Annotated in this window: 64 protein-coding genes (2 of these 64 cut by a window edge); 50 read left to right on the top strand and 14 right to left on the bottom strand. The window is 37.0% G+C overall.

Annotation, left to right across the window (positions count from 1 at the left end):
• The 30 genes from rplC to eno form a co-directional block, all read left to right on the top strand.
• Positions 1-92, top strand: partial view of a 50S ribosomal protein L3 gene (rplC, locus tag P176_RS0105740; protein WP_026753805.1) — the final stretch only. Its footprint begins 526 nt before the window's first position; only the last 92 of its 618 coding nucleotides appear in the window; its start codon lies off the left edge, out of view; the stop codon is at positions 90-92.
• A complete protein-coding gene (gene rplD / locus P176_RS0105735) occupies positions 92-721 on the top strand; it encodes a 50S ribosomal protein L4 (RefSeq protein WP_026753804.1) in 630 nt (209 codons plus the stop codon). The genes rplC and rplD overlap by 1 nt, the downstream gene beginning before the upstream one ends.
• Before the next feature lie 5 nt (positions 722-726).
• Positions 727-1,011, top strand: coding sequence for a 50S ribosomal protein L23 (gene rplW / locus P176_RS0105730; RefSeq protein ID WP_026753803.1), 285 nt, complete (start codon positions 727-729; stop codon positions 1,009-1,011).
• 17 nt (positions 1,012-1,028) lie between these two features.
• Entirely contained in the window at positions 1,029-1,856 is an 828-nt protein-coding gene (gene rplB, locus P176_RS0105725; protein WP_026753802.1) for a 50S ribosomal protein L2, read from the top strand.
• A gap of 10 nt (positions 1,857-1,866) precedes the next feature.
• Positions 1,867-2,145 carry a 30S ribosomal protein S19 gene (gene rpsS / locus P176_RS0105720; protein ID WP_026753801.1) on the top strand — a complete coding sequence of 93 codons (279 nt, stop codon included), beginning with the start codon at positions 1,867-1,869 and terminating at the stop codon, positions 2,143-2,145.
• Positions 2,146-2,151: 6 nt separating this feature from the next.
• Complete coding sequence (gene rplV, locus P176_RS0105715; RefSeq protein WP_026753800.1) at positions 2,152-2,559, top strand: 50S ribosomal protein L22; 408 nt, start codon at positions 2,152-2,154, stop codon at positions 2,557-2,559.
• Positions 2,560-2,567: 8 nt separating this feature from the next.
• Complete coding sequence (gene rpsC / locus P176_RS0105710) at positions 2,568-3,290, top strand: 30S ribosomal protein S3 (RefSeq protein WP_026753799.1); 723 nt, start codon at positions 2,568-2,570, stop codon at positions 3,288-3,290.
• Positions 3,291-3,308: 18 nt separating this feature from the next.
• Entirely contained in the window at positions 3,309-3,728 is a 420-nt protein-coding gene (rplP, locus tag P176_RS0105705; protein ID WP_026753798.1) for a 50S ribosomal protein L16, read from the top strand.
• Between the two features lie 11 nt (positions 3,729-3,739).
• Positions 3,740-3,931 (top strand): 50S ribosomal protein L29, encoded by a 192-nt coding sequence (gene rpmC / locus P176_RS0105700; RefSeq protein WP_026753797.1) that lies wholly within the window; start codon positions 3,740-3,742, stop codon positions 3,929-3,931.
• An 18-nt stretch (positions 3,932-3,949) separates the two neighbouring features.
• A complete protein-coding gene (gene rpsQ, locus P176_RS0105695) occupies positions 3,950-4,207 on the top strand; it encodes a 30S ribosomal protein S17 (RefSeq protein ID WP_026753796.1) in 258 nt (85 codons plus the stop codon).
• 2 nt (positions 4,208-4,209) lie between these two features.
• Positions 4,210-4,578: a 50S ribosomal protein L14 gene (gene rplN, locus P176_RS0105690; RefSeq protein ID WP_026753795.1), complete on the top strand. Its 369-nt coding sequence runs from the start codon at positions 4,210-4,212 to the stop codon at positions 4,576-4,578.
• A gap of 11 nt (positions 4,579-4,589) precedes the next feature.
• Entirely contained in the window at positions 4,590-4,901 is a 312-nt protein-coding gene (gene rplX / locus P176_RS0105685) for a 50S ribosomal protein L24 (RefSeq protein ID WP_026753794.1), read from the top strand.
• A gap of 2 nt (positions 4,902-4,903) precedes the next feature.
• Positions 4,904-5,455: a 50S ribosomal protein L5 gene (rplE, locus tag P176_RS0105680; RefSeq protein ID WP_026753793.1), complete on the top strand. Its 552-nt coding sequence runs from the start codon at positions 4,904-4,906 to the stop codon at positions 5,453-5,455.
• Positions 5,456-5,458: 3 nt separating this feature from the next.
• The gene (gene rpsN / locus P176_RS0105675) at positions 5,459-5,728 is read left to right on the top strand and encodes a 30S ribosomal protein S14 (protein WP_026753792.1); all 270 of its coding nucleotides are present in this window, start codon (positions 5,459-5,461) and stop codon (positions 5,726-5,728) included.
• A gap of 117 nt (positions 5,729-5,845) precedes the next feature.
• Positions 5,846-6,244, top strand: a complete 399-nt coding sequence (gene rpsH / locus P176_RS0105670; RefSeq protein WP_026753791.1) for a 30S ribosomal protein S8 — start codon at positions 5,846-5,848, stop codon at positions 6,242-6,244.
• Positions 6,245-6,262: 18 nt separating this feature from the next.
• A complete protein-coding gene (gene rplF, locus P176_RS0105665) occupies positions 6,263-6,805 on the top strand; it encodes a 50S ribosomal protein L6 (protein WP_026753790.1) in 543 nt (180 codons plus the stop codon).
• A gap of 10 nt (positions 6,806-6,815) precedes the next feature.
• Complete coding sequence (gene rplR, locus P176_RS0105660) at positions 6,816-7,172, top strand: 50S ribosomal protein L18 (protein WP_026753789.1); 357 nt, start codon at positions 6,816-6,818, stop codon at positions 7,170-7,172.
• Between the two features lie 6 nt (positions 7,173-7,178).
• Positions 7,179-7,703: a 30S ribosomal protein S5 gene (gene rpsE / locus P176_RS0105655; protein ID WP_026753788.1), complete on the top strand. Its 525-nt coding sequence runs from the start codon at positions 7,179-7,181 to the stop codon at positions 7,701-7,703.
• Between the two features lie 11 nt (positions 7,704-7,714).
• On the top strand, positions 7,715-7,900 hold the full coding sequence (rpmD, locus tag P176_RS0105650; protein ID WP_037348735.1) for a 50S ribosomal protein L30: 186 nt from the start codon (positions 7,715-7,717) through the stop codon (positions 7,898-7,900).
• A 9-nt stretch (positions 7,901-7,909) separates the two neighbouring features.
• Positions 7,910-8,362: a 50S ribosomal protein L15 gene (gene rplO / locus P176_RS0105645; protein ID WP_026753786.1), complete on the top strand. Its 453-nt coding sequence runs from the start codon at positions 7,910-7,912 to the stop codon at positions 8,360-8,362.
• A gap of 12 nt (positions 8,363-8,374) precedes the next feature.
• Positions 8,375-9,727: a preprotein translocase subunit SecY gene (gene secY, locus P176_RS0105640; RefSeq protein WP_026753785.1), complete on the top strand. Its 1,353-nt coding sequence runs from the start codon at positions 8,375-8,377 to the stop codon at positions 9,725-9,727.
• Positions 9,728-9,737: 10 nt separating this feature from the next.
• Positions 9,738-9,953, top strand: coding sequence for a translation initiation factor IF-1 (infA, locus tag P176_RS0105635; protein WP_026753784.1), 216 nt, complete (start codon positions 9,738-9,740; stop codon positions 9,951-9,953).
• Positions 9,954-10,009: 56 nt separating this feature from the next.
• Positions 10,010-10,126, top strand: a complete 117-nt coding sequence (gene ykgO / locus P176_RS20260; protein WP_008269159.1) for a type B 50S ribosomal protein L36 — start codon at positions 10,010-10,012, stop codon at positions 10,124-10,126.
• 2 nt (positions 10,127-10,128) lie between these two features.
• Positions 10,129-10,503, top strand: a complete 375-nt coding sequence (gene rpsM, locus P176_RS0105630) for a 30S ribosomal protein S13 (RefSeq protein ID WP_026753783.1) — start codon at positions 10,129-10,131, stop codon at positions 10,501-10,503.
• Positions 10,504-10,608: 105 nt separating this feature from the next.
• A complete protein-coding gene (gene rpsK, locus P176_RS0105625; protein ID WP_026753782.1) occupies positions 10,609-10,992 on the top strand; it encodes a 30S ribosomal protein S11 in 384 nt (127 codons plus the stop codon).
• Positions 10,993-11,165: 173 nt separating this feature from the next.
• On the top strand, positions 11,166-11,771 hold the full coding sequence (gene rpsD / locus P176_RS0105620; protein ID WP_026753781.1) for a 30S ribosomal protein S4: 606 nt from the start codon (positions 11,166-11,168) through the stop codon (positions 11,769-11,771).
• A gap of 21 nt (positions 11,772-11,792) precedes the next feature.
• Positions 11,793-12,785: a DNA-directed RNA polymerase subunit alpha gene (locus tag P176_RS0105615; RefSeq protein WP_026753780.1), complete on the top strand. Its 993-nt coding sequence runs from the start codon at positions 11,793-11,795 to the stop codon at positions 12,783-12,785.
• A 67-nt stretch (positions 12,786-12,852) separates the two neighbouring features.
• Positions 12,853-13,332, top strand: coding sequence for a 50S ribosomal protein L17 (gene rplQ, locus P176_RS0105610; protein WP_026753779.1), 480 nt, complete (start codon positions 12,853-12,855; stop codon positions 13,330-13,332).
• 128 nt (positions 13,333-13,460) lie between these two features.
• A complete protein-coding gene (carA, locus tag P176_RS0105605) occupies positions 13,461-14,561 on the top strand; it encodes a glutamine-hydrolyzing carbamoyl-phosphate synthase small subunit (protein ID WP_026753778.1) in 1,101 nt (366 codons plus the stop codon).
• Between the two features lie 205 nt (positions 14,562-14,766).
• Complete coding sequence (eno, locus tag P176_RS0105600) at positions 14,767-16,062, top strand: phosphopyruvate hydratase (RefSeq protein ID WP_026753777.1); 1,296 nt, start codon at positions 14,767-14,769, stop codon at positions 16,060-16,062.
• Positions 16,063-16,138: 76 nt separating this feature from the next.
• Here the strand turns inward: eno and P176_RS0105595 are convergent, their stop codons facing one another.
• The 13 genes from P176_RS0105595 to P176_RS0105530 form a co-directional block, all read right to left on the bottom strand.
• Positions 16,139-16,597, bottom strand: coding sequence for a tRNA (cytidine(34)-2'-O)-methyltransferase (locus P176_RS0105595; protein ID WP_026753776.1), 459 nt, complete (start codon positions 16,595-16,597; stop codon positions 16,139-16,141).
• Between the two features lie 6 nt (positions 16,598-16,603).
• Entirely contained in the window at positions 16,604-17,017 is a 414-nt protein-coding gene (locus tag P176_RS0105590; protein WP_026753775.1) for a DUF805 domain-containing protein, read from the bottom strand.
• A gap of 113 nt (positions 17,018-17,130) precedes the next feature.
• On the bottom strand, positions 17,131-17,277 hold the full coding sequence (locus tag P176_RS20545) for a hypothetical protein (protein ID WP_197022150.1): 147 nt from the start codon (positions 17,275-17,277) through the stop codon (positions 17,131-17,133).
• Positions 17,278-17,418: 141 nt separating this feature from the next.
• The gene (gene trpA / locus P176_RS0105580) at positions 17,419-18,189 is read right to left on the bottom strand and encodes a tryptophan synthase subunit alpha (protein ID WP_026753774.1); all 771 of its coding nucleotides are present in this window, start codon (positions 18,187-18,189) and stop codon (positions 17,419-17,421) included.
• Between the two features lie 68 nt (positions 18,190-18,257).
• Positions 18,258-19,439, bottom strand: coding sequence for a tryptophan synthase subunit beta (gene trpB, locus P176_RS0105575; protein WP_026753773.1), 1,182 nt, complete (start codon positions 19,437-19,439; stop codon positions 18,258-18,260).
• Positions 19,429-20,064: a phosphoribosylanthranilate isomerase gene (locus P176_RS0105570; RefSeq protein ID WP_026753772.1), complete on the bottom strand. Its 636-nt coding sequence runs from the start codon at positions 20,062-20,064 to the stop codon at positions 19,429-19,431. Before P176_RS0105570 ends, trpB begins: the two co-directional genes overlap by 11 nt.
• Complete coding sequence (gene trpC, locus P176_RS0105565) at positions 20,061-20,846, bottom strand: indole-3-glycerol phosphate synthase TrpC (protein ID WP_026753771.1); 786 nt, start codon at positions 20,844-20,846, stop codon at positions 20,061-20,063. The genes P176_RS0105570 and trpC overlap by 4 nt, the downstream gene beginning before the upstream one ends.
• On the bottom strand, positions 20,846-21,838 hold the full coding sequence (gene trpD, locus P176_RS0105560; RefSeq protein WP_026753770.1) for an anthranilate phosphoribosyltransferase: 993 nt from the start codon (positions 21,836-21,838) through the stop codon (positions 20,846-20,848). Before trpD ends, trpC begins: the two co-directional genes overlap by 1 nt.
• Positions 21,839-21,905: 67 nt before the next feature.
• Entirely contained in the window at positions 21,906-22,469 is a 564-nt protein-coding gene (locus P176_RS0105555; protein WP_026753769.1) for an aminodeoxychorismate/anthranilate synthase component II, read from the bottom strand.
• A gap of 65 nt (positions 22,470-22,534) precedes the next feature.
• Positions 22,535-23,935, bottom strand: coding sequence for an anthranilate synthase component I family protein (locus P176_RS0105550; protein WP_026753768.1), 1,401 nt, complete (start codon positions 23,933-23,935; stop codon positions 22,535-22,537).
• A gap of 376 nt (positions 23,936-24,311) precedes the next feature.
• Positions 24,312-24,884, bottom strand: coding sequence for a YceI family protein (locus P176_RS0105540; protein ID WP_026753766.1), 573 nt, complete (start codon positions 24,882-24,884; stop codon positions 24,312-24,314).
• 20 nt (positions 24,885-24,904) lie between these two features.
• Positions 24,905-25,537, bottom strand: a complete 633-nt coding sequence (locus tag P176_RS0105535; protein WP_026753765.1) for an NAD(P)H-dependent oxidoreductase — start codon at positions 25,535-25,537, stop codon at positions 24,905-24,907.
• 47 nt (positions 25,538-25,584) lie between these two features.
• Positions 25,585-26,040 (bottom strand): MarR family winged helix-turn-helix transcriptional regulator, encoded by a 456-nt coding sequence (locus P176_RS0105530; RefSeq protein ID WP_037348732.1) that lies wholly within the window; start codon positions 26,038-26,040, stop codon positions 25,585-25,587.
• 179 nt (positions 26,041-26,219) lie between these two features.
• Between P176_RS0105530 and P176_RS0105525 the strand changes: the two genes are divergently transcribed.
• The 5 genes from P176_RS0105525 to P176_RS19040 all read left to right on the top strand — a co-directional run bounded on the left by P176_RS0105525 (position 26,220) and on the right by P176_RS19040 (position 30,726).
• Complete coding sequence (locus P176_RS0105525) at positions 26,220-26,684, top strand: TlpA disulfide reductase family protein (protein WP_231481196.1); 465 nt, start codon at positions 26,220-26,222, stop codon at positions 26,682-26,684.
• Between the two features lie 7 nt (positions 26,685-26,691).
• Complete coding sequence (locus P176_RS0105520; protein ID WP_026753762.1) at positions 26,692-27,300, top strand: thioredoxin family protein; 609 nt, start codon at positions 26,692-26,694, stop codon at positions 27,298-27,300.
• Positions 27,301-27,410: 110 nt separating this feature from the next.
• The gene (locus P176_RS0105515; RefSeq protein WP_026753761.1) at positions 27,411-27,725 is read left to right on the top strand and encodes a rhodanese-like domain-containing protein; all 315 of its coding nucleotides are present in this window, start codon (positions 27,411-27,413) and stop codon (positions 27,723-27,725) included.
• Between the two features lie 22 nt (positions 27,726-27,747).
• A complete protein-coding gene (locus tag P176_RS0105510; protein ID WP_037348731.1) occupies positions 27,748-28,131 on the top strand; it encodes a rhodanese-like domain-containing protein in 384 nt (127 codons plus the stop codon).
• Between the two features lie 210 nt (positions 28,132-28,341).
• A complete protein-coding gene (locus P176_RS19040; protein ID WP_156032966.1) occupies positions 28,342-30,726 on the top strand; it encodes a protein-disulfide reductase DsbD domain-containing protein in 2,385 nt (794 codons plus the stop codon).
• 52 nt (positions 30,727-30,778) lie between these two features.
• On the opposite strand, the gene P176_RS0105500 is transcribed toward P176_RS19040, so the two are convergent.
• On the bottom strand, positions 30,779-31,309 hold the full coding sequence (locus tag P176_RS0105500) for a YSC84-related protein (RefSeq protein WP_026753759.1): 531 nt from the start codon (positions 31,307-31,309) through the stop codon (positions 30,779-30,781).
• 277 nt (positions 31,310-31,586) lie between these two features.
• On the opposite strand from P176_RS0105500, the gene P176_RS0105495 reads away from it, so the two are divergent.
• From P176_RS0105495 to P176_RS0105430, 15 genes are all read left to right on the top strand, one after another.
• Entirely contained in the window at positions 31,587-33,887 is a 2,301-nt protein-coding gene (locus P176_RS0105495; RefSeq protein ID WP_026753758.1) for a penicillin-binding protein 1A, read from the top strand.
• 125 nt (positions 33,888-34,012) lie between these two features.
• A complete protein-coding gene (locus tag P176_RS0105490) occupies positions 34,013-35,335 on the top strand; it encodes a M20/M25/M40 family metallo-hydrolase (protein WP_026753757.1) in 1,323 nt (440 codons plus the stop codon).
• A 7-nt stretch (positions 35,336-35,342) separates the two neighbouring features.
• Positions 35,343-36,620 (top strand): T9SS type A sorting domain-containing protein, encoded by a 1,278-nt coding sequence (locus P176_RS19035; RefSeq protein ID WP_026753756.1) that lies wholly within the window; start codon positions 35,343-35,345, stop codon positions 36,618-36,620.
• 191 nt (positions 36,621-36,811) lie between these two features.
• Positions 36,812-39,724 (top strand): helix-turn-helix transcriptional regulator, encoded by a 2,913-nt coding sequence (locus P176_RS0105480; RefSeq protein WP_026753755.1) that lies wholly within the window; start codon positions 36,812-36,814, stop codon positions 39,722-39,724.
• Positions 39,725-40,888: 1,164 nt separating this feature from the next.
• Complete coding sequence (locus P176_RS0105475) at positions 40,889-42,499, top strand: T9SS type A sorting domain-containing protein (protein WP_197022149.1); 1,611 nt, start codon at positions 40,889-40,891, stop codon at positions 42,497-42,499.
• A 93-nt stretch (positions 42,500-42,592) separates the two neighbouring features.
• Positions 42,593-45,679, top strand: a complete 3,087-nt coding sequence (locus P176_RS0105470) for a TonB-dependent receptor (RefSeq protein WP_026753753.1) — start codon at positions 42,593-42,595, stop codon at positions 45,677-45,679.
• A gap of 11 nt (positions 45,680-45,690) precedes the next feature.
• Positions 45,691-47,460 carry a RagB/SusD family nutrient uptake outer membrane protein gene (locus P176_RS0105465; protein WP_051605408.1) on the top strand — a complete coding sequence of 590 codons (1,770 nt, stop codon included), beginning with the start codon at positions 45,691-45,693 and terminating at the stop codon, positions 47,458-47,460.
• A gap of 132 nt (positions 47,461-47,592) precedes the next feature.
• Positions 47,593-49,194: a PKD domain-containing protein gene (locus P176_RS20250; protein WP_156032964.1), complete on the top strand. Its 1,602-nt coding sequence runs from the start codon at positions 47,593-47,595 to the stop codon at positions 49,192-49,194.
• Between the two features lie 150 nt (positions 49,195-49,344).
• Complete coding sequence (locus P176_RS0105455) at positions 49,345-52,605, top strand: carbohydrate-binding protein (protein WP_026753751.1); 3,261 nt, start codon at positions 49,345-49,347, stop codon at positions 52,603-52,605.
• Positions 52,602-53,300 (top strand): hypothetical protein, encoded by a 699-nt coding sequence (locus P176_RS0105450; protein WP_026753750.1) that lies wholly within the window; start codon positions 52,602-52,604, stop codon positions 53,298-53,300. Before P176_RS0105455 ends, P176_RS0105450 begins: the two co-directional genes overlap by 4 nt.
• Before the next feature lie 39 nt (positions 53,301-53,339).
• Positions 53,340-54,209: a family 16 glycosylhydrolase gene (locus P176_RS0105445; protein ID WP_231481194.1), complete on the top strand. Its 870-nt coding sequence runs from the start codon at positions 53,340-53,342 to the stop codon at positions 54,207-54,209.
• Positions 54,210-54,297: 88 nt separating this feature from the next.
• Positions 54,298-55,779 carry a glycoside hydrolase family 30 beta sandwich domain-containing protein gene (locus P176_RS0105440; protein WP_026753748.1) on the top strand — a complete coding sequence of 494 codons (1,482 nt, stop codon included), beginning with the start codon at positions 54,298-54,300 and terminating at the stop codon, positions 55,777-55,779.
• Between the two features lie 213 nt (positions 55,780-55,992).
• Positions 55,993-57,015, top strand: coding sequence for a sugar kinase (locus P176_RS0105435; RefSeq protein ID WP_026753747.1), 1,023 nt, complete (start codon positions 55,993-55,995; stop codon positions 57,013-57,015).
• 199 nt (positions 57,016-57,214) lie between these two features.
• On the top strand, positions 57,215-57,346 hold the full coding sequence (locus P176_RS20760) for a hypothetical protein (RefSeq protein WP_255327183.1): 132 nt from the start codon (positions 57,215-57,217) through the stop codon (positions 57,344-57,346).
• 160 nt (positions 57,347-57,506) lie between these two features.
• Positions 57,507-57,671, top strand: the 5' portion of a protein-coding gene (locus P176_RS0105430; RefSeq protein ID WP_026753746.1) for a DUF4212 domain-containing protein. The gene runs 87 nt beyond the window's last position; the window shows 165 of its 252 coding nt (coding positions 1-165); its start codon is at positions 57,507-57,509; its stop codon lies off the right edge, out of view.

Below are 57,671 nucleotides of genomic sequence, written 5' to 3'. Positions count from 1 at the left end.
GAGTCTACAAAGTAGTTCCAGAAAAGAACTTAATTGTGGTTAAAGGTTGTGTTCCAGGACATAAAAACTCTTATGTAATTATTCAGAAATAATGAAAATAGCAGTTTTAGATATCAACGGAAAAGACACAGGTAGACAAGCAGAGCTTTCTAACGATGTGTTCGCTATTGAACCTAACAATCATGCGGTTTATTTAGATGTGAAGCAGTACTTGGCAAATCAACGTCAAGGAACTCACAAGTCTAAGGAAAGAGCAGAGATCTCTGGTAGTACGCGTAAGATCAAGAAACAGAAAGGTACAGGTACGGCGAGAGCAGGTAGTATCAAGTCTGGTGTATTTAAAGGTGGTGGTCGTATGTTTGGACCAAGACCAAGAAATTACAGCTTCAAATTGAATAAGAATTTAAAGCGCTTGGCACGTAAATCTGCTTTGAGTATGAAAGCAAATGAAAATTCTGTGGTGATTTTGGAAGACATCAATTTTGATGCGCCAAAGACCAAAAATTTCACTGCGCTTTTGAAAGCACTTGATATTCAAGATAAAAAATCTTTATTTGTGTTGGGAGCGTCAAATAATAATGTATATTTGTCATCACGCAATTTTAAGGGGTCTGAAGTCATAATGAATTCAGAACTAAGCACTTATAAAATTTTAAATGCAAACAAAATTGTCCTTTTAGAGGGTTCTTTAGAAGGAATAGAATCGAATTTAAGTAAATAGAAACCATGAGTATCTTAATTAAACCTATAATTACCGAGAAAGCTACAGCAAACAGTGAATTAAATAACTGTTTCACGTTTCAGGTAAATACGAAGGCGAACAAGGTGGAAATCAAAAAAGCTGTTGAGGCAGCTTATGGTGTTTCTGTTGAAAAGGTTCGCACAATGAATGTCCGTCCAGATCGTAGTACCCGTTTTACAAAAACAGGTGTGCAACATGGTAAAACAAATGCTGTTAAAAAGGCAATTGTACAACTGGCGGAAGGTGATACTATTGATTTATATAGTTAAAAATTTAGACTAAGACAATGTCAGTAAGAAAATTAAAACCAATCACATCAGCTCAGCGTTTTAGAGTAGTAAATGGATTTGACGCCATCACTACTGATAAGCCGGAGAAGAGCTTGCTCGTTCCGAATAAAAGATCTGGTGGTAGAAACAGTCAAGGAAAAATGACCATACGCCAATTAGGTGGAGGTCATAAAAGAAGGTACCGTATTATTGATTTCAAGAGAGATAAATCTGGGATTCCTGGAGAAGTGAGCTCTATACAATACGATCCAAACAGAACAGCGTTCATTGCTTTATTGAATTATCAAGATGGTGAGAAGCGTTACATTATTGCGCAAAATGGTTTACAAGTTGGGCAGAATGTAGTTTCTGGTAGAGAAGGTATAGCTCCTGAAATAGGAAATGCAATGCCTTTAAGTCAAATTCCTTTTGGAACAATCATTTCCTGTATAGAATTACGTCCAGGTCAAGGTGCTGTAATGGCAAGAAGCGCAGGAGCATTTGCTCAGTTAATGGCTAGAGATGGTAAGTTTGCTTCGGTAAAACTTCCTTCTGGCGAGACACGCTTGATCCTTGCAGAATGTATGGCTACAGTAGGTGTGGTTTCAAATTCAGATCATCAATTAACGGTTTCTGGTAAAGCAGGACGTTCTAGATGGTTAGGAAGAAGACCAAGAGTTAGACCAGTAGTGATGAACCCAGTCGATCACCCAATGGGTGGTGGTGAAGGTAAATCTTCTGGAGGACACCCAAGATCAAGAAATGGCATTCCAGCTAAAGGTTATAGAACACGTTCTAAGACTAAAGCTAGTAACAAATATATCGTAGAACGTAGAAAGAAATAATTGAAATCATATGGCACGTTCATTAAAAAAAGGACCTTACATCCATTATAAATTAGATAAGAAAGTTGCAGAGAATGTAGCTTCAAACAAAAAGACGGTAATCAAAACGTGGTCTAGAGCCTCTATGATTTCACCAGAATTTGTTGGACAAACGATTGCAGTTCACAACGGTCGTCAGTTTGTACCGGTTTATGTAACTGAAAACATGGTAGGTCACAAGTTAGGAGAATTTTCACCAACGCGTTCTTTTAGAGGCCACGCTGGTGCAAAAAATAAAGGAAAAAAATAGTAAGCTATGGGAAGTCGTAAAAAACAAATGGCAGACGCTATTAAGGAAGACAGAAAGAAAATTGCTTTTGCAAAGTTGAATAACTGTCCTACCTCACCAAGAAAAATGCGTTTAGTCGCAGATTTGGTACGTGGGAAAGAAGCAGAGACAGCACTTCAGATCTTAAGATTTAGTTCTAAAGAAGCATCTCGTCGTCTAGAAAAGTTATTGTTATCTGCAATTGCTAACTGGCAAGCTAAAAATGAAGATGCAACTATTGAAGATGCAGCTTTATTTGTACAAGAGATCAGAGTTGATGGTGGTTCAATGTTAAAAAGATTGCGCCCAGCACCTCAAGGTCGTGCACACAGAATTAGAAAACGTTCAAATCACGTAACCGTCGTGATTGGAGCTAAAAATAACACTCAAGCTTAAGTAGAGATATGGGACAAAAGACAAATCCAATCGGAAATCGTTTAGGAATTATCAGAGGATGGGAATCCAACTGGTACGGTGGAAATGATTATGGAGATAAATTGGCCGAGGATGATAAAATCAGAAAGTATATCCATGCTCGTTTATTTAAAGCAAGTGTATCAAGGGTAATTATTGAGCGTACGCTTAAACTTGTAACCGTTACTATCACTACTGCTAGACCTGGTATTATTATCGGTAAAGGTGGCCAAGAGGTAGACAAGTTAAAAGAAGAGCTTAAGAAAATTACTGGTAAAGAGGTTCAATTGAACATCTTTGAAATCAAGAGACCTGAGCTTGACGCATTTTTAGTTGCATCTAGTGTAGCGCGTCAAATTGAAAACCGTATCTCTTATAGAAGAGCGATTAAAATGGCAATCGCAGCAGCTATAAGAATGAATGCAGAGGGAATCAAGATTCAAATCAGTGGTCGTTTAAATGGTGCTGAAATGGCACGTAACGAGCACTACAAAGAAGGCCGTATTCCATTATCTACTTTTAGAGCTGATATCGATTATGCATTGGTAGAAGCACATACAACCTATGGTAGATTAGGTATAAAGGTATGGATCATGAAAGGTGAAGTATACGGTAAAAGAGAACTTTCTCCATTGGTAGGCTTGTCTAAGAAACAAGGTGGAAAACCAGCAGGAGGACGCGGTGGAAACAACAAGTCACGCCGTAGAAAGTAATTTTTAAAGACAAAAAAAATGTTACAACCAAAAAGAACAAAATTTCGTAAGGTCCAGAAAGGACGTATGAAAGGAAATACCGGAAGAGGGCACATGTTGTCTTATGGTATGTTTGGTATAAAATCACTAGACTCAAACTTTTTGACATCACGTCAAATTGAAGCCGCTCGTATCGCCGCAACGCGATTCATGAAAAGAGAAGGTCAACTTTGGATCAAAGTGTTTCCAGACAAGCCAATTACCAAGAAGCCTCTAGAGGTACGTATGGGTAAAGGTAAAGGTGCAGTAGAATATTGGGTAGCTGTTGTTAAGCCAGGTAGAATCATCTTTGAAGTTGGTGGTGTGCCTATTGAAGTTGCAAAAGAAGCACTTCGTTTGGCGGCTCAGAAATTACCAGTAAAAACTAAGTTTTTAATAGCTCGAGATTACGAAGCTTAATATTAATAATTATGAAGCAAGCAGAAATTAAAAAGCTATCTGTGTCTGAATTGCAGGAACAACTTGCCGACACTAAAAAGAGTTACGCAGACCTAAAAATGGCACATGCCGTATCCCCTTTGGATAATCCAATTCAATTACGAAACGTTAGACGTTCAGTAGCAAGAATTGCGACAGAATTAACTAAAAGAGAAATACAATAATTGTATTCTGGCTGAAAGATGGAAAAAAGAAACTTAAGAAAAGAGCGAATAGGAGTTGTTACCAGTAACAAAATGATGAAATCCATTGTGGTTTCTGAAACTAAAAAGGTAAAACATCCTATGTACGGAAAGTTCGTTTTGAAGACAAAGAAATATGTTGCTCATGACGAAACAAACGATTGTAACATTGGTGATATGGTAAAGATCATGGAAACACGACCTTTAAGTAAATCCAAGTGTTGGAGATTAGTAGAAATCATAGAAAGAGCTAAGTAATTATGTTACAACAAGAATCAAGGCTAAAAGTTGCCGATAACACAGGAGCTAAAGAAGTATTGACCATTCGTGTTTTGGGTGGTACTAAAAAGCGTTACGCTTCTATAGGAGATAAAATTGTAGTGTCGGTAAAAGATGCTACACCTAATGGAAACATCAAAAAGGGAGCAGTATCAACAGCAGTTGTTGTACGTACCAAGAAAGAAGTGAGAAGACCAGATGGTTCTTACATCAGATTTGATGACAATGCATGTGTTCTTTTAAATCCAACAGGAGAGATGAGAGGCACACGTGTTTTTGGACCAGTGGCTAGAGAACTTCGTGATAAGCAATTCATGAAAATTGTATCATTGGCACCAGAGGTGCTTTAATGACTAATAAAATGACAAAGTATAAAATTAAATCAGGAGATACTGTACAAGTTATTGCTGGAGATCATAAAGGATCTGAAGGTAAAGTTGTAAAGGTACTTACAGATAAGAACAGAGCCATCGTAGAGGGTGTTAATATGGTAAAAAAACATACCAAACCTAGCGCACAAAATCCTCAAGGTGGTATTGTTGAGAAAGAAGCATCAATCCACGTATCTAATTTATCGTTGTTAACCGCTAAAGGTGAAACAACAAGAGTTGGTTATAGAATGGAGGATGACAAGAAAGTAAGATTTTCTAAGAAATCAAATGAAGTAATATAGTTATGGCTTATATTCCAAGATTAAAACAAGAGTACAAGGACAAAGTTGTTTCTGCTCTTACAGAAGAATTCGGATATAAAAACGTCATGGAAGTTCCTAAACTCAAAAAGATTGTTTTATCTAGAGGAGTTGGAGCTGCTGTTGCCGATAAAAAACTTGTTGATCATGCGGTTGATGAATTAACTGCAATTACTGGTCAAAAAGCTGTGGCAACTATATCTAAGAAAGATGTAGCAACCTTTAAATTACGTAAAGGTATGCCAATTGGTGCAAGAGTTACCTTAAGAGGAGAACGCATGTACGAATTTTTAGATCGTTTAGTTACAACTGCATTGCCTAATGTAAGAGACTTTAGCGGAATCAAAGCCACTGGTTTTGACGGTAGAGGAAATTACAACTTAGGTATTACAGAGCAAATTATTTTCCCAGAAATGAATATTGATAAAATCAATAGAATTAGCGGGATGGACATTAGCTTTGTAACTTCTGCGGCGACTGACAAAGAAGCAAAATCGTTATTAACTGAAATGGGTTTACCATTTCAAAAGAACTAAGATATGGCTAAAGAATCAATGAAAGCCCGCGAGGTGAAGAGAGCGAAAACTGTTGCTAAATATGCTGAAAAGCGCAAGGCTTTAAAAGAAGCTGGTGACTATGAAGCATTACAAAAGCTACCAAAAAACGCCTCTCCAGTTCGTCAACACAATAGATGTAAATTAACTGGAAGACCAAAAGGTTACATGAGAACCTTTGGACTTTCTAGAGTTATGTTTCGTCAAATGGCAAATCAAGGATTAATACCAGGTGTTAAAAAAGCATCTTGGTAAATTGCGGTTAAACGCATCCCAAAAGTGCAGATCGTTGCACTTCAAAAACGTATAAATTGGTTGAAGGTTTGTTCTCGACGGTTCGAGATCGAAAACCACATCCGCAAATTAATATAAATGTATACAGATCCAATTGCTGATTTCTTAACAAGAATCAGAAATGCAGTGAAGGCCAACCATAGGGTTGTAGAAATTCCTGCATCTAATTTAAAAAAGGAAATGACTAAGATATTGTTCGATCAGGGCTATATCCTAAGTTATAAATTTGATGACTCAACGGCTCAAGGCACCATCAAAATTGCCTTAAAGTATAACAAAGAGACCAAAGAGTCTGTTATCAAGAAAATCCAGAGAATCAGTAAACCAGGTTTACGTAAGTATGCTAGTGCTAACGAGATGCCAAGAATACTAAATGGTCTTGGAATAGCTATCGTTTCTACATCACATGGCGTGATTACAGGAAAGCAAGCACAGAGAGATAATGTTGGTGGCGAAGTACTTTGTTACGTTTACTAATTTTAAAGCAGGAAGAACATGTCAAGAATAGGAAACAATCCAGTAGCGATCCCAGAGGGCGTTACAGTAGATGTAAAAGATAATACGGTCACGGTTAAAGGAAAGTTAGGAGAATTAACTCAAAACTTCGATACCGTTAAGATCAAAGTAGAGGATGGCAGCATTTGGGTCACTCGATCAGCAGACACTAAAGAGCAAAAGGCTAAGCATGGTCTTTATAGATCTTTGATGGATAACATGATTGAAGGTGTATCTAATGGTTGGACAAAGAAATTAGAGTTGGTTGGTGTAGGTTATAGAGCCTCAAACCAAGGACAAAAATTGGATTTGGCTTTAGGATTCTCTCATAATATTGTTTTGGACATTGCTCCAGAAGTCAATATCGAGACCATTACTGAAAAAGGTAAAAACCCAATAGTGAAGTTAACTTCTCACGATAAACAATTAGTAGGACAGGTAGCTGCCAAGATACGTGGTTTTAGAAGACCAGAACCTTACAAAGGAAAAGGGATCAAGTTTGTTGGTGAAATATTAAGAAGAAAAGCAGGTAAATCAGCTTAAAAAATTAGTCATGGCATTAACAAAGAACGAAAAAAGATTAAGAATAAAAAGCAGAATCCGCAAGGTTGTCTCTGGAACAGAGGCAAGACCACGCTTAGCTGTATATAGAAGTAATAAAGAAATTTATGCTCAAATTGTAGATGACGTTACTGGTAAAACATTAGCATCAGCATCTTCAAGAGATAAAGACATTGCTTCAGAGAAAGGAACCAAATCAGAAATAGCTACCCTAGTCGGTAAGACTGTTGCTGAGAGAGCTTCAAAAGCTGGTGTTGATACAATTTCTTTTGATAGAGGAGGGTACCAATACCACGGTAGAGTAAAATCATTAGCTGAAGGCGCAAGAGAAGGCGGACTTAAATTCTAAGACATTATGTATCAAAAATATAAAAACGCAGAATTAGTAAAACCAAGTGGTATCGATCTTAAAGATCGTCTAGTTGGTGTACAAAGAGTTACAAAAGTGACTAAAGGTGGTCGTGCTTTCGGTTTCTCAGCTATTGTAGTTGTAGGAGATGAAGCAGGAGTAGTTGGTCATGGTTTAGGTAAATCTAAAGACGTAGCAACCGCAATTTCGAAGGCCGTAGAAGATGCTAAGAAAAATTTGGTAAGAATTCCTATTATTAAAGGTACATTGCCACACGAGCAAAAAGGTAAATTTGGAGGAGCTAGAGTAAATATCATCCCAGCCGCAGCAGGTACAGGAGTTATTGCTGGTGGTGCTGTAAGAACGGTTCTTGAAGCAGTAGGAGTACATGATGTACTTTCTAAGTCTCAAGGTTCTTCAAACCCACACAACGTTGTTAAAGCTACTTTCGATGCATTGTTACAATTAAGAAGTGCAGAATCTGTTGCTAAAGATAGAGGAATCACTTTAGAAAAAGTATTTAAAGGTTAATAACGAGGACGATGGCAAAGAAAATCAAAGTAACAAAGGTAAAAAGCGCAATTAACCGTACTAAGACGCAAAAGCGTACTTTAGAGTCGCTTGGTCTAAGAAAAATAGGACAGGTTATTGAGCATGATGCTAGCCCAAGTATTATGGGTATGGTAAGTAAAGTTTCACATTTAGTTTCCGTAGAGGAATCAAAATAATAAGATACAATGGACTTAAGCAATTTAAAACCAGCAGAAGGTTCTGTCAAGAATCAAGGAAAACGAATAGGTCGTGGACAAGGTTCTGGTAAAGGTGGTACCGCAACACGTGGTCACAAAGGAGCCAAATCTCGTTCTGGTTATTCTAAGAAAGTAGGTTTTGAAGGTGGGCAGATGCCACTTCAAAGACGTGTTCCAAAATTTGGATTTACAAACATCAACAGAGTAGAATATCAAGGCGTAAATCTTGATACTCTTCAAGCTTTAGTTGATGAGGAAAAAGTAAAGGATACTGTAGATTTTCAAACGTTGTTAGACTTAGGTTTAGCAGGTAAGAATGAAATGGTTAAAATTCTTGGACGCGGTGAGCTAAAATCAAAATTGACAGTAACGGCTCATAAATTTACCGCTTCAGCAAAATCTGCAATTGAAGCTGCAGGAGGAGAAGCTGTAACTTTATAAGACACGAGTACTATGAAATTTATAGATACATTAAAAAATGTTTGGAAAATCACTGAATTAAAAGACAGGATCATGCTAACGCTTGGTCTTCTTTTAGTGTACCGTTTTGGTGCGCAAGTAGTTTTACCAGGTATTGACGCTAGTCAATTGGGAGGACTTGCAAGTGGAACCGGAGATGGTATTTTAGGAATTCTAAATATGTTTACTGGTGGTGCTTTTGCAAATGCTTCTGTATTTGCTTTGGGTATTATGCCATATATTTCTGCATCTATTGTGGTTCAGTTAATGGGAATAGCAATTCCTTATTTACAGAAACTACAAAAAGAAGGTGCTAGTGGGCAAAAGAAAATTACCCAAATCACACGTTGGTTGACCATTATTATCTGTTTGTTTCAAGCTCCAGGTTATTTGGCCAGCTTGCAACCAGCATTTGGTATCCCGTCTTCAGCATTTTTATTAGGTACAGGACCAACATTCTATATCTCTTCTGTAATTATTCTGGTAACAGGTACTATCTTTGCAATGTGGTTGGGTGAGAAAATCACTGATAAAGGTATAGGTAATGGTATTTCACTATTAATTATGGTGGGTATTATCGCAACTTTACCTCAGTCTTTCATTCAAAATGCAGCATCTCGTTTAGATGGTGGAGGTAATGGTGGTCTCATGATGATCTTGATAGAGCTAGTAGTTTGGTTTGTAATTATCATGGCGGCAATTATGTTGGTTATGGCCGTGCGTAAGATTGCAGTGCAATATGCGAGAAGAACAGCATCTGGTGGCTATGAAAAAAACGTATTTGGATCTAGACAGTTTCTTCCTTTAAAGTTGAATGCATCTGGTGTTATGCCAATTATCTTTGCACAAGCAATTATGTTCGTGCCAAGTTTGATCGGTAAATCCTTTGGTTCATCAAGTGAAGTAGGTCAATGGATGCAGGCGCAATTTTCTGACATATTTGGGTTATGGTATAACGTAGTATTCGCATTATTGATTATCATTTTCACGTATTTTTATACGGCGATCACTGTACCTACCAATAAAATGGCAGACGATTTAAAAAGGAGTGGTGGTTTTATTCCAGGCATTAGACCAGGAACAGAAACTTCAGAATATTTAGATAAAATAATGTCTCAAATTACATTGCCAGGTTCTATATTTTTGGCTTTGCTTGCTGTGTTCCCAGCGATCATTGTTAAGTTAATGAATGTGCAAGCAGGATGGGCATTATTCTTTGGTGGCACATCGCTACTAATTATGGTTGGAGTTGCAATAGACACCATGCAGCAAGTCAATTCATATTTGTTGAATAAGCATTATGACGGCTTGATGAAAACTGGTAAAAATAGAAAAGCAGTAGCTTAAAACTAGAACTATGGCAAAACAAGCAGCAATAGAACAAGACGGATCGATTATTGAAGCATTATCAAATGCAATGTTTCGTGTTGAACTAGAAAATGGTCATATCGTGACCGCACACATCTCAGGTAAAATGCGTATGCATTACATTAAATTGTTACCTGGGGATAAAGTAAAATTGGAAATGAGTCCTTACGATTTAACTAAGGCTCGAATCACTTACAGATACTAAATTTATTCTGAGGTTAAACTTAGGTTTGATTAACGAATTCATAAAAACATTACAAGATGAAAGTAAGAGCATCAGTAAAAAAGAGAAGTGCAGACTGTAAATTGGTCCGCAGAAAAGGTAGACTTTACGTCATTAACAAAAAGAATCCTAGATTCAAACAAAGACAAGGATAATTATGGCTAGAATTGCAGGGGTAGATATTCCAAAACAAAAAAGAGGAGTGATCTCATTAACTTACATCTACGGTGTAGGTAGAAGCAGAGCTCAAGAAATTTTAGCTGCGGCTAATGTTGACGAAAACTTAAAAGTTGACGAGTGGACCGATGAACAAATCGGAGCTATTCGTGATGCCGTTGGTAGTTATACTATTGAAGGTGAACTTAGATCTGAAACACAATTAAACATTAAGCGATTAATGGATATTGGTTGTTACAGAGGTATTCGTCACAGAGCAGGTCTTCCTTTAAGAGGTCAAAGAACCAAAAACAACTCTCGTACTCGTAAGGGTAGAAGAAAAACTGTTGCTAACAAGAAAAAAGCAACTAAATAATAATTAGACATTAGTCATTAGTTTTAAACGTTAGACGAATCTGTTCGAAATAGAAATGTTTAGGATTCCAAAAACAAAAAAACTAGCAACTAGAAACTGAACACTATGGCAAAGTCAAGTACAAAAAAACGTAAAGTAATTGTTGATGCTGTTGGAGAAGGTCACGTAACGGCTTCTTTTAACAACATTATCATCTCTTTAACCAATAAAAAAGGCGATGTGATCTCTTGGTCATCTGCTGGAAAAATGGGTTTTAGAGGTTCAAAAAAGAATACTCCTTATGCTGCTCAATTAGCTGCTGAAGATGCAGCTGGCGTAGCAAAAGAGGCAGGTCTTAAGAAAATCAAGATTTATGTAAAAGGTCCAGGTAACGGAAGAGAATCTGCTATTAGATCTTTGCATAATGCAGGAATTGAAGTAACAGAAATCATAGATGTTACTCCAATGCCACATAATGGTTGTAGACCTCCAAAAAGACGTCGCGTCTAACAAGCTTATTTATAGAGATTAATATCAGCTGTATTACAGCTGATATTAATTTTATTATACGTAAATTTGCAAACTGAAAAATAAATAACAAGTATTACGAGAGATCAACGATTATCGAAGGATAAGATTAAGACCTTAATTCATAATCACTCTCATTAACAAATTTTTTTAAAATGGCAAGATATACTGGTCCTAAAACTAAAATAGCCCGAAAATTCGGTGAAGCTATCTTCGGAGATGATAAAGCCTTCGAAAAAAGAAACTATCCTCCAGGTCAACATGGTAATACCAGAAGACGTGGAAAAAAATCTGAATATGCAATCCAGTTAATGGAAAAGCAAAAAGCTAAATATACTTATGGTATTTTAGAAAAGCAATTCAGAAACATGTTTAAAAAAGCAACAGCTTCTAAGGGTATTACTGGTGAAGTATTGCTTCAATTATGTGAGTCTCGTTTAGATAACGTGGCTTATAGAATGGGATTGTCTCCATCTAGAAGTGGAGCAAGACAATTGGTATCACACAGACATATTACTGTAAACGGTGAGCTTGTGAATATACCATCTTATCAGTTGAAAGCAGGTGATGTTGTCGCTGTAAGAGAAAAATCTAAATCTTTAGAAACCATTCAAAATTCATTGGCTAATTCTAGCAATGTTTACGAATGGATCACTTGGAACAACGACACCAAAAAAGGGACGTATGTTTCTGTTCCAGAAAGAATTCAGATTCCAGAGAATATCAACGAGCAATTCATCGTCGAATTATATTCTAAATAATAACTAGATACAAAACGTAATATGGCAATATTAAATTTTCAGAAGCCGGACAAGGTAATCATGATTGATTCTACCGAGTTTGAAGGCAAGTTTGAATTTAGACCCCTAGAACCGGGTTATGGATTAACAGTAGGAAATGCTCTAAGACGAGTTTTGTTATCTTCATTAGAAGGTTTTGCGATTACATCTGTAAAAATCGAAGGAGTTGACCATGAGTTTTCTACCATCGCAGGTGTTGTTGAGGATGTTACTGAAATGATCCTAAACCTTAAACAAGTCAACTTTAAACGTCAAATTGACGAAGTTGATAATGAGTCTGTTTCAATTTCAATTTCTGGGCAAGACCAAATTACTGCTGGAGATTTCCAAAAGTTTATTTCTGGTTTTCAAGTATTGAATAAAGATTTAGTGATCTGTAATTTAGACTCAAAAGTGAATCTATCTATGGAAATCACTATTGAAAAAGGTAGAGGATATGTACCTGCTGAAGAAAATAAAAAAGCTTCTGCACCAATTGGTACCATCTTTACAGATTCTATCTATACGCCAATAAAAAATGTAAAATACGGGATTGAAAATTTTCGTGTTGAGCAAAAAACAGATTACGAAAAGTTAGTTTTTGAAATCATCACAGATGGTTCTATCCATCCTAAAGATGCATTAACTGAAGCTGCTAAAATATTGATTCATCACTTCATGTTGTTCTCCGATGAGCGCATCACGTTAGAGGCTGATGAAATTGCACAAACAGAAACTTATGATGAAGAGTCACTTCACATGAGACAATTGTTGAAAACCAAATTGGTAGATATGGATCTTTCTGTACGTGCGCTTAACTGTTTGAAAGCTGCAGAGGTTGATACATTAGGAGACTTAGTGTCTTTTAACAAGAATGACTTGATGAAGTTCCGTAATTTTGGTAAGAAATCTTTAACTGAGCTTGAAGAGCTTGTAAATGTTAAAGGTCTTAACTTCGGAATGGATCTAGCAAAATATAAATTAGATAAAGATTAAATTAATACGTCATATTTTTGCTCCTCAAAAAGGGTCGTAGCAAGATGATGATTAAAACAAAAATGTCATGAGACACGGAAAGAAATTTAACCATTTAGGAAGACAAACAGCGCACAGAAAGGCGATGTTGGCTAATATGGCTTGTTCATTAATTGAGCACAAACGTATTAACACTACAGTGGCTAAAGCGAAAGCTTTAAAGCAGTTTGTTGAACCAATGATTACTAAGTCTAAGGTGGATACAACCCACAGCAGACGTATTGTAATGTCGAGATTAAGACAAAAGAATGCAGTGATTGAACTCTTTAGAGATGTTGCTGTTAAAGTTGCAGATCGACCAGGTGGTTACACCAGAATTATCAAGTTAGGAAACAGACTTGGTGATAATGCTGACATGGCAATGATCGAGTTAGTAGATTATAACGAAATCTACAACGCTGTTAAGCCAGAGAAGAAAACAACAAGAAGAAGCCGAAGAGGTGGAAGCAGTAGCAAGCCGGCAGATGCGCCAGCTAAAGAAACTAAAGCAACCAACGAAGAGGAATAAATGTTAATAAGCATTTTATATATAAAGGATAATCTATTTTAGATTATCCTTTTTTTTATGGAATTTTACGACCTGATAGTTGTGAAGACCGCGAAAGAGGAAATACAATAAACATCATTTTTAATAACATGTCATACCAGAAAAGAAAAAAAGCGATTATTCTATTAGCTGATGGTACCATTTTCCATGGTAAATCAGTAGGAAAGGAAGGTTCTGCCTTTGGAGAAGTGTGTTTTAACACCGGTACTACTGGGTATCAAGAAATCTTTACAGATCCATCATATTATGGACAGTTAATGGCAACCACTAACGCACATATCGGTAATTATGGAACACTCGAATTAGAGGATGAATCTAATTCTGTCAAAATCTCAGGACTTATCTGTAAGAATTTTAGCTTTGATTATTCTAGAGCTGGAGGAGATAGCTCATTGCAGAATTTTTTCGAGAAGCATAATATCATGGCTATTTCAGATGTAGATACACGAGCATTAGTGAGCTATATTAGGGATAATGGTGCCATGAATGCGGTAATTTCTACAGAAGTTGATAACATTGAAGACTTGAAAAAACAATTGGCAGAAGTGCCAAATATGGAAGGTCTAGAGTTGGCCTCTCAAGTGTCTACAAAAGAACCTTATTACTTCGGAAATGAGAACGCTACCTATAAAGTCGCTGCATTAGATATTGGTATTAAAAATAATATCTTGAGAAATATGGCCAAGCGCGACATCTACGTTAAGGTGTTTCCTTACAATTCAAAATTTGAAGAATTGGAAGCATTTCAACCAGACGGCTACTTTCTTTCAAATGGGCCTGGTGATCCAGAACCCTTAGTTGAAGCACAAGAGTTAGCTAAGGAGATCATTAAGAGAAACCTCCCATTGTTCGGAATTTGTTTGGGACATCAAGTCATCGCGCTAGCAAATGGTATTTCTACTTATAAAATGCACCACGGGCATAGAGGCATCAATCACCCAGTAAAGAATCTTCTTACGGGTAAGGGAGAGATGACGTCTCAAAATCATGGCTTCGCTATCAATAGAGAAGAGACAGAAAACAACGAAGATATTGAAATCACCCACGTGCACCTCAATGATCACACTGTTGCAGGTATGCGAATGAAACATAAAAACTGCTTTTCGGTACAATATCACCCAGAAGCCAGTCCAGGACCAAATGACGCCTCTTATCTGTTCGATCAGTTTTTAGAGCTTGTCAAAAATTAATACTGAAGAAAAGTCAAGAAAATCTAAATTTTCTTGACTTTTCTCTTTTACGCAAACATTATAGCTTATATAAAACACAATTCTGAGGCGCTGACCGAGAATTGGCGTGACATTTTCGTAAATTTGGGAATGTTAAGCGTTTATAAAATTCAATAGACGGCTTGACTATTAAAAGATTAAATAAACTAAACATAAAAGAGAAACGATGAGCATTATCATTAATATTCATGCTAGACAAATTTTAGATTCAAGAGGAAACCCTACTGTAGAAGTAGATGTAGTTACCGAAAACGGCATTATGGGACGAGCAGCTGTGCCTTCTGGTGCTTCAACTGGAGAACATGAGGCCGTAGAGCTTCGTGACGGTGGAAAAGCTTACATGGGCAAAGGTGTTTCAAAAGCAGTAGATAATGTTAACTCTGTGATCGCACAAGAGCTTTTAGGAGAATCTATATTTGAACAAAACAGAATAGATCAATTAATGATTGATCTAGATGGTACGCCAAACAAATCGAAACTAGGTGCAAATGCCATTTTAGGGGTATCGCTTGCGGTTGCAAAAGCAGCAGCTGGTGAATTAGGAATGCCTTTATATCGTTATGTAGGCGGTGTTTCTGCAAATACATTACCAGTGCCTATGATGAACATCATTAACGGTGGTTCTCATAGTGATGCGCCTATCGCGTTTCAAGAATTTATGGTCATGCCAGTAAAAGCTAAAAACTTTACGCACGCCATGCAAATGGGAACTGAGATTTTCCATAACCTTAAAAAGGTATTGCACGATAGAGGTCTAAGTACTGCAGTTGGTGATGAAGGTGGTTTTGCACCTAATCTTGAAGGTGGCACTGAAGATGCTTTAGATACCATTAAGAAAGCGGTAGATAATGCGGGTTACAAATTAGGAGATGATGTCATGATTGCTTTAGATTGTGCTGCTGCAGAATTCTACGTTGATGGTGCTTACGATTACACAAAATTTGAAGGTAGCAAAGGCGTGGTAAGAACGAGTAAGGAGCAAGCTGATTATTTAGCCGAACTAGTAGAAAAGTATCCAATTATTTCTATTGAGGATGGTATGGATGAGAATGACTGGGACGGTTGGAAGTATTTAACTGAAAAAGTTGGAGACAAAGTACAATTGGTAGGAGATGATCTTTTTGTTACAAACGTGGAACGTCTTTCTAGAGGAATCGAAAATGGTATCGCAAACTCTATTTTGATTAAAGTGAATCAAATAGGAACGTTAACAGAGACGATTTCCGCAGTAAATATGGCACATAGTGCTGGGTACACTTCTGTAATGTCACACCGCTCAGGGGAGACTGAAGATAATACCATTGCTGATTTGGCAGTAGCCTTAAATACAGGTCAAATTAAAACAGGATCTGCATCTAGAAGTGATCGTATGGCAAAATATAATCAATTGCTTCGCATAGAAGAAGAGTTGGATGATGTGGCTTATTTTCCTCAAATGAATGCGTTTAAGATCAAAAAGTAATTTCAAGATCCTATTATAAAATGATAAAAGCCCATTTCTTTTTAGAAATGGGCTTTTTAGTTTTAAGTTAAAAGGCTTAAAGCGTATGCAGCTGTCTTAAACCTTCATAGGCAACAATGCCTACACAATTGGCTAAGTTGAGACTTCTAACATTGGAGCTGTATAGCGGAATTTTATAGATGTCCTCAGGATATTTGTCAAGAATAACTTTAGGTAGACCTACCGATTCCTTACCAAAAATGAGGAAGAGCTCCTCTTCAAATTTAAGGTCCCAAAAATCTTGTTTACCGTGACTAGAAAAAAACGCAAATTTTGAATTTTGGTGACTTTTAAAAAAAGCGTCGCTTGACTCATAGTAATGAACGTCGAGATGTTCCCAATAATCTAAGCCAGCGCGTTTTAATCTACTATCTGTAATTTCAAAACCAAAAGGTTTTACCAAATGCAGACGAGATCCGGTAGCCAAAGCCAATCTACCAATATTACCTGTATTATTAGGAATTTCGGGTTCTATAAGTACAATGTTTAGTTTCAAGATAGTTTAATGTTCTAATGAAGAGTTGCCAATTTCATTAATTTCTAGATCGTTTGGCTTTTTAGGGTCTGCACCATATTCATTTGGTCCAACATCACCTTCAGTAGCTAAAAGTATGATGAGCCAAATACCTCCAATAAATGGTATAAAAGAAACGAGATAATACCAGCCGCTTTTACCAGTATCATGCAGTCGTCTTACAGCAACCGCTAAGCTTGGTATAATAATAGCTAATACATATATCAAATAGATTGAAATAAGTCCTGGTGCATCTATTAGTGCCCCCAAGCCCATGAGTATCACAATTAGGGCAAAAATAATTATAATATTGAATAATTGAAACATCCAATATTCTTGGCGCCTTGCCCTACCTGTAAAATTTGCATAATTGTCTCTTATGACTTTTAAATACCATTCCATAAAGTTGATTGATTAGGTTAATATATTCTCAAATATATTCAATTTTAGATATGGAAAATAAAAAAAGCTCATTCAATGAAGAATGAACTTTTATAATATGTATTTAGACTAGCTTATTTTTTATTTTGCTGGTCTTTGATTGTTTTCTCATCAATATCAAATTTGTTTGTATTTGACTTTTTAGCAATACCATCTGGATTTGTTGGATTGGTTTGATCAGTCTTTCTTTCAAATTTTTTATTATCTTTTATAATTCCCATGGTTTTGTCTTTTTTTTGTTCAGTTAAAGATAAGGGATTACCTACAGAATAGTATTAAAACTATGGTAAAGTACAAGAGATATCTATTAAATTATGTTAAACACTCATAAGAAACCAACCAATCGATAACATATGGTAGTTTCAGTCTTTAGTTAAAATAGATGATGCAAAATTAGAAATCGATTTGGTGCCGTCATCTGTCAAGTGTTTGATAAAAGCACTTCCTATAATGGCGCCCTTTGCATATTGGGTGGCCTGTTTAAAAGTGTCATGATTAGAAATTCCGAATCCTACTATTTGAGGATTTTTAAGATTCATATCAAATATCCTTTTGAAATAGGCGGTTTGCTCTGTTCCAAAACCAGCACTGCTTCCTGTGACACTAGCACTGCTTACCATGTAAATAAAACCTTCGGAAATGCTATCGATATACCTTATTCGTTCTTCTGAAGTTTGAGGGGTTATTAGAAAGACGTTAATGAGGCCATGATCTTGAAAGATCGTTTTATACTCCTCATGATACACATCTACCGGTAGATCAGGAATGATAAGGCCATCAATACCAATGTCTTTACATTTTTTACAAAAAGCTTCCACGCCATATTGTAAAATCGGGTTAAAGTATCCCATAATTATCAATGGGATAGAAACGGTTTTTCGAATATCCTTGAGCTGCTTGAAAAGAATTTCGCTGGTCATTCCGTTTTTGAGCGCTTTTGTAGAACTTTCTTGTATGGTAGGGCCATCGGCCAAAGGATCGCTAAAAGGCAGGCCTATTTCAATCATATCTACACCACTTTTCTCAAGATCTTGAATGATGGTTTCAGTATCATTCAAATTGGGATAGCCCGCAGAAAAGTAAATGGATAATAACTTGCCTTCTTTTGATAGTTTTTCGTTGATTCTATTCATCTTTAGTTTCCACAATGGTGGAATCTTTTTTAATTAAACACTAATTACACTCGCAAGATTTCTTGGTGCTATAATTTAAAATAATCAATATAGTTTTGTAAATCTTTATCACCGCGGCCCGATAAATTCACCACGACGATATCATCTTTCTTAAATTTCTTTTGCTCAAAAATAGCCAGAGAGTGTGACGTTTCAATAGCGGGAATGATGCCTTCTAACTGACTTAATTCTAATCCTGCAATCATGGCTTCATCATCTGTAATAGAGATGAATTCGGCCCGTCCCGTTTTATAAAGGTTAGCGTGCATTGGGCCTACACCTGGATAATCTAATCCTGCAGAAATAGAGTAGGGCTCGGTAATTTGACCATCATCTGTTTGCATCAATAAGGTTTTACTGCCATGAATAATGCCTTCTTTGCCTAAAACAGAGGTGGCTGCACTTTCTCCAGAATGAATGCCTTTACCAGCCGCTTCTACTGCAATTAATTTAACATCGGTATCGTCTAAATAATGGTAAAATGCACCGGCCGCATTAGAGCCACCGCCTACGCAAGCAACGACGTAATCTGGTTTAGTGGTGCCTTCCTTTTCTTGTAGTTGCCATTGTATCTCTTCCGAAACGATTGCTTGAAATTTGGCCACCATATCTGGAAATGGATGAGGGCCTACAACACTACCCACAATGTAATGTGTATCTACGGGATTATTGATCCAATCACGCATGGCCTCATTAGTGGCATCTTTTAAGGTTCTACTGCCAGATAATGCAGGTCTCACTTCTGCTCCTAACATCTTCATTCGTGCCACATTTGGAGCTTGTCTAGCAATATCCACTTCTCCCATGTACACAATACACTCCATACCCATTAGCGCGCAAACCGTAGCCGTGGCAACACCATGTTGACCCGCACCAGTTTCGGCAATGATTCTCGTTTTGCCCAAACGCTGCGCCATTAAAATTTGTCCAACGGTATTATTTACCTTATGAGCGCCCGTATGGTTTAAATCTTCACGTTTTAAATAGATTTTGGTCTGGTACTTTTCGCTTAGTCTTTTGGCTAAATAGAGCGGCGACGGCCTGCCCACATAGTCTTTGAGTAATTGATCAAATGCTGCTTTAAAAGAAGGTTCAGCCATAATTTTAAGATAATTCTGTCTTAGCTCTTCAATATTAGGGTAGAGCATCTCAGGGATATAAGCGCCTCCAAATGCTCCGTAATAGCCTTTTTCATTTACATTATAAGTCATCGATAAATGTTTTTAAACGGTTCTTGTTTTTTAATCCAGCTTCAATTTCAAATTTACTATTAACGTCAATAGCGTAGCAATGTTCAGATTCTGAACTTTTTTGAAAGACAGACAGTCTGTCAAGATCGCCCCACCCTATGCCACCACTTAAAAAATAGGGCTTATTGGATGGGTACGATTTTAAAACGCTCCAATCAAAACGATAGCCATTGCCGCCAGGTAATTCGCCTTTGGTGTCAAATAAATAATAATCACATAAGGATTCAAAAACCTCCAATTTTGAAAAATCAAAATGATCGCGAATACTAAATACTTTAATGATTTCTATGGTACTCTTATCAATTGCGCTTAGTTTCCTGCGAAGCGACTTTATAAATTCGGGACTTTCTTTACCGTGCAATTGAACGGCCTGCAGCTCATGTTTCAAGACCGTTTCAGTAATAAAATGATCAGACGCATCTACAAACACACCCACTTTTTTTATAGACTTAGGTAAATCTGGAATTTCGCCATCAAAGAAGCGACTTGATTTTTCATAAAAGATAAAGCCCATAAAGTCGGGTTGCAATTGAGCAACATCGAGAATATTGTCTTTATATTTCATTCCGCAGATTTTAAGCTTCATCTGTTTAAATCTTTAATAAATTGCTTGGCACTTTCGCCTGCATCTTTGGTTTTCATAAAGTTTTCACCAATTAAAAAACCTTGATATCCATAAGGCTGCAATTGCTTGATGGCAGCTGTGGAACTCATACCACTTTCTGAAACTTTAACAAAATCATTTGGGATCAACTCACTGAGTTGTTTGCTGGTCTCTAAGCTAACTTCAAAGGTTTTTAGATTTCTGTTATTCACCCCCAAAAGATCTAAACTTGGCATGATTGATTTTTGAAGTTCGTCCTCATTATGAATCTCAAGGAGTACTTCAAGGCCTACTGTTTTTGCTAATCTTGAAAGCTGATTGATTTCCTTTGTTGTAAGAATTGCAGCAATTAATAAAATGACATCTGCTCCATAAGCTTTGGCTTCAATGATTTGATAGGCATCTATAATAAACTCTTTCCGAAGTAACGGTAAGTTGCATATGGAACGTGCGGTCAATAAATCATCTAGGCTTCCCCCAAAATATTTACCATCGGTTAAAACAGACATGCCACAAACACCCGCATTCTCATAACCCTTAGCCACATCAAAGACGTTTAAATCGTGATTGATGACTTGTTTGGATGGAGAGCGACGTTTGTGTTCTGCAATAATCCCAGAGGTACTTTCCTTTAAACGTTTGGAAAGTGAATGGCATTGACGCTCAAACAAAACAGAGCGCTCCAATTGCTCAATGGGTATGAGCTGCTTGCGAAGCTTAACTTCGAGGCGTTTGTCGTCTACTATTTTTTTTAAAATATCCATTAATTACTCAATTCAATCAATAATTCTAAACATTGGTTGGCTTTTCCGCTTTCTAAACTTTCTTGAGCACGATGAAAACCTTCTTGATGCGATATTTGCTCTACAGTGGCAATGGCCAAGCCTGCATTTGCACAAACCACATTGTTTTGTGCTTCTGTCCCTTCACCTTTAATGATCTTTTTGAAAATAGAAGCTGCTTTTTTGATGGAGGTGCCCCCAAAAATGGCAGAAGGTTCAATAAGATCAATATTTAAATCTGAGGGATTGAACATACTTTCGGCAGTATTGGATATGATCTTTGTGGCACCGGTCAATGAAATCTCATCATAACCATCTAGGTCATGAACAATGCTGTAATTCTTATCTGTATTTTGATAAAGGTATCCGTAAAGGCGCTGCAGTTCTAAGCTAAATACGCCAACCATTTGATTTTGTGGGAAGGCAGGGTTTACCATTGGACCTAACATGTTGAAAAATGTTTTTACACCTAGTTCTCGCCTAATCGGTGCTACGTTTTTCATTGCAGGATGAAATAAAGGTGCGTGCATCACGCAAATACCAGCTTTATCTATACTCGTTTTTAACCGATCAACATCATTGCTAAAATTAACCCCCAAAGCTTCCACAACGTTAGAAGAGCCAGAGGCAGAAGATACACCATAGTTGCCATGTTTGGCAACTTTAACGCCTGCACCAGCGGTGATAAAGGAGGCTAGAGTAGATATATTGAAAGTGTCCTTACCATCACCACCAGTACCACAAAGATCAATAGTGTTGAAATCTGAAAGATCAACAGGAATACACAGCTCTAAAAGTGCATCCCGAAACCCTTGCAGTTCTTCTATAGTAATACTTCGCATCATGTAAACGGTCAAAAAAGAAGCGATTTGACTTTGGTTATAAATACCTGCGGAAATATTCACCAAGACGTTTTTGGCTTCTTCGGCACTAATGCTTTCTTGATTTATTAATCGATTTAAGATATGTTTCATTATGGTTTTACCTGATGGAGGCACTATTTTAATTCGTTGATTTAAAGTGTCACTAAGTTGAACAGTCTTATTGATTGACCCAATTTTTTAACAATTGCTTTCCATTTGGGGTCAATACACTTTCGGGATGGTATTGCACGCCTTTTACGTCGTAAACCTTATGCCGTAAAGACATGACCTGCCCTTTATGGTCATGGGACGTGGCTTCTAAAACTTCGGGTAATTTGGTGTCTACAACCCAAGAGTGATAGCGGCCTACTTCTATGGTTTTATTCATACCATGGTACAAAGCTTCGTCATCAACACTTATGGTGATTTCTGTGGCTACACCGTGATGCACCTCGTTAAGATTGATCAGCGTTCCACCAAATACTTCGCAAATGGCTTGTTGCCCAAGACACACGCCCAAAATACTCTTGCTTGGAGCGTATCTTCTAATGATGTCCTTTAAGAGACCAGCTTCATCAGGAATTCCTGGACCTGGTGACAAGACAATCTTATCGTAATCTTCCACATCATCTAAATGCAGCTTATCATTTCTCTTCACGGTTACCGTACAATCGAGATCCTCTAAATAATGAACCAAGTTGTAAGTAAAGCTGTCGTAGTTATCTATTACTAATATATTCATCTTCAAATTCCGAGTCAACGGAACATCGTTTAATTAAACTTCGTTTCTGTTCAAATCACCCAATCCTAGAGCGTTTCTGCCAATTCGATGGCTTTGGTTAACGCTCCTAATTTGTTGTACACTTCTTGCAGCTCATCTTCAGCTTTTGATTTTGAGACTACTCCAGCACCTGCTTGCCAATGCAATTGGTGGTTCTTGCTCAAAAAGGTTCTAATCATGATGGCGTGGTTATAATTGCCATTAAAATCCATAAAACCGATAGCGCCACCATAGTAAGTTCTACTCGTTTTTTCATACTGCTCAATCAGTTGCATGGCACGATGTTTTGGAGCACCGCTCAGCGTCCCTGCAGGAAAGGTGTCTGCAACCACTTGTAAGGTTGGCGTCCCTTGATGGATTTTACCTGAAACTTTGCTTACTAAATGGATGACATGAGAAAAGAACTGTGCTTCTCTATAGGTCTCTACCTTGACTTCGCTCCCGTGACGACTAAGATCATTTCTGGCCAAATCCACCAGCATCACGTGCTCTGCATTTTCTTTAGCATCAGAGGCTAATTTTTTTGCAAGATCGGCATCTTGTTCGTCATTGCCAGTTCTTCGGAAGGTGCCTGCAATGGGATGAATTTCGGCGCGTCCCTCATTGACCACGAGTTGTGCTTCTGGAGAGCTCCCAAATATTTTAAAGTTTCCGTAGTCAAAATAAAAAAGATATGGTGACGGATTGATACTCCTCAAAGCCCGATACACATTAAACTCATCTCCCTTGAAATTTTGGGCGAATTTTTTGGATAATACCAGTTGAAAAACATCGCCTCTTGCACAATGTTTCTTGGCAAGTTCTACATGTGCTTTATAGTCTTCATCGGTGAGGTTGGAGCTTATGGTGCCTTCGGATGAAAAGTTATAGGTGGCAAAATTTCTCGACTTTATTAATTGTAGGATCTCGTCAATGTTGTTTTCAGTTTCAAAGCAGTGGGCAAAAATATAGGCTTCGTTTTTAAAGTGATTAATAGCAATGATATTTTGATAGACGGCATAATATAAGTCTGGAATTTCTAAAGAGTCCGACTTTTTTGAAATGGAAATGTCTTCAAAATATTTGACAGCATCATAAGCAGTGTAACCAAAGATGCCATTGTTTATAAATTTGAAATCGGTTTCAGAATTCACCTTAAAACGGCGTGTGAACTTGTCCATTTCTTCAGTGACCGATATGTTTAGTGCATTGTTGGTCTTTGAGCTGCCATCTGGGTAAGTTTGCTCGATGCTATCATTCTGAACTTTTATTGTGGCAATAGGATTAAAGCAGATGTAGGAAAAACTGTTATCACTGGCATGATAATCACTACTTTCCAAAAGGATGCTATTGGGATACTTGTCTCTTATCTTAAGATAAATACTTACGGGAGTAATGGTATCTGCAAGTATTTTTTTATAGTGGGTATATAGACTGAATGTTTTCATGTTTCGTTTAAATTCAATGTGCTGCTATTAAGTCTTCATTTTAAAAAACGTCAATAGCGTTGTAATGGTTGGTTTATTTTTGTTTTTAGAGGTTATAGCTGTCTCTAAGCGCAACCGATTAAAACAAAAAAGGCTTGTCGTGAATGACAAGCCTTTTTATTTATATTTTTTAAATATACGGTATAGGTTTAGTTCACGAGAAATGACTTTCGTTTTGACCACCACCAAGTATGATTTAATTGTTTTTGCATTTTTTTTATCTTAAAAGTCAAAGATAGAAATGATTAATTGGTTATCAAACATATTTTAACAAAAAAATTCCCGCCATAACGGGAATCTTTTTTTCTAAATGCAGCTATTAACTCCTTTAAAAGAATTAGAATTTGAGGTTTACATTTAGATCAAATTCATCATAGATTGCTTTGTCCTTTAAATCATCAAAGAAGCTAGCAGAACCATATCTAATGTCATATTTAGTTCTGTCAATTTTGATTTGAGCAGTGGCTGAATCGTCATTCACCATCATTTTAAAAGTATGTGGAAGCGTAGTTTCCTTAATAGTTAAATCGCCAGTAACCTCATAGGCTCCATTCTTGCCTTTAACGTTGGTAATTGTAAAGGTTGCTGTTTCATGATTGGCTGTACCGAAGAAATCATCTGATTTTAAATGACCTTCTAATTTTTCTTTACCGCCTCCAGCTTCTAGATCTGTAACGTTGATTGAAGTCATATCCATAATGAAATTTCCTCCTGTCAATTGATCATTCTCAAAAGTTAAAACACCTTCCGATAATTTAATGGTTCCTTCGTGAGAACCAGTTACTTTATAACCTTTCCAAGTAATGTTACTATCTTTTACATTAACTTTCTTTTCAGAAATACTTCCAAAAGATACCAATGCAATCGTTACTAAAAATAAAGCTGCTGTTTTTAATGTTGTTGTATTCATAATTATAATTTTAAGGGTTGTTAAATGGTTTTAAATAATGTGGACTCTGATTTTCTTACTTTTTTATAATTCTGTGTATCATCTTCTTTAGAACGATATCCTAAAGTGATCACTACAGAGGCATTTAAATCTTGATCTTTAAGACCTAAGATGTCATTATAGGCCTCGTTTTCAAAACCTTCCATTGGGCACGCATCAATCTTAAAATCTGCGGCTGCCGACAACAGATTACCTACTACAATGTATGCTTGTTTTGCACTCCACGGTGCTTTCTTCTCTTTATCTAAAGCAACAGTTGTAGACTTCATCATTTGAGCATAATCCTTTAGATCTGCTCTGTCTACACCTCGCGTTTGAACAACATTGTCTATATAATCATCAACAAGAGCATCACCAAAATCGGTCATGTTTGCCAATACAATCATGTGAGATGCATCTGTAATTTGTGGTTGATCCCATGACGCAGCTTTAAGTTTAGTGCGTACATCTTTATCTTCAATAATCAAAATCTTATAGGGCTGTAGACCATAAGAGGAAGCAGATAAACGCATGGCCTCTTTTAATTTTTCAAAGTCTGATGGTGCTATCTTTTTTGAAGTATCAAATTTCTTTGTGGCATAGCGCCAATTTAAGTTTTCTAGATAATTACTCATATGTTTTGGTTTTTAATTGTTGTTTATACAACAGTTAGTTAAAATTTTTATCGTGATAGTTTTACCAACAATTTGTTAAGTTGTTGTAATTCTTTCTGGTTTAAGTTAGAAGTCATCTTTTTCTCGGTCTCGTCTACTAAGCGATCTAGCTCTTTGAGTTTTTCAAGCCCGTGATTTGTGATATATACCTCAATTTTACGACGGTTTTGTTCACATTGAATTCGTTTTACAAAATCCTTTAAAATCAATTTGTCGATCAGGCGGGTAGTGTTACTCATCTTATTGACCATACGCTCTTGTATGTCTTGTAAATTGAGCGGGTCTCCCTTTTGCCCCCTAAGTATTCTCAACACATTAAATTGCTCTAAGGAGAGATCATGAGGTTTTAAAACATTCAGAAACTCATTTTTAAATTCGGTTTGAGCGAGAAAAATAGAAATTACGGTCTGCCTTGATATTGGCAAATCGATTTCGGTTTTTAATTTCTCTTTTAACTCCTTCATGTACAATAGTTGTATATACAAATGTATGGGATTTATTTGAATTAGAGAGAAGGTTCAAATTAATTTTTTGTTAAACTTAAGTGGTATGCAAAATACATCTCTATTTTTAAGGGATGAGACTATTACTGTTATGTGCTGCGTTGTGCTGTTTTGCCTGTAAAAGTGAAACGAGATCTGAAATGTCATCAAACCAAGCCAATGTTTCTTCTTCGGAAATTGCTACAGATAGTTTAGAAGTCTATGATTTTAATGGACTTGAAAAGTATTTGAATCGCAGTGATGATAAAATTTACGTCGTCAATTTTTGGGCAACTTGGTGTGCGCCTTGCGTAAAGGAATTGCCCTATTTCGAACAATTGAACGTGGAGTATGCTAAAGACAACGTGGAGGTGATTCTGGTAAGTCTTGATTTTCCCAGTAAATATGATTCCAATTTAAAACCTTATATTAGGGAGAAGCAATTGAAATCTAAGGTAATCGCTCTTAATGATACCGATTCTAACACTTGGATCCCCAAAGTAGATGAGAATTGGTCTGGTGCCATACCGGCAACTATTATTTATAATAAAGACAAACGTAAATTTTACGAAAAATCATTTGATTACCAAGCGCTTGAAAAGGAAGTAAAACAATTTTTAAACTGAAATTATGATGAAAAAGGGACTTAACGCAGTAATCGCGATGGCCTTAGCCTTATTGGCTTTTGCTTTTGCACCAATGTCAGATGGCTACAAAGTTGGAGACATTGCGACCGATTTTGATTTGAAAAATATTGATGGGAACATGGTATCCATGGCCGATTACGATGATGCGAAAGGCTTTATTGTAATTTTTACTTGTAATACCTGTCCGTATGCAGTAGCGTATGAGAACCGTATTGAAGCCCTCAACAAGAAATACGCAAAGAAAGGATATCCCGTTATCGCCATTATGCCAAATAATACAGACGTAAAACCTGGTGATAACTTAGAGGCTATGAAGAAACGTGCGAAGGAAAAGGGATTCACATTTCCTTATCTTATAGATGAAGGTCAAAAAATATACCCGCAATATGGCGCTACAAAAACACCGCATGTGTACGTTTTAGAGCGCACATCTAAAGGGCCTCAAGTAAAATATATAGGTGCTATTGACGATAATTATCAAGACGCCTCTGCGGTTAAAGATACTTATGTAGAAGATGCTGTAGATGCACTATTGTCTAATGAAGAGGTTCCTGTTAAAAGTACAAGAGCTATTGGTTGTTCAATTAAGGTGTAAAAACGACTTTAACGAAAAATAAAATCAAAACCGAAATGTAACACTTCGGTTTTTTTTACGTCTATCTGTCAAAGAAACGTTAATTTTGTATTTATAAAAACAAAGTAATTATGGCAGATTTATCACAAGACGAATGGGCTGTTCAGCAAAAAGAAGATGACAATGCTGTGATCTTAGATGTGAGAACGCAAGATGAAGTTGAAGAAGGGATGATTCCAGAGGCACTTCATATAGATATTCATAAAGGACAGGGATTTATTGATGAGCTCGAGAAATTGGACAAATCAAAATCCTATTATGTATACTGTAGATCTGGAGCAAGAAGCAATCAGGCTTGTGCCGTAATGAACCAATTGGGCTTTGATAAGGCTTATAATTTACTTGGCGGATTCAATGAATGGTCCGGTGATGTGAAAATCCCATAAATTCAAACCTGTGAAAAACATAATGCTCATTTGTTTGTTAGGCTTAGTGATGATCACGGCTTGTTCAAAAGAAACCCCTACCGAAATCAAGATGATTACCCCAGAAGAAATGGAATCACTCTTAGAGCTTGAAGATGTGCAATTGGTGGATGTAAGAACGCCTAAAGAATATGAAACAGGCTTTATTGCTCACTCTCAAAACATTGATTTTAATTCCCCAACTTTTGATGAGGATATTGAGAAACTAGATAAAACCCAGCCCGTAATTCTCTATTGTAAATCTGGAGGTCGAAGTGCCAAATGTGCCGAAAAACTTAAGGCAGCTGGCTTCGTTAAGATTTATGACTTAGAAGGTGGAATTACCCACTGGAGACATGAAAAACTAGAAGTTAAAACTTTTGATTGACTACTGAAGCTGAACCTAGGGTTCAGCTTTTTTTTTGCTGAAATTTGATATCATGTTTACTGCTCAGCTTTTAGCACAAGTCTATGCTTTTTGTTAAATTAGCACCTTCACAATTAGATTTACATTTAGTATAATTTTACCATCTTTAGAGATATCTACAGTTACATTTGAACACTTTAAAAAGTAATAACGTCTTACCAGCTTAATGATATGAAGCAGATCCATTTTACGTTTTTCACTCTATTTTTTATTTTTAGTTCATTAAATGCTCAGGTTTTCGATCCTGTGAAATGGTCGACTTCCGTAGAGAAAATTTCAGAAACAGAATATGATCTTGTGGCTACAGCAACCATAGATGAAGGTTGGCATTTGTACTCGCAAGAGGTTTATGAAGATGGTCCCGTTTCCACGCGTTTTAGTTTTTCTGAAAGTGATACCTTTAAGTTAGTTGGTGATACATCAGAAGGCAAGGGGAAAACGATCAACGATCCGGTCTTTGAGATGAAAATTAAATTCTTTGAGGATAGAGCAGAATTCAAACAGCGTATCAACGTATTGAGTGAAGCGCTATCTGTTGTAAAAGGAGAGGTAGAGTTCATGGTTTGTGATGATGAAAAGTGTTTGCCTCCAAATTATGTAGACTTAACATTTCAGATAAAAGCGCCAGAAGACGATAGCGAACTCAATTTTTCTGCAAATTCTAATGACTCCAAAATTTTAAAACCAGTGACTTGGGATACTTCTGTAGAGAAGATTTCTAGTACCGAATTCATATTGGTTTCAAAGGCCAAAATAGATAAAAACTGGCACTTATATTCACAATCGGTTCCAGAAGATGGTCCCATTGCAACACATTTTACCTACGAGACTCAAGAAGGTTATGAGCTTGTAGAAAATACCTCAGAAGCTATTGGAAAAACAGTAAACGATCCTGTTTTTGAAATGAAAATCAAATATTTTGAGGATGAGGCCGAATTCAAGCAGCGCATAACTTTAGACGATAGCACCATAAAGACCATCACTGCCGAAGTAGAATTCATGGCCTGTGACGATAAGCAATGTTTAGCCCCAAGTTATGTTGATCTCAACTTTGATTTAACTAAGAGTGTACAGCTTTCAGAAAGTGAGATCTTGGCGACACCAGAGCGTGAAGCAGATACTAGAGGCTTATGGTCCATATTTCTTGTAGCCTTTTTATCTGGATTTGTAGCCTTGTTAACACCTTGTGTGTTTCCTATGATCCCAATGACGGTTAGCTTCTTTATTAAGCAAAGTAAATCTAAGGCCAAAGGGATTAGTAATGCTATTATTTACGGATTGTCCATTATTGTGATTTATGTGTTATTGGGTACAATTATTACGGCTATTTTTGGTGCAGATGCTCTAAATGCGTTGGCCACTAACGTCTGGTTTAACCTGTTGTTCTTTATACTCTTGGTAGTTTTTGCGATTTCGTTTTTGGGCGCATTTGAAATTGTTTTGCCAAACTCATGGGCCAATAAGGCCGATAGGCAGGCAGATAAAGGAGGTTTAATAGGCATATTTTTTATGGCCTTGGCTTTAGCCATCATATCTTTTTCTTGTACGGGACCTATTGTAGGGACTATTTTGGTAGAAGCAGCATCTAAAGGTGGTATTGCTCCAGTAATCGGCATGCTTGGTTTCTCATCTGCAATTGCTTTACCATTTGCCTTATTTGCCGCATTTCCAGGCTGGCTTAATTCACTGCCTAAATCTGGAGGTTGGTTAAATACGGTAAAAGTAGTCTTGGGATTTCTCGAGTTGGCATTTGCCTTTAAGTTTTTATCTCAGGCCGATTTGGTACTCCAGTTACATTTCTTAGAACGTGAGGTATTCTTGGCCATATGGATCGCCATATTTGGTGCTTTAGCACTCTATTTACTCGGAAAAATGCAATTACCGCACGATTCGCCACTACAGCACATTTCCGTAGGAAGATTGCTGCTAGGGTTATTGACGCTTTCTTTTACGGTTTATATGATCCCAGGGCTTTGGGGTGCTCCTTTGAATTTAATTAGTGCCTTCCCGCCACCGTTGGATTATGCCGAATCTCCTTATGGGGTAGGCAATTCAAAAACTGGAGGAAGTTTCATGTCAGGCTCGCAAGAAGAACTGCCCGAAGGCGCGCATATTTTGGCACCTTATGATATTGTATCATTTAATGATTATGAAAAAGGAATGGCTTACGCTAAAAAAGTGAACAAGCCTGTGATGATTGACTTTACAGGCCATGCCTGTGTAAACTGCCGTAAAATGGAACAGAACGTTTGGGTAAAAAATCGCGTTTTGCAGCTGCTTAAAAATGATGTGGTACTCATTTCGCTTTATGTGGACGATAAACGCAAACTTCCAGAAGGGGAGCAGTTGGATTCGAAACTAAAGCCAGGAAAAAAATTGAAATATATTGGCCAAAAGTGGAGCGAATTTCAAACCATAAACTACAAGACGAATACGCAACCATTTTATGCTTTAGTAGGGCATGATGGGGAAGATTTAATAGAGCCTGTAGGATATACACCAGACGTTGATGACTATTATGATTGGTTGTCAAACGGTATTGATAACTTCAAATAATAAAAAAAGGACGACCGTATGAGTCGTCCTTTTTTACTTTTACTATAGATGATTAAAGCGCAGTATAGTCAAATTTTTGACCTCCTACAGAAGCCTCTGCCATAAGTCCAGCTTTAGGTAGCGCAAACACAGCAACACCGTCTTTGTATTTAGCCGCTTTAGCTTTGCCCGATTTTAAAACAACCGCCGAAACTCCAGCAGAAAACTCAAAATCACCATCTTTAAAAGAATTTAGAGCAGCTTCGTCCTTGAAAAAGATAATTTCAATGATGGCTTGGCCACCTGCTTGAAGTCCAACACTCAACTCTTTTAATTTAGCCATGCCTTGGGCTGTGCCATTTTCATAAAGAACACCGTTTCCTGCAGAGGCGCCAACAATGAGTCCGCCCTTACCTACGTTTGGGAAAATGACATAACCTGCCGAGTTATCAAAAAAGGTTTGCAGTGAAGCATCTTCTGAAAGTAATTTTGCTTTGGCATCGTTGGCATCTGCCATAGTGCTTTGGTCCTTGTCGCTTTGTGCAACAGCGCCATAACTCATCAATATAACACTGAGTATGGTAATTGATTTTAAAAATTTCATAATGTATCGTTTTTTTGTTTAAATCAAAGTTCGACGATGTTTCGGGCTTTGCATATTGCAAAAAATTCTAAAATTAGCTTGATTACTATTTTGTGAATATTTTAAGAGAATAAGGTTATAAAGTTTCTGTATATGGAAGGCTATAGGTTTTTATGTTGCTTATCATAACCACGAATACAGTTAACTTTGACACCTATAATTTATAATCGTAGACAGATAATAAAACATCGAATTTGCTAATCGCTTCGTATATTAACTTTGTAACAAATTTTAAGACATGTCTTTTTCATTTCAAAACCGTTGGGTCAAGTGGATCCTTCGTCTCATTACGGCTGGTATTTCGGTTTTATTTTTGCTGTGGCTATCGGTTTATATAGGTCTTTGGGGAAAACTGCCCTCAAAAACAGAATTATCTGCCATCAAACAGGCAGAGGCTACGCTCTTACTGGATGCTAATGAGCAATTGCTTGGTAAATATTTCATTTTTGATCGGCAAATGGTGGCTTATGAAGACCTTCCGAAGCACCTAGTAGATGCTTTGGTTGCTACGGAAGACGCTCGCTTTTTTGAACATGGTGGCGTCGATTATACGAGCTTGCTTAGAGTTGTGTTTAAATCTATTTTGTTGCAGGATGATTCTGCTGGAGGAGGAAGTACCATTAGTCAGCAATTGGTTAAGAATATCTACGGAAGAGAACACCACGGTTGGTTTTCCATGCCCGTAAATAAAATTAAGGAGATGATCGTGGCCAAGCGTTTTGAAAGTCTGTATTCTAAACAAGACATCTTAACCTTGTACCTAAATACGGTTCCCTTTAGTGATAATACCTTTGGGATAGAAAGTGCCGCACAAAAGCTTTTTAGTACAACCACTCAACAATTGAGTTTAGCCGAGTCTGCAACCTTGGTTGGTACCTTAAAAGCGTCACACAGTTATAACCCGAGATTGTTTCCAGAGCGCAGTCAGTTACGGCGTGATGTTGTTTTAAAACAGATGGTGGTCAATGGCTATATTGATGAGGCGCTCCAAGAAAAAACAAGTTCAGAGCCTCTTGAAATTGATTATCGCGTATTTAAACATGACGACGGTACCGCTGCTTACTTTAGAGAACAAGTACGATTGGATGTTGTGAAGCTTTTGGACAGTCTCAAAACCCCAGATGATAAGCCATATGATCTTTATAAAGACGGTTTGACCATTTATACCACGCTTGATTTAAGTATGCAGCGCTATGCAGAAGCTGCTATGGCGCAACATTTAAAAGCTTTACAAGATCAATTTGAGCGTGGTTATGGCAAAAATGCGCCGTGGTTGAATCAGAATGTCATCGCCGAAAAAATTAAAACATTAAGCCTCTATAAAAGCTTGAAACAAAAAAAGTGGGATGATAAAAAAATCATGGATTCACTCAACGTTAAGAGCAATCACAAATTGTTCAGTTGGGAGGGAGATACCATTCAGTTGAGTTCTACTATAGATAGCTTAAAACACACCTTAAAGTTTTTGAATACTGGTTTTGTTGCCCTTGAGCCACAAACAGGAGCCGTTAAAGCATACGTGGGCGGCATTGACTATGGCTATTTTAAATATGATCATGTGTTAAAATCCAAACGTCAAGTGGGTTCTACCTTTAAACCCATTGTGTATACGGCTGCCTTAGAAAATGGCATGGATCCTTGTACTTACATTCCTGTAAAAGCGGTGACCTATACCAATCAAAAAGATTGGAAGCCTACCAATAGCGGTAATGAGGAGACGGATGAGCATCTTAATTATTCCTTGGGATATGGACTGAGTCATTCCGTCAATACCATTGCTGTAAAGGTGCTAGAAGATGTGGGGATAGATGCGGCCATTACTCAAGCCCAAAAAATGGGCATTACTTCAGAATTACCAAAAGTACCATCCTTAGCCTTAGGTACTGCGGAATTGTCACTTATGGAACTTGCTACAGCTTATACCGCTTATGCCAATCATGGCCATATTTCAAAGCCCTTTTATATTTCGAAAATTGAGGATAAAGATGGCACTGTTATTTACGAAAGGGAAACTCCTGAGGAGGCCACCGAGGCGTTCTCTGAAGAGACCCGTCAACTCATGGTTGAAATTATGAAATCTACCATCAATTCAGGGACTGCCCAACGGATGCGCTCAACATATGGCTTACAAAATGACCTTGCCGGTAAAACAGGAACCACTCAAAATAATAAAGATGGTTGGTTTGTTGGGGTGAGTCCAAAATTAATAATGGCAACTTGGGTGGGTAATAATGATCATCGTATTGGATTTAGCAATACTGGGATTGGTCAAGGGGCTAATTCTGCACTGCCCATTGTAGCGCTGTTTTTAAAACAATTAAATGCAGATTCCAAATTTAACGACGTCACTGGCGCGCAATTTGAAAAACCATCAGATGCTGTGATTGCTGCTTTAGACTGTGACTCCCAAAAACGGGACGGATTTTTAAAGCGTTTATTCACTAAGAACCGTGACGAAAAGGAATTTGATACTGATGACGAGGCTGATAAAAAGGAGAAAAAGGGATTCTTTTCCTTTTTGAAAAAGAAAAAGGACTGATCGTAAAGCAATCAAAACCGAACAATCCTTAGGGCAGCTTTACGTTTTTGCAAGAGATATTTTTTTTTCTGAAGCGAAGCTCAATAAAATATTCTATTTTTAGGAAGATTGAAAAACTTCCAATTATGAAAACCAGTAAATGTATGAACTCGGCTATTGCAGTCTTGTTCTGCTTTGTATTTGCGGCAACGCTAAATGCTCAAACTTCAAAAAAAGAACAACAACTTGTAGACGCTGTTGATACACATCTCAAAGACGCACTTTCTTTATTGGAAACCTCAGTAAATATTAATAGTGGGACTATGAATTTTGAAGGGGTTCAGGAAGTAGGGCGCTTGTATCAAAAAGAATTAGATGCTTTAGGATTTAAAACCGAATTGACTTCAGGTGAAGCTTACAATAGAGCCGGACATCTCGTAGCATCAATTGAAGGAAAGAAAGGCCCAAAAATAGTAATGATAGGTCATCTAGATACGGTGTTTGAATTAGACAGTCCGTTTCAAGAGTTCCAAATGCGCAATGATTCTATTGTAGAAGGTCCTGGAGTGGCTGATATGAAAGGTGGGGATGTGATCATAATTTTGGCAATTAAGGCTTTAAAAGATGCAGGCTTGTTAAAAGACATGCGCATCAAAATTGTCATGACTGGAGATGAAGAAAAAAGCGGTAATCCTTTAGCGCTGAGTAAAAAAGATGTGATCGATGCTGCACAATGGGCCGATATTGCCCTAGGTTTTGAAAATGGAGATAATAACCCTAAAACTATTGTTGTGGCAAGACGTGGTTCTTCAGATTGGAAATTGAAGGTCAAAGGTCAGCCCGCACATTCGTCTCAGGTATTTTCCGAAAAAGTGGGCGTTGGTGCTATTTACGAAACCTCTCGCATTTTAAATGCGTTTTATGAGCAACTTTCCGAAGAAAAAGATTTGACCTTTAATCCAGGATTTATGTTAGGAGGCACTGAGGTAAGTATTAATACTGATCAAACTGGAGGTAACGCCTTCGGAAAAAATAACGTGGTGTCTCAAGCGGTTGAGGTACATGGCGATATTAGAGCGGTTTCTTTAGAACAATTAGAAAGAGCCAAAAAAACGATGCACGCTATTGTTGCAGAAAACTACCCAAAGACTTCTGCAGAATTGATTTTTGATGAAGGTGGATACCCTCCTTTAGACCTAACTGATGGTAATACGCAATTGTTAGCAACCTACAATTTGGTGAGTCAAGATTTGGGCTTTGGAAGTATAGAAGCGGTTAACCCAAGAAATGCTGGTGCTGCCGATATTTCGTTTACTTCGGGCTACGTCGATATGGCTATTGATGGTATGGGGCTTACCGGAGGTTCTGGAGATCATACCGTAGAAGAAACGGCAAATTTAAATCGATTAGCAGAAAAGGCAAAAGTTACCGCCGTCCTGCTGTATCGATTAATGGCAAAACAAAAATAATAGAGATATGAAATATAGTTTGCTCCTATTCTTTTTAAGTACACCGTTTTTTTACGCTCAAAATTATACCGAATACGCCACAGGCAGCAGTGTAGATCTAGATACCAATCATGAGTCTGGCGTGTGTCTCATGGGAGGTGCAACTGAGAATGACGAAGCGATGGCATGGTTTTTAAATAAGGCCAACGGTGGAGATATTGTGGTTTTAAGAGCTTCAGGGAGTGATGGCTACAATGATTATTTTTATTCGGAACTAGGCATTGGTATCAACTCGGTAACCACATTTGTAATTGCTAATGAGTTAGGAGCAACCGATCCTTATGTGCTGGAGAAAGTAGCCAATGCTGAAGCCATTTGGTTTGCCGGCGGAGATCAGTTTGATTACGTGTCCTACTTTAAGAATAATGCTATGGAAGCTGCGCTTAATAATTTTATCAACGTTAAACAAGGGGTCATCGGCGGTACAAGTGCAGGAATGGCCATATTGGGAAGCGCTTATTTTTCTGCGGAAAATGGCACGATTTTAAACGCTGAGGCACTCGCAGACCCTTACCATCCTGATCTGACTTTAGGTTACAATGATTTTTTAGACATTCCATATTTAGAAAATCTCATTACAGACTCCCATTACGATGATCCCGATAGAAAGGCGAGACATAGTGTGTTTTTAGCACGGTATGCAAAAGACAATGGCTTGAATGCCTTTGGTATAGCCTGCAATGAATATACAGCAGTATGTGTAGATGCAGATGGCATTGCCAATGTATTTGGCGAATACCCAGATTATCCAGAATATGCCTATTTTTTACAATCCAATTGTGTTTCAGATTTTATGCCAGAAAACGTTACAGCGGGAGTGCCTGTGACATGGAATAAAAACGAAGAAGCTCTCAAAGTTTATAAAGTCGCAGGAACTTATGGTGGGATCAATCATTTTAATCTTGCAGACTGGACAAATGGTAGCGGTGGCACATGGGAAAATTGGTATATTGACAATGGGACCTTCATCACTGCTGCTGGAGAAAATCCGTTTTGTAACGCATTATCAATAACTCAAGAAGATTTAAATATAGTTTCGGTGTATCCAAATCCATTTTCAGATGTCATTCATATCGATTCTAAAATGAATTATGATACCGTTGAAATATTTAATTCCTTAGGGCAAAAGATGAGTGCGCAGCAAGAACAAGAGTTCATCAATACTTCAAATTGGCCTTCGGGAATTTACATTTTACTCTTAAAAAGTGTTCAAGGTCAAATTGCAAAGACTTTAATTAAAACTTAATAGGAGTTAGAGTTGACTCAAAATTTAATTAATGACTTAAGCCTATTCCAATTTAAGAATACAGTTGTTGCTGAAATTTGAACTAAAAAGAAATTAGATATAAATATAACAACCCTATTTAAGAGTTTTGAAGCCTGATATGATTTTGATTATATTTGAGGGTTTTCATTAAAATAGCTTTTAAAACGTTTATGTCGCAAAATCACAACGTTAAATTAAGAATATCTTATAAAAGCGCTTACAGACTCTTAATTTTTACTGCTTTTATAGGTTTTAATTGGATGTTACAGGGACAGGTATTTCAGCTCCCAGGAACACCACTTGTCAAAAATTTCACGACTGAAGAGATCAATCAAAATTTACAGATTTTTGATATTTCACAAAATGAAAGTGGTGAGATGTATTTTGCTACACCAGCAGGATTGTTGGAATATGATGGTATTCGCTGGAAAAACTACACATCAGGAACAGAGTCAGATTTAAGAACGGTATTGTACATTGATGATCAGCATATTTATACTGGTGGTCATGGAGGTTTTGGATATTGGTCTAAAAATGATAAAGGGGTGTTAAAATTTACAACGTTGTTTTTCAAGCATCCTGAAAAAAACGATCCGCTATTACCTGTTTTTACTGAAATCCATGAATTGAACGGCAAGATTCTTTTTCAAACGTTTCAGGAAATATACATATATGATCCAGTTAGTGAAGAGCTTGATAAAATTACAGCTATCAAAGGTTTCAATGCGCTAATGTCATCAAAGGGACGTGTTTTTATTCAAGATTCCGGAGTAGGCTTGTGCGAAATAAAAGGTAACAAGCTGTTGTTAATTGAGGGTTCTGAAAAGGAAACACTTGAGATTATTGACGTATTTGTAAGATCTAATAATGAGCTTTCAATAATTACAAAGAATAATGGCATTTGGTCATGGAAGGAAGGCGCGTTGTCAAAAAACACATGGGAGATAAATGCATTTATAGAAAAGCACTTGGTCAACGATGCTCAGGAATTAGATAATAATCAGCTGGCTTTAGGAACTATTAGAAAGGGAATCTATGTCATCTCCTCCGATGGGAATATCGTCTTACATCAAGAGAAAAATAAAGGGCTTTTAGAAAATACGATAAGTAGACTCTATGGCGATTTTAATGGTAATCTATGGATAGGTACAGAACGAGGGTTGAGTTATTTGCAAATTAGCAGCAATACCAACTATTTGTTGGATAACGAAGGCGAGTTTGGAACCATTTTTACGAGTCATTTAAAAGATACTACCCTCTATTTAGGAACGAGTCAAGGACTATTTGAAAAAAACATATACCAGCCCAATTCAGAAATAGAATTAATTGATGAGAGTATTGGTCAAATTTGGAAGATAGAAGAGATTGATAATCAGGTTTTGGTAGGTTCACATGAAGGAGTTTCAATCATAGAGAATCATAAACTAAAATCAATACATAAAGAAGGCGGAGGATGGATTTTTAGAAAACATCCCGAAATAGATGATCTTTTATATGTTGGCTTCTATTCAGGTGTGGGTGTCTTTAAAAAGATAAATGGGGAGTGGGTTTTTATAAATAAATGGGAAAATTTCGGCGAATCTTCCCGTTTTATGGAGTTCGATAAATACGGTCAATTATGGGTAGCCCATCCAACAAAGGGATATTACCGTTTAGTCTTATCGAAAGACGGCATGGATCTTCAAGAATTTGAATTTTATGGTATTGGTAATGCTTTCGTGCAAACACTTGCTTATATAAGTAAAATAGATAACAACCTTGTTTTTTATAATCCAAAAGGATTTTTCAATTATGATCCCATAGATAATACCTTTATAACCCAAAAATATGCGTCTCAACTTTTCAAAGGCATAAGTGATATCAATAGCATTTCTCAAGATGGTGATGTGTTTTGGTATTCTACGCCAAAATCTCTCGGATATATTTTGAGAGACCGAGGTAAATTTGTTAAAATCCAAAAACCGTTCTATGCTATAAGAGGTAAGCATCATAATGACTTCAATAAATTTGAAAAAATTAAAGATTCTATTTTTGCAATAGGGATCAATGGAGGTGTAATTTTCCATAGAATTGATGCTACAGATCTTGATTCGGAAAAAATACCACCCACTATTCGGTCTATTGAACTCATCAGTGAAAAGGATACGATACTAGCTCCGATTGAACAAAATAATAAATTGGATGTTCCACATGGCAATAATTTCATCAAAGTAAGAATAGCACTACCAAAGACGCCTTTAGGGTATTCTAATAAAGTTCAATATAAGCTCAAAGGGTTAAAGAATGAGTGGTCTAATTTGGACTATGTTTCAGAATTAAACTTTCCGGGTTTGTCTCAGGGGTCTTATGAATTAGAAATACGCTCGGGTGATGAGAATGGAGATTTATCTCAAACCGTGAGTAAATCTTTTATTGTAAGAGCTCCATGGTACTTAAGTACGATGGCTTTTATTGTTTATGCTTTAGTATTGATTCTTATCAATATTTTGTACAGAGCGTATTTTAAGAGAAAAAATAAGAAGCAGATTGAACGGCTTAAAGAAATGGAAGCAGAAAAGAGGCAACGAGAAAAGGAAAAATTTAAACTAGAAAAACTAGAAATCGATAAGGAAGTTTTAACTCTGAAAGAAGAAAATTTAAACTTAGAAATTAAAAAGAAAAATAATGAATTGGCATCTTCTACTTTAAACAACTTGAAGAAGAATGAGTTACTAACCGATTTAATTGAAGATATAGAGAGAATAGACAAAAATGTTTTAAATAGCTCTTTACATTCTCCAATAAAAAAGGTGTTAAAAAAAATCAACACCCATCTTGTCGATAAAGATGACTGGCTTACTTTCGAACTTCATTTTAGAAATGCACACTCTGATTTTTTTGATAAATTGAGAGAAGAACATCCAGATTTATCCTCAAACGAAATAAAATTAAGTGCTTATCTTAAATTAAATCTTTCTTCAAAAGAAATTGCTTCTTTATTGAACATCTCTATAAAAAGCGTAGAGCAAGGCCGATGGCGGCTAAGAAAAAAACTAGATTTACCTAAAGATTCAAGTCTGGTAAACTACATTCAGTCTTTCTGATAAAATAGAATATTTATTTCAAAGCAGTGTATTTAGCAATCTGGACTTTTATTGTAGAGTTTACTTAGATGTTATATCGCAAGTTAAACCGTAAATATGGTAATTGTAATGAGCACTTATTATATAGTTTGAGAGCATTTTTAGGATTCTAAAAGAAAATAGTATGATTCCGAAATATTTTGCTACTTAATTCATAAAAAACCGGGATATTTTGGTTTTAGGTCATTCAATTTCACTTCACCCAATGTTCTTCTTATTCAAGATTAAGTATCAAAAACTTCATTATAAATTAGAACTTTCCTGTTTCCAATGCACATTACAATTACTTAGGCTTCCCAAGAAGAAGCTCGTATTTTGGATAACGTGAATAAGGTGGTTTTTAACGATTATTGTTCTTTGTGTAAGAGCAGTTCCTCCTATTATTTTAACGGAATTGAAAACAAAGAAATTCAACTTTTAAAGAGGATGTTTTAGGTAAGGTTGTTCTAAATCTAAAAAGTGTAAATGGTAGATATGGGAGATTGAGATTTGGTGATGGACCAAATATTTCAATATCTGTCACGGCAGGAGACAGCTTAAGCATTCAACTAAAAAATATGGGGATCAAAAGAGGTTATCATTTTCGGTTAAAAATGAGGACTCAGACAATTACTTCAATAGTATTCATATTGCAAATTTCGCTAAATAATTCATCCATAATTTCACACATCTTGTTTAATTGTTGGATGATCAATTAACAAATAATGCTTCGCGGTATTTACTATGCGCATTAATGAGATTTATGTTTTTTTAGAACAATTGCTCAGTCAATATCAATTAATTTTCTTCGAGAGTGATATTATAAATTTTTAAAAACTATTAATATGATTAATATAATCTCTGCAATTAACTAGACTTATCTAAATATTCTAGATTAGCAAATTTCATTCTAAATTAATAAAATTTAAAACACTGAAAAACAGTAATTTAATTATTTATTGTAGAGGTTTTGTAGAGTACTCTACACAAGACCATAAGAGGATGTAGATGTTCGTTGTTAGGAAAACATTAAGATTCTGTTAACCTTTGATCATTCAAGTGTGAATGTAAAGGTATGGAGATTATCAAACTTTAATAGCAACGATATTAACGCATATGTATACAAAATTAACTAAAACCTTAACGATGAAAAAAATTACTTTATTACTTGTATTTATGTTGACCAATGTTATTGGATTTGGTCAAAACTTAATTCCAAACGGAGTCTTCGATGATGCAACCGGTTGGACGGTTATAAATCATTATGAAGAGGCAAATACCTTGGGATCAGTCACTATTGCTGAAGGTGTTGCGACATTCAATGAGACTGCCGCTGGAGATTGGAAACATATGGGGGTGTATACGTCTATAGTGCTTGATCCTGGTACTTATCAGTTCGATATGAATATGACATACACAGAAATTAACGACTGTTGGGGTGAGGTTTACATCGGCACTACAGAACCAGTTCAAAATGCTGATTATAGCGGAGATCAACAGGTTATTAAGGCATACAATGCGTGGGATTGTCCAGATATAAAAACTTATGATGGTTTAGCTACAGCATCTGGATGTGACCCAAATACCAATCCGGGAGAATTTGAAGTAACCACGGCTGGTACCTATTACCTTCTTTTTAGATCAGGCGGAAGTACTTATGGCACAACTGGTATTATCATAGATAATATGTCTTTGATAAATGTAACACCAGATACGTCTGTAGATGCATCTTTAAGTGATTTGAAGGTGGATGGTGTATCAATTTCAGGTTTTGCATCAGGTGTTACGAGTTATACATACAATTTGCCTTTTGGAACAACTACTGTACCTACCATTACAGCAACAACTACAGCTCCAGAAGCAACAAGCGTTATTACGGTAGCTTCTGATATACCAGGGACAACAACAATAACGGTAACGTCGCAAGATATGTCAACATCAACAGATTACATAGTGGCTTTTACCGCAACGCTCCCAAATACAGATGCCGAAGATCCAACTTATGCACAGGAAGATGTTAACTCTTTATATAGCGATTTGTATACATCTCCAATTAATCCGAATTATAATCCTGGTTGGGGTCAGGCTACAGTTATGACGCAAGAGGTGATAAATGAAAATAACACGCTAAAATACGCCGGTCTCAATTACCAAGGAATAACTTTTGACGCCATAGACGTTTCAGGAAGAGATTATTTACACTTTGACTATTGGACTTCAAACGGTACACAATTCAGAGCCTCTCCAATTAGTTCATCTACGGGAGAAGTGGCTTATATCATTGCTAATGCTTTACAGAATCAATGGGTAGGTGTGGATGTGCCCTTAAGTTATTTCACAGAAATAAATTCAGACTTTTCTTTAACAGATATTTTTCAATTTAAGTTTGATACTGAATTGTTTGATGGTAATGGTCAAGGAGCAGGAAATACCTCTCAAGGTTTTAACGATGCTACCTTTTATATTGATAACGTTTATTTCTACTCAGGTGCACCTTTAGAAATTCAGGATTTTCAACTCTCCGAAGTCAAGATCTATCCAAATCCTGCAGCTAATTTTTGGAGTGTTACCACAAATAATATAATTATAAATGAAATTGAGGTTTTTGATATGCTAGGAAAAAAAGTAATGTATTCGAAACCTAACGTTAACGTATCATCATTAAACATTGACGCCAGTAATTTAACTTCTGGTATCTACATAGCTCAAATTAGAACAGCATTAGGAATAGTGAGTAAAAGGATTATAAAACAATAATAGTTTCATTATTCTTTTTGCTCACACAATTCTAATGTATGAAGCCAAAAAGAGTGAAATAGTCGTCCATTTCAGGTAAATCAGATAATAAATATGAAGACAATGTTTTTGAATTGCTTAAAAATAACCTCGAAGCAAAAATTACTTACCCTGGTATTAATATATTGTACAACCTTTGCCATAGCGCAAAATTCTTTATCGGGTAAAGTTGTTGATGCTAGCAGCGATACCCCCTTGCTAGGAGCGAGTGTTTTAGTCAAAGGAACTAACTATGGTACTCAAACTGATTTTGATGGTAATTTTGAAATTGATGTAAATTCAGGAGATGTAATTATTATTTCATACTTGGGTTATGTATCTCAAGAAGTTGAAATAAAAGATCAAACGTCTTTGACAATAGCGTTGAAAGAAGATTCAAATGCTTTAGATGAAATTGTTGTTATTGGCTACGGCAGTAAATCAAAAACAAAAGTCATTTCAGCAATCTCAACCATTGATGAGGAAACTTTAAAAAAACAGCCCGTACCAAATGTGAGTAATGCTTTAGAAGGCTTGGCCTCTGGTCTATTTGTAAGACAAACTTCGGGTGAGCCGGGTTTTAGTAATTCCTCTTTTGAAGTAAGAAACTTTGGTAACGCACTGGTTATTGTTGATGGTGCACCTGGGGATTTAAACCAACTGGATCCCAATGAGATTGAAAACATATCTGTATTAAAGGATGCCGCAGCTGCATCTGTTTACGGCGTTCAAGGTGGTAATGGTGTGGTTTTGATTACTACAAGAAAAGGGAAGGTTGGTAAGCCAAAACTAACTTATAGTAATCAATTTACATATACAGCATTTACAAATTACCCCGATTTTTTAAGTTCAGCTGAATACGGTCAGGTATTGAATGAGGGGTTACGAAATGCAAATCTAGATCCCTTTTATACAGATGCCGAAATAGAATTGTTCCAAAACGGTCTAGATCCTATAAATTATCCAGATACAGATTGGAAAGATTTAGTACTTCAAGAATGGGGCTTTCAGCAACGTCATAATTTGAATTTATCCGGCGGAAGTGAAAAGGTAAAGTATTTTGTATCTGCCGGTTTTATTAATCAGGGTTCAAATTATAATTCAGATGCGCTTTCTTTCGAACAATATAATATAAGGTCTAACATTAATGCACAGATTACAGACAACCTTAGTCTTTCGCTTAATTTGGCAGGACGAAGAAAAAAGAACGAGGCCCCAGCTTATTCGGCATTCGATATTTTCAGAGAACTTAGTAGAGCACTTCCTACCGATTTGGCGTATTATCCAGATGGAACGCCAGCACGGCCAAGTTTTAGTCCTATCCATATCGAGGAAGGCTTAAGAAATTTTAATGCGGGATATTTTCGTTCAACCAATAATAACGTTGATGCAAAACTTTCATTGGAATGGGATATCAACCAAGTAGAAGGGTTGAGCGTCAAGGCATTTGGTTCTCTAGTTTATGATAACGTCATAAGCAAAGATTGGGGAAAAAGCTATGAGTTGTTTACATTAAATAGACAAACTGGCGAGTATAATCCGTTTACCGCCACACCAGTAGGTGCATTTAGTGAAACTATTTTACAACAATCTACCAATTATAGCAACTCTTACGTTTTAAGACCATCACTTAATTACGACCGTGATTTTGGTGATCATAGTATATCTGGTCTGTTTCTAACTGAGATACAACAAATCGAAGGTCAAAATTTTCTTGGGAGACGTCAAGATTTCCAATCTGATGCTATCGACCAATTGTTTGCTGGGTCACTACAAAACCAAGTAGCAGAGGGGGGAGAATTTCGAGAGAACCGTTGGGGGTATGTGGGCCGATTTAGCTACGACTATAAAGCAACATATTTTGTGGAATCTTCATTTCGAGTAGATGGATCATCGCGATTCGCGCCAGGAAACGAATGGGGATTTTTCCCATCGGTTTCTGTAGGATGGCGGTTATCTGAAGAGCCTTTTTTTGAACCAATTAAAGACGTTGTTCGCAATCTAAAATTAAGAGGGTCAATTGGAACTGCCGGAAATGATGGTACGGCAGCTTATCAGTGGTTGAGTGGTTTTACCTATAGTTTCTTTTTTGCTGCAGATGACGAGGGTACTACACCCACTATAGATAATACAGCATTGGCCAACAGGGACATTACTTGGGAAACCAACACAACGTATGACATTGGTTTAGATGCCAGTTTCTTGGATAATGATTTAACACTTTCCTTCGATTATTTTTATCGGAAAAGAGAGGATGTAATTGCATTTGCCTCGGGGAGTGTACCAAGCACTCTGGGAGTGGGATTGGCAGCACAAAATCTCTACGAATTTTCGAATGAAGGTTTTGAGTTTTCTATTAATTATAACAAGCAAATAAATGAAGATTTAAAAGTGAGTGCGTTACTTAACTTTTCAAGGTCTCGTGAAAAAGCCATTTTTATTGATGAAAATTTTCAAGAAGACCCATTTATGAGAGAGAATCTTACAATTACAGGAGGCTTTACAGGTCTTAGAAGAGGTTATATCTCCCAAGGTCTTTTTCAAAATCAAGAAGAAATAGACCAGTGGGCCATTCAAGACGGTAATGAAAATATGAGCATACAACCAGGCGACGTAAGATATCAGGATTTAAATGGCGACAATATTATTGATGTTAGGGATCAAAAGGTATTTGGAAATGGAGATAAGCCGGCTACCAATTACTCTTTGAATTTAGGTGCTGAATATAAACGATTTTCGCTGTCTGTACTATTGACCGGTGCTGGCGGATATGATATATATGTAGATGGGGAGGCACAAAGTCCATTGCGAAATGGGTTTAACGGTTATGAATACCAATTGGATTATTGGACACCTCAAAACACTGGGGCTGCGTATCCACGAATATCTAACGGTGGGTTTAACGACAATAATTATAGATACTCTGACTTTTGGAAACGTGATGCCGACCACGTAAGAATTAAAAATATTAATTTAGGCTATACACTTCCTAAGTTTGGAGAAAACCAAGGTTTTGATGAACTAAGAGTATTTTTTACAGGATACAATCTTTTTGTCTTTACAAAGTATGATGAGGACTTTGATCCGCAAAACACATCATCTGTCGGCTGGTATTATCCCCAAACTAAGTCATTAACCGTCGGCTTTAATTTAACATTTTAAAAAAATATGCTATGAAAACTCATTTTTTTATTTTAAGCTTAATGGTAGTCACACTATTCTCGTGCAGCGATTACCTCAATGAACCCCCGTTAGATAGAATAACGGAGAATGATGTCTGGAGTGATAAGAATTTAATGGATTCTTATTTTTTCCAAATTTACGATAGAATGCCTTTTGATTATCTAGCTGATTTTGGCGGAGGTGCTGGGGGCGGCGCATTTCGTGATGCCTTGACCGATATCGCAAGAAGTAGCTATTCATGGACACCAGCAACAAATACGTTTAGACCTGGTAATTGGGGTACTGCCAATAATACTTGGCCTTTAGATTGGTGGGGTTACGATAACATTTGGAAAATAAATAATTCCATAGAAAATCTTGAATTAATAGGGACCGGTGTGCTTTCCGATGAAGAACGAAATAATCGCTTAGGCGAGATGTATTTTTTGAGAGCTTATTGTTATTACGAATTGGTAAAACGATATGGTGGCGTACCTATAATTCTCGTACCACAAGATCCAGAAATTACCCCTGAAGAAGAATACTTCCCATCAAGAAATACAGAGAAGGAAGTTTACGATCAAATATTATTAGATGCTCAAAATGCATTTGAACTGTTACCAAATCGCTGGGATTCTCAGTTAGCCAGAGCTACAAAATGGGCTGCAAAGTCCTTAGAGTCAAGAGTAGCTTTATATGCTGGTAGCATTGCAAAATATGGTTCGGTACAGTTGGATGGCTTGGTAGGAATACCATCCCAAGATGCAGATAGTTATTACCAATTATCATTAAATGCCTCACAAAGCGTAATCTTAGAATCGGGTCACAGTTTATTCAACCAATATCCAGACCCTTCCGAAAATTACGCCAAGTTATTTACAGACGAATCGGTAAATGAGATCATTTTTAGGAAAATTTGGATTCCGTTTGAAAAAGGACATTCTTATGATTTACGAACTGTGCCTTACAGTTATCGTTTAGACTGGGGTTCAAGCATGTCTCCAACTAAGCAATTTATTGATAGCTACGAGGTGTTGAATACAGGATTATTACCTAATGAATCTGGTTCACAATATGATGAATTAAATCCATGGGAAAACCGAGATCCACGTTTAAAAGGAACGATATTGACTAATAATGACATGTTTCAAGGATCTCCTGTAGAAATATGGTATGCCACTGAAATTGATGGAGTAATAGATACAGGAAGTGGTACAGGTGTAGGTAAGGATGGTATCGGCGTGCATCCAGATGCCACAAAAACAGGTTTTTACGTACGTAAATACTTAGAAGATGGATCAAGCCCTTTGTTTATACCAGAATTTTATTCGGGGCAGGATTGTATTCTCTTTAGGTTGGGCGAAATTTATCTAAATGCAGCAGAGGCAGCTTTTGAATTGAACAATTCAGATCTTGCTAGAGATTATATTGAACCTATTAGAACCAGGGCAGGATTAGAAACAAATTTACGTTTACAGTCCTATTCTGGAGAGGCGCTAAGAGATAGAATTCGTAACGAACGAAAATTAGAACTTGCTTTTGAAGATCAACGCTATTGGGACGCAAGAAGATGGCGTATTGCAGAAGACGTATTTAGCATTCAAGTAGAGGGCGTTAGGACATTAAGACATATCGATGGTTTTGGAGATGAGACATTTACTTATGAAACGTTTGATGCAGAAGCAGAACAAATGAATTTTTTCCCAAGACAATACTATATGCCGATAGGTCAAGACAGACGTAATAATAATAATGACCTTTTGGAAAATCCAGGTTACTAAAAATCCTCAAAAATAAATTCAGCGGCTTTTTATATGTTAAAAAATCCTACTGGCTTTAAGAAACGAGTTGAAACCATACAAGTTTTTTACTTAGAGTGATCAAAATAAATAATATTGATTAAAAAGAAAATTATGAGAACATTAAAATTTATAGCAAGGATAATGATGATAGGTGTCATTATTATTTCTACGGGTTGCGCTGATGACGATTTAGTTGCAACAGAGCCAACAGCTGAAGATGCTGAGTTTACCTTTTCATTTGATCCTGAAAATCCAAATAGGGTTGTCTTTAGTGCGACTCCAAGCAATAAAAATTGGTATACGCACTGGGATTTTGGAGATAATTCCTCTTCAGAAGGTTATGAAGCAAATAAAGTATTTCTCAGAAGTGGTGATTACGATGTGAGATTCAAGGTGTTTACTGATGGGGGTACTGCCGAGTCTATTCAAACTGTTGTGATTAATCAAAACTTTCAAGGGCCAAATTTTTTATTAAACGGAGAATTTAATGGTAGTGATGAGTGGACTGTCTTGCCTATAACTGATGGGGTTAATGTAAACTTTACTGGTGATCAAGCCGTTTGGACAGGTGGAGGCGGTGGACAAGTAGGGATCTATCAAGCGGTGCATGTAGAAGCAAATGTACCTTATCAAATTAATATGGAAGTCTCAGGAAGTGGACTTACAGATTCGTGGTATGAAGTATATATTGGTTCAGAAACTCCAATACCAGGTCAAGATTATAACGATGGAGGAATCCGTTTGGGGCTAAGTACTTGGGGCGGATGCGGTAATGAACCTTTTGAAGGATTTCTTTCAGAAATTAGCTGTGTAGGTGAAGGTGGAGGATTAGTTCAATTCACTACCGCTGGAACGGTGTATTTGGTTATTAGAGGCGGTGGTGCTAATTATGGTTCGTCAGGCTTAACCTTGGACAATGCTTCTTTTTCGCCATTGTTACCTGGAATTGTTTATACACCACCCTTGTTTCTGCCAGATGCTAATTTTACTTATAGTGTTACAGACGATCTTACAGTAGAGTTTACAAATACATCCAGTAATGCCGATGGCTATGTATGGGATTTTGGAGATGATGCTGGTACTTCAACAGATGAAAATCCAACCTACACATACGCTAGTGAAGGTGTATACACAGTCAAACTCACGGCTACAAATAGTGATGGTTCTGATGAGTCGTTAAGAGACATAATATTTGGAGATTCAAATAACTTAATTACGAATGGAACTTTTACTGATGAGGGTGGTTGGACCGTTATCAATCAATGGGAAACGAATAATACAAATGGTTCTGTAATCATAGAAGATGGAGTAGCAAAATGGATTAATAATGCAGATTGGGCGCATTTGGCAATTTTCCAAAGCGTAGATCTCGTTCCGGGTACATATCAATTCGATATGGATGTAGATTATGCAGGAATCAATCAGGTTTATGGAGAAGTCTATTTGGGTGCTGATATGCCAGTAGAAGGAACTCCAACTGAAGGTATTGAATATAATGGTGATTTTCAAGTGCTCAAGGCTATTAATTGGTGGGATTGTGGAGCTTCCTATGAAGGTTCTGCAGTAGATGGGGCTTGTGATCCTGAGACAAATCCAGGGCGATTTGAAATTACGACCGAAGGAACCTACTATTTGTTGTTTAGATGTGGTGGTCAAACCTATGGTCCTGAAGGTGTAATAATTGACAATGTATCGTTAGTTCAAGTAAACTAAGAAAATGACATTCAGAATGTAATATAAAAAATTTGTGTTAGCCCTTAAGTTGTTTTACTGGTCTTATTTTGACCAGTAAAGCCTTTTGGAATGTAACTGCTAATTTTTCTAAAATAAAAAGCAGGCATTTTACACAGAAATATAATAAATATGAAAAAAACAATACTACTATTTAGTTTACTACTAGTCACAACTATAAATTGGGGGCAAGGTCTTGTTGCTCAGGGAACTGAAATTGTTAATTCAAGTGGAGAACCTGTTCTGTTAAGAGGAGTAGGGCCGGGTGGTTGGCAAATAATGGAAGGCTATATGATGCAAACTTCTGGTTTTGCAGGTGCTCAGCATGAGATCAAGGAAAAATTAGTCGAGTTAATGGGGGAAACCAATACAGAGACTTTTTTTGCAGAATGGCGCGCCAATCACTTTACACAACGTGATGTAGATTCATTAGCTGCTTGGGGCTATAACAGCATACGTATACCAATGCATTATAATTTGTTTACACTTCCTATTGAAGAAGAACCTGTTCCAGGAGAAAATACTTGGATTGAAACGGGTTTTGAATTGATTGATGACGTGTTAGAATGGTCTGCACCGCATAATATATACGTTATTTTAGATATGCATGCCACACCAGGAGGTCAAGGTACTGGGTCAGAAATCAATGATTACGATCCTGATAAACCATCCTTATGGGAAAGTCAGGAAAACCGAGATAAACTCGTCGCTTTATGGACCAGAATAGCCGATAGGTATAAAGATAATGAATGGATTGGAGGTTATGATTTAATCAATGAAACGCATTGGGATTTAGGGGATCAAAATGCATTGTTAAGAGAAGTTTATGAAGATATAACAACAGGTATAAGAGGCGTAGGGGATAACCACATTCTTTATATTGAAGGGAATTCATATGCCAATGACCATAGAGGATTAACTCCGCCTTGGGATGATAATTTAGTCTATAGTTTTCATAAGTATTGGAGTTTTAATAATGAAAATGATGTGGATTGGATATTGCCTTTGAGGGAAACTCACAACGTGCCACTATGGATGGGAGAGTCTGGTGAGAATTCAAATACTTGGTTTACAGATGCCATTTCACTTTTTGAAAATAACAACATTGGATGGGCGTGGTGGACGGTTCGTAAAATAGGAGACATCGATAGTCCTTATGCGGTGGATATTAATCCAGGCTATCAGGAGATATTAGATTATTGGCAAGGAAATGGTCCCCAACCGACTGCTCAAGAAGCCTTTGATGGAATGATGCAACTTGCTCAAAACTTACTAGTCGAAAACAGTAGATATAGAAAAGATGTGCCTGATGCGTGTATAAGACAAGTACAAACCGATGAAACGATACCTTATCATGGAAGTGCTGCGCAGATTCCTGGTGTAATTTACCTTTCTGATTTTGATTTAGGAAAAAACAATTTTGCATACTACGATACGGTGGTAGCAGATTATAATTTATCTACTGGAAATTTTACAGCTTGGAATAGTGGCTGGTCCTATCGAAACGATGGTGTCGATATTGAGAGAAATACAGACGACATTAATAGTAATGGGTTTCATATAGGGTTCGTAAACCAAGGGGAGTGGATGAAGTACACCGTTGACATAGATGAAACAGCTGTGTATAAAGCAATGGTCAGGTTGGCAACAGAACAAACTGGAGGTGAATTTTTTCTGACAATTGATGACCAAGAGGTGACTACTACCCAAATGGTGGACGCAACCGGTGGCTGGACACAATTTACAACCTTTGAAATTGATGATATTATTCTGTCCGAGGGCGAACACAGTTTAAAACTACATATTAATAATGACATTGCTGTAAATCTTAGTAGCATAGAATTTGAGGCCACGGGAACATCAGATGCTCTTGCTTTAAATGCCTTAAATGGCAAAACTGGTGATAATGAACAGTCTGTTGAAATTACAATTAGTGAATCCTTGTTAGCAAACTCCTTAGATCTTTCACTAGACGAATTTACAGTTAGTGTAAATGGTGAGGATAGAAATGTGGTTTCGGTCACAGCAGATCCAAATAGAGACCGCTTGATTATTCTTAACGTTGAGGGCTATTTAATAACGGGAGATGAAATACTGGCAAGTTATTCAGGTAGTAGCGTTCAATCAGAATCAGGTAAGACCTTAGAGACATTTACAGATTTGGTAATAAATAATATCAGCCCAAATCGATTCATTATTCCAACATTAATTGAAGTAGAGGATTATGATGAGATGGTAGGTATGAATTTAGAGGATACAGAAGATGAAGGAGGTGGGCAGAACTTTGGTTTCACCGATCCAGGAGATTATGCAGACTATTCAATTTATGTTCCCGAGACTGCTCTTTATGGTATTAAATTTAGAGTTGCTGGTTTTAATGAGGGGAATATAGGATTATATACTGTAGATGAAAATGGTGATGAAAATGAATTGGTGACCACGACTACTCCAATTACAAATGGATGGCAAACTTGGCAAACGGTATCTAGTGTTCTCAACCTAGAACAAGGTATTTATAAGTTAAGAATGAAAATTTTAGCTGGTGGATTTAATTTCAATTGGTTTGAATTTGGGGCGCCAGATAGTGATGGTGATGGGGTTTTAGATGGTAACGATGCATGTCCAAATACGCCTGAAAATACCGTAGTTGATTTAGCTGGCTGTGAGATTTTTAATCTACCGCCAGATAATTATGTCTTATCTGTGTTTAGTGAAACTTGTCGGTCTTCAAACAATGGAAGTATTTCATTAGCTGCGGTTGCCAACTATGACTATACGGTTCATCTTACAGGTGAAAACTTCGAAACTTCGGAAACCTTTTCTTCAGAAATTAATTTTGAAAATTTAAGCGCAGGAACCTACCTCCTTTGTGTGACCATTGCCAGCCAGCCAAATTACGAGCAATGTTTTTCTATAGTAGTTTCAGAGCCAGATGAGTTACAGGTAAACTTAGAGCGAAATGCTAATGCTTCTCATATAACCGTAAAACTAGAAGGGGGTGACATCTACTACGTGACCTTTAATGGAGATACGACTATAACTCAAGAGAGTGAAATAGAATTAGATTTGACTAAGGGTAAAAATGAATTAAGTGTAAAAACCAATAAAGACTGCCAAGGCATCTACAATGAAACGATACTTTCAAGCGCAGTACCACTGGTATATCCAAACCCAGCCATCAATAATAAAGTATTTATAAATATGGGGTTTTCAGAATTGAATAAGGTTCCTGTCGAAATTTATGATGTCTCAGGTAAATTGATCATGTCAAAAACATATCAGCTAGAGAACAATGAATTGGAGATTGACTTATCCCAAATAGAAAGCGGATTTTTAATTCTGAAAATAATTACAGCAGAAAAAATTTATAATTTCAAAATCATACAGCAATGAATAGATTCTTAAAAATATTGGCACTGGGTACATTAGCGTTACTAATGGCAACATCTTGCAGTGAAGATGACGAAAACACTGCTGTTGCTGAGGTTGTGCCAATGGCGGCATCACTTATATATCCCGAAAATAATACAGAATGCAATGAAGGAGTTGTGATTTCAGATACCGAAACAGACGTTCTGTTTCAATGGGAAGAAGTGCCCACGGCGTTTTCCTACGTCTTACAGATCACGAATTTAAATGATGGGGTGTCAAGAAATATCAGCACCAATTCAAATGAATTTTTAATTCGTATTTTTAGAGGAACACCATATTCATGGTCGGTGAAGTCTTTGTTCAACGGCACAAATGATACATCTGAAAGTGACGTTTGGAGGTTTTATAACGCTGGTCTTCCACAAGAGACCCATCCACCATTTCCTGCCGAGGTTGTTTACCCTCAATCTGGCGCCAGTATTGACCAAGGAGTGGTGCCATTGCAGTGGGAAGCCTCAGACATAGATAATGATATCGCATCTTACCAAATACTTTTAGATACCACAACACCCCCTTCTACGGAAATTGGAGTTACGAGTAATACTCAGTTCGAAATAGAAGTGTCTTCTGGGCAGGTGTATTATTGGAAGGTGCTCACTACAGATGGATCAGGAAACATTTCAAATTCTCAGATTTTCCAATTTTCAGTAAATTAAAACGTAGCCAACGCAACATAAAAAGCAACTATAATTTGAATGATGAATAAAGCGTGTTTCTTTAATTTTATAGGAGTTTTATGCATGATACTGTCTTTGATCTCATGCAAAACAGACCCTAAAACAGAGGGGAATATAGAAAGTAGAGCTGAGATTTGGACAATCGATTTTAAAGATGATTTTAACACCTTCAATACCGATAATTGGCAAGATCAGCGTATCTGGGTCAATAATGAAAAGCAGTGCTATGTTCCAGATAATGAGTATGGCACCCGTCAAGTTAGTGAGGGGACATTGAAATTAAAGGTTATCAATATCGGCAAACAACTCGGCTGCGATAACTTAGACAAAAATGGCAAGCAGCATCCCGATACAGAGTATGTAGCGGGTAGAATAGCCTCAAAAAACCGAAAAGAATTTACCAAGGGAAAATGGACAGCGAGATTAAAGTTATCAAGCAATGGCGAATCTAGTATGTTCCCGGCTTGGTGGTTGCTTGGTGCACAAAATAACGAAGCACCGGTACAAGAATCAGACGAAGATATTTGCTGGCCTATGACGGGTTCAGGTGAGATTGATATTTTTGAGCACCATGGCGACCATCAAAAAGACCATTTTACAACAGGTGCTATCAAAAGCCTAGAAGAATGTGATAAAGGAGATTGGTGGAGCTTACGCAAAGGTTTTGACGCCGACTTAAATGAGTATCACGATTACTCTGTAGAATGGGAAAAAAGCGATTTAGTATACCGTATTGATAACATTGAAATATATCGAAACGTAGGTCAGGGAGATAAATATCCTGAGCCTATGTTTGCCATATTAAACTACGCTAAAATTACCGATGCGCCTATGGTTGGAGAATGGGTGATGGAGGTAGATTGGGTAAAACACGAATCTCGAAACTAAAGGACGTTATTTTAAAAATAGCAGGTCCACTTACAAATGCTCCTCAAGCATTTTAAAGAAACTATTAATTCTAAATCTAAAACAGATAATGCTTCTAAAACACTTTAATTTCATAGGCTTACTCGCACTGGTTATATCCTGTTCAGATGCTAAAGTCAAAACAGAAAAAGATACAGAACCTGAGGTTTCAACAGAGACAAAAAGTTATAATGGTCAAGGCTTCGAGGTCTACACTACAGCAAAGGATACCGAGTTGAGGTTGTCTAAAACCAAAAGTGCATCTTTTAGCGATAGAGATCAACCTCTAGAGACTAAAATTGCTGTATTTGTTAATCCAGAAAAAACGTTTCAAACGTATTTAGGTATTGGAGGCGCCATAACCGATGCGTCTGCAGAAGTGTTCTCAACCTTAGATGATGTACAACAAGACCGACTTTTAAATTCTTTATACGGTAAAGATGGTATTGGTTATAACATCATCAGAACTAGTATTCATAGTAGCGACTTTGGTTTAGGAAGTCATACCTATATTGAAGAAGGTGATGCAGAATTAAAAACATTTTCTATAGAAAAAGACAGAGAAAAAAGACTGCCCTTTATCAAAAGAGCCATCGCGCTAATTGATAATGATCTTGTGTTTTATGCTAGTCCGTGGAGTCCTCCGGCCTTTATGAAAACCAACAATAATATGCTTCAAGGTGGTAAATTGCTCCCTGAGTTTAGACAGGCTTGGGCCAATTATTATGTCAAATTTATTGAAGCTTACGAGGCGGAAGGAATTCCGGTTTGGGGGTTGACGATACAAAATGAACCCATGGCTGTTCAAAGATGGGAATCTTGTATCTATACGGCTGAAGAAGAGCGAGACTTTTTAAAAAATTATTTAGGGCCAACCTTGGAAAAAGAGGGTTTGGGCGATAAAAAAATTGTGGTTTGGGATCATAATAGAGATTTAATTTCAGATAGGGCAAACACCATCTTTGAAGATCCAGAAGCATCAAAATATGCTTGGGGTATCGGGTTTCATTGGTATGAGACTTGGACGGGCGGTTTGCCAAAATATGACAATCTCAAGAGCGTCAATGAATCATTTCCATCTAAAAACCTATTATTTACAGAGGGGTGTCAAGAGGGTTTTGATGCTGAAAAATTACAGTTTTGGCCTAATGCCGAGCGCTACGGAAACTCAATGATCAATGATTTTAATAGTGGTGTTGTGGGCTGGACAGATTGGAATATTTTACTAGACGAAAGGGGCGGGCCAAACCATGTTGAAAACTTTTGCTTTGCACCAATTCATGCCAATACAAAAACAGGGGAGTTAATTTATACACCAACATATTATTACATCGGCCATTTCTCAAAATTTATTAAACCAGGCGCGCTACGAGTAAGCACCACAACCAGTAGAAGTACTATAGAAAGCACCTCTTTTAAAAATAAAGATGGAAAAATGGTAACCGTTGTTATGAATAAAACCGATGAAAAAATAGCTTATAAATTGATAGTAGGCAATAGCGAAGCGCAATTGGAAATAGAACCAAGAGCCATGCAGTCGATTTTGTACTAACGTCAAGTAAAAAAAGAATGGGCCTCTAAATTTAAAGTTTAGAGGCTTTTTTTATCATCTGTTTTAGATGAATTCTCGTAAAACATTTTCGTTATGATAACTTAACACCCTCTAATAACATACCCTAATTTTAAGCTTATCCTGAATTACTGCTATGGTCAATTGCTACGTTTATTCTATATTTGAAAGAACCCATCCTTATCAGATCACATCATGAGTAAAGTAGTTGCATTTGGAGAGCTTTTATTGAGATTGTCTACACCCGGATTTTTAAAGATTGATCAGGCCAATTCGTTTGATGCTAACTATGGTGGTGGCGAATATAATGTGGCGGTCTCCCTTGCCAATTTTGGGATCTCCACCAGTTTCGTAACCCGCCTTCCAGATAATGATTTGGGCCTTGCGGCTAAAAGCAAAATACGGCAAAATAGGGTAGATGATCGCCACGTGGTGATGGGCGGAAAGCAGTTGGGCATCTACTTTTTAGAGACAGGAACCTCCTTAAGATCAAGTAAAGTCATTTATTATAGAAGAGATAGCGCCATTGCCACTATGGAGCCTGGTACCATCAATTGGCATGAGGTATTTGCAGATGCCACTTGGTTTCATTGGAGTGGCGTAACGCCGGCCATCTCACAATCTGCTGCAGATTGTTGTTTAGAGGCGCTTAAGGTGGCTTCGGAAATGAATCTTACCATTTCTGCAGATCTCAACTATAGATCCACACTTTGGAATTACGGGAAACAGCCTAGCGAGATCATGCCGCAATTGCTAAAATACAGTCATGTAATTTTGGGAGATTTAGATACCGCTTATTTTATGCTCGGTCGTGAGCTTCCAAACCCCGATTACAAAGATTTAGAGTCACTCAAGCCACTTTATGATGAGCTGTTTGAAGCTATTGGAGATCTAAAAATAGCAGCAATGACCATTCGGGAGTCGGTTAGTGCTTCGCATCAAAAAATTGGCGGACTCCTATGCGATGGATCCCAGATCTACAAAACACCAAAGCAATCCATCAACCCCGTAGTAGACCGCGTGGGTTCTGGAGATGCATTTATGGCGGGACTCATTTACGGGCTCCAAACCTATACCAATGATTATAAAAAGACGCTTGACTTTGCCACTTATGCCTGCTGTTTAAAGCACACCATTTCTGGAGATCTCAATAAGGTGAGCGTCGAAGACGTAGAAACCTTAATGGGTGGTGATAAATCGGGGAAGGTGAGTCGTTAAATTCAGGCTGAGGTACTGCTCACGAGCCAGACCTATGTCAATGGGTAGATAAAGGTGAAAGCCTTGATTCTTTGTGTTAGGGCTGAAACAGTCTTGTATTCAAACACTACCAAAATGTCAAATACTTCCAGGCCATAATGTCTTAAAACGTTTCACCAACACATGGCCCGTAACGTCTTATTGTAATGAATGTCATGGCATGATATCTTCTCAATGTCGTGAAGCAGGAAGTTTCCGAAGTACCTTTTTAAAAATGAAGCGCTCTTCATTTCAGCGCCATACAGCGCATCCAAACAAAATGCCTATTCTCAAAAAAGAGGATGTCGATTAAAAGTGTAAAATTCACAATTCAATAAAGATATGTGTTATATTGTAGGTATTATTTTTAAAAATCTATAAAAAACAATGTTTTTTCAATAAGTATGCTAAATTATTGAGTTTATATGTTTTTGAATCCAATAGATCCATAACCAATTTGTCATCTTTAAATTATGAATAACCAACTTAAAAAATATTGGAAAGAGAACCTCCGTTACCTGGCCATCCTATTGTCCATTTGGTTTCTGGTGTCTTTCGTTTTCGGAATCCTCTTAGTAGAAGAACTCAATACCATTCGTATCGGTGGGTTTAAACTTGGGTTTTGGTTTGCCCAACAA

Source organism: Sediminibacter sp. Hel_I_10, assembly GCF_000688335.1.
In the GTDB taxonomy this organism is placed as follows: domain Bacteria; phylum Bacteroidota; class Bacteroidia; order Flavobacteriales; family Flavobacteriaceae; genus Psychroserpens.
The sequence above is the reverse complement of the archived record's forward strand: the minus strand, read 5'-3'. Positions and strand labels throughout refer to the sequence as shown.

Coding starts and splice junctions, on each gene's coding strand:
- rplW (WP_026753803.1), top strand. CDS start 727: ATGAGTATCTTAATTAAACCTATAATTACCGAGAAAGCTACAGCAAAC.
- rplO (WP_026753786.1), top strand. CDS start 7,910: ATGGACTTAAGCAATTTAAAACCAGCAGAAGGTTCTGTCAAGAATCAA.
- rpmC (WP_026753797.1), top strand. CDS start 3,740: ATGAAGCAAGCAGAAATTAAAAAGCTATCTGTGTCTGAATTGCAGGAA.
- P176_RS0105475 (WP_197022149.1), top strand. CDS start 40,889: ATGAAAAAAATTACTTTATTACTTGTATTTATGTTGACCAATGTTATT.
- rpsC (WP_026753799.1), top strand. CDS start 2,568: ATGGGACAAAAGACAAATCCAATCGGAAATCGTTTAGGAATTATCAGA.
- P176_RS0105510 (WP_037348731.1), top strand. CDS start 27,748: ATGCTCATTTGTTTGTTAGGCTTAGTGATGATCACGGCTTGTTCAAAA.
- rpmD (WP_037348735.1), top strand. CDS start 7,715: ATGGCAAAGAAAATCAAAGTAACAAAGGTAAAAAGCGCAATTAACCGT.
- P176_RS19040 (WP_156032966.1), top strand. CDS start 28,342: ATGAAGCAGATCCATTTTACGTTTTTCACTCTATTTTTTATTTTTAGT.
- P176_RS0105540 (WP_026753766.1), bottom strand. CDS start 24,884: ATGAATACAACAACATTAAAAACAGCAGCTTTATTTTTAGTAACGATT.
- P176_RS0105570 (WP_026753772.1), bottom strand. CDS start 20,064: ATGAAGCTTAAAATCTGCGGAATGAAATATAAAGACAATATTCTCGAT.
- P176_RS0105555 (WP_026753769.1), bottom strand. CDS start 22,469: ATGAATATATTAGTAATAGATAACTACGACAGCTTTACTTACAACTTG.
- trpA (WP_026753774.1), bottom strand. CDS start 18,189: ATGAATAGAATCAACGAAAAACTATCAAAAGAAGGCAAGTTATTATCC.
- P176_RS0105435 (WP_026753747.1), top strand. CDS start 55,993: ATGAGTAAAGTAGTTGCATTTGGAGAGCTTTTATTGAGATTGTCTACA.
- secY (WP_026753785.1), top strand. CDS start 8,375: ATGAAATTTATAGATACATTAAAAAATGTTTGGAAAATCACTGAATTA.
- ykgO (WP_008269159.1), top strand. CDS start 10,010: ATGAAAGTAAGAGCATCAGTAAAAAAGAGAAGTGCAGACTGTAAATTG.
- P176_RS0105515 (WP_026753761.1), top strand. CDS start 27,411: ATGGCAGATTTATCACAAGACGAATGGGCTGTTCAGCAAAAAGAAGAT.
- trpC (WP_026753771.1), bottom strand. CDS start 20,846: ATGGATATTTTAAAAAAAATAGTAGACGACAAACGCCTCGAAGTTAAG.
- rplN (WP_026753795.1), top strand. CDS start 4,210: ATGTTACAACAAGAATCAAGGCTAAAAGTTGCCGATAACACAGGAGCT.
- rpsH (WP_026753791.1), top strand. CDS start 5,846: ATGTATACAGATCCAATTGCTGATTTCTTAACAAGAATCAGAAATGCA.
- P176_RS19035 (WP_026753756.1), top strand. CDS start 35,343: ATGAAATATAGTTTGCTCCTATTCTTTTTAAGTACACCGTTTTTTTAC.
- rpsE (WP_026753788.1), top strand. CDS start 7,179: ATGTATCAAAAATATAAAAACGCAGAATTAGTAAAACCAAGTGGTATC.
- rplV (WP_026753800.1), top strand. CDS start 2,152: ATGGGAAGTCGTAAAAAACAAATGGCAGACGCTATTAAGGAAGACAGA.
- rplE (WP_026753793.1), top strand. CDS start 4,904: ATGGCTTATATTCCAAGATTAAAACAAGAGTACAAGGACAAAGTTGTT.
- rpsD (WP_026753781.1), top strand. CDS start 11,166: ATGGCAAGATATACTGGTCCTAAAACTAAAATAGCCCGAAAATTCGGT.
- infA (WP_026753784.1), top strand. CDS start 9,738: ATGGCAAAACAAGCAGCAATAGAACAAGACGGATCGATTATTGAAGCA.
- P176_RS20250 (WP_156032964.1), top strand. CDS start 47,593: ATGAGAACATTAAAATTTATAGCAAGGATAATGATGATAGGTGTCATT.
- P176_RS0105480 (WP_026753755.1), top strand. CDS start 36,812: ATGTCGCAAAATCACAACGTTAAATTAAGAATATCTTATAAAAGCGCT.
- rpsK (WP_026753782.1), top strand. CDS start 10,609: ATGGCAAAGTCAAGTACAAAAAAACGTAAAGTAATTGTTGATGCTGTT.
- P176_RS20760 (WP_255327183.1), top strand. CDS start 57,215: ATGATATCTTCTCAATGTCGTGAAGCAGGAAGTTTCCGAAGTACCTTT.
- P176_RS0105535 (WP_026753765.1), bottom strand. CDS start 25,537: ATGAGTAATTATCTAGAAAACTTAAATTGGCGCTATGCCACAAAGAAA.
- trpD (WP_026753770.1), bottom strand. CDS start 21,838: ATGAAACATATCTTAAATCGATTAATAAATCAAGAAAGCATTAGTGCC.
- rplP (WP_026753798.1), top strand. CDS start 3,309: ATGTTACAACCAAAAAGAACAAAATTTCGTAAGGTCCAGAAAGGACGT.
- P176_RS0105525 (WP_231481196.1), top strand. CDS start 26,220: ATGTCATCAAACCAAGCCAATGTTTCTTCTTCGGAAATTGCTACAGAT.
- trpB (WP_026753773.1), bottom strand. CDS start 19,439: ATGACTTATAATGTAAATGAAAAAGGCTATTACGGAGCATTTGGAGGC.
- P176_RS20545 (WP_197022150.1), bottom strand. CDS start 17,277: ATGGGAATTATAAAAGATAATAAAAAATTTGAAAGAAAGACTGATCAA.
- rplF (WP_026753790.1), top strand. CDS start 6,263: ATGTCAAGAATAGGAAACAATCCAGTAGCGATCCCAGAGGGCGTTACA.
- P176_RS0105440 (WP_026753748.1), top strand. CDS start 54,298: ATGCTTCTAAAACACTTTAATTTCATAGGCTTACTCGCACTGGTTATA.
- P176_RS0105495 (WP_026753758.1), top strand. CDS start 31,587: ATGTCTTTTTCATTTCAAAACCGTTGGGTCAAGTGGATCCTTCGTCTC.
- P176_RS0105450 (WP_026753750.1), top strand. CDS start 52,602: ATGAATAGATTCTTAAAAATATTGGCACTGGGTACATTAGCGTTACTA.
- P176_RS0105455 (WP_026753751.1), top strand. CDS start 49,345: ATGAAAAAAACAATACTACTATTTAGTTTACTACTAGTCACAACTATA.
- rplB (WP_026753802.1), top strand. CDS start 1,029: ATGTCAGTAAGAAAATTAAAACCAATCACATCAGCTCAGCGTTTTAGA.
- P176_RS0105465 (WP_051605408.1), top strand. CDS start 45,691: ATGAAAACTCATTTTTTTATTTTAAGCTTAATGGTAGTCACACTATTC.
- P176_RS0105470 (WP_026753753.1), top strand. CDS start 42,593: ATGAAGACAATGTTTTTGAATTGCTTAAAAATAACCTCGAAGCAAAAA.
- carA (WP_026753778.1), top strand. CDS start 13,461: ATGTCATACCAGAAAAGAAAAAAAGCGATTATTCTATTAGCTGATGGT.
- rpsS (WP_026753801.1), top strand. CDS start 1,867: ATGGCACGTTCATTAAAAAAAGGACCTTACATCCATTATAAATTAGAT.
- P176_RS0105490 (WP_026753757.1), top strand. CDS start 34,013: ATGAAAACCAGTAAATGTATGAACTCGGCTATTGCAGTCTTGTTCTGC.
- rplQ (WP_026753779.1), top strand. CDS start 12,853: ATGAGACACGGAAAGAAATTTAACCATTTAGGAAGACAAACAGCGCAC.
- eno (WP_026753777.1), top strand. CDS start 14,767: ATGAGCATTATCATTAATATTCATGCTAGACAAATTTTAGATTCAAGA.
- rpsQ (WP_026753796.1), top strand. CDS start 3,950: ATGGAAAAAAGAAACTTAAGAAAAGAGCGAATAGGAGTTGTTACCAGT.
- P176_RS0105500 (WP_026753759.1), bottom strand. CDS start 31,309: ATGAAATTTTTAAAATCAATTACCATACTCAGTGTTATATTGATGAGT.
- P176_RS0105445 (WP_231481194.1), top strand. CDS start 53,340: ATGATGAATAAAGCGTGTTTCTTTAATTTTATAGGAGTTTTATGCATG.
- P176_RS0105520 (WP_026753762.1), top strand. CDS start 26,692: ATGAAAAAGGGACTTAACGCAGTAATCGCGATGGCCTTAGCCTTATTG.
- rplD (WP_026753804.1), top strand. CDS start 92: ATGAAAATAGCAGTTTTAGATATCAACGGAAAAGACACAGGTAGACAA.
- P176_RS0105590 (WP_026753775.1), bottom strand. CDS start 17,017: ATGGAATGGTATTTAAAAGTCATAAGAGACAATTATGCAAATTTTACA.
- P176_RS0105550 (WP_026753768.1), bottom strand. CDS start 23,935: ATGAAAACATTCAGTCTATATACCCACTATAAAAAAATACTTGCAGAT.
- rplR (WP_026753789.1), top strand. CDS start 6,816: ATGGCATTAACAAAGAACGAAAAAAGATTAAGAATAAAAAGCAGAATC.
- P176_RS0105530 (WP_037348732.1), bottom strand. CDS start 26,040: ATGAAGGAGTTAAAAGAGAAATTAAAAACCGAAATCGATTTGCCAATA.
- rpsN (WP_026753792.1), top strand. CDS start 5,459: ATGGCTAAAGAATCAATGAAAGCCCGCGAGGTGAAGAGAGCGAAAACT.
- P176_RS0105615 (WP_026753780.1), top strand. CDS start 11,793: ATGGCAATATTAAATTTTCAGAAGCCGGACAAGGTAATCATGATTGAT.
- rpsM (WP_026753783.1), top strand. CDS start 10,129: ATGGCTAGAATTGCAGGGGTAGATATTCCAAAACAAAAAAGAGGAGTG.
- rplX (WP_026753794.1), top strand. CDS start 4,590: ATGACAAAGTATAAAATTAAATCAGGAGATACTGTACAAGTTATTGCT.